This is a genomic window from Streptomyces sp. CBMA156, from assembly GCF_014596515.1.
In the GTDB taxonomy this organism is placed as follows: domain Bacteria; phylum Actinomycetota; class Actinomycetes; order Streptomycetales; family Streptomycetaceae; genus Kitasatospora.
This window is the reverse complement of sequence record NZ_MSJQ01000428.1, coordinates 1-56456: the sequence shown is the minus strand read 5'-3', so window position 1 is coordinate 56456 and position 56456 is coordinate 1. Positions and strand designations below refer to the sequence as shown.

Here is a 56456-nt window from a genome sequence, read left to right as displayed (position 1 = left end):
AGCAGCGGCGTGAACGGCTCCCCGCGCAGCAGCCGGACCTTCGCCGCACAGACCGGGTTGGCGGCGGCCCAGCCGGCCCCGGCCGCACGGATCCGCTCGGCCGCCTCGCCCACCGTCAGCCCTGAGCGCGGGACCAGTTCGAGCTCCCCGCCCTCGCTGAGGTGCCAGGGCAGCACGACGCCCAGGACGTCCGCCCGGGAGAGCCGGATCCGCCACCAGCTTCCGAGGTCGCGGTCGACGCGGTCGATGTTCTCCTCGGCGTACCCGTTGCTGTTCGCCTCGTGGGCGCGCTCCACCGGGTGGTCCCGCAGGTAGGCGTCGTGGACCTCGGAGTAGGCGACGGCGGTGACGATCTCCACGGCAGTGCTCCTCAGACGGTTCCGGCGTACTCAAGACCAACGCGCTCAAGGCCGACGTACTCGGTGCCGGCGCGCCCGGTGCCGGCGTACCCGGCGAGGCACCGCGCCGCGAACGGCCCGCTGCCGAGGCCCTCGCGCCCTCCGGAGTACAGCGTCACCGAACCGGTCCTCTCGTTCCGTTCGCGGCCACGACCGCGGCGCGATCGCCACGAAGAGGCATGCCCCGATCACCCAAGGTAGTCCGCCTGGAGTATGAACCGGCCCTCGCGTCCACGACAAGACCGCTGCCGCCCCATGGACACCTTCCCGCCACCGGACCGTTCAGCTCCGGCCACGGGTCGATTCCCGCCCCGGAGGCAACTCCGGGCCGGTTCCGCCCCGGTGATTCGCCGCTGGAACAGCGGATGCGGCACAGTGAGGTCATGAGCGACAGGAGCCACCCCGCCCCGGGACCGGTCAGGCGGCGCCCGGTCCAGCAGCGCAGCCAGGAGCGGTACGGCCGCGTCCTGGACGCCTGTGCCGGCCTGCTGGACGAGGTCGGGGCGACGGCGCTCACCACCAAGGAGGTCGCCCAGCGCGCCCAGGTGCCGATCGGCACCCTGTACCAGTTCTTCGCCGGCAAGGAGGACCTGCTGGCCGCGCTCGCCACCCGCAATCTCGACCACTACCTCCGGCGCCTGGACGCCCGGCTGGCCGCCGCCGCGCCGGTCGGCCCCGCCGTCTTCACCGACCTCGCGGTGGAGGAGTTCGTGGCGATGAAGCGCACGGTGCCGGGCTTCGGCCTGCTGGACTTCGGCCTGGCCGGCCCGGCCGTCCCCACCGACGTCCGGGACGACCGCCACCTGCTGGATCCTGGCGTGGACAACAACACCGCCGTCGCGCTGCGGCTCCAGGCGCTCGGCGGCGAACTGTTCCTGGCGGGCGACCCGGCGGCCACCACGGTGACCCTGCGGGTGGCCCTGGAGGCGGCCGACGCGGTGCTCAAACTGGCCTTCCGGGAGGCCCCGGACGGCGATCCGGCGCTGATCGCCGAGTGCAAGCGGTTGGTCCGCGGCTACCTCGCGCAACAGCCGTCCGCTCGCTGACCCCCGGCCCCGCGGGCCCCCGGAGGTCCCGCCCGCCCGAGGCGTTGCGAGCCCGCCGCGCCCGCAGCACAGTGGATAGCGGAACGGCCGCGGAGGCGGCCGGGCACGCTCGACCGGAGGAGCAGACCATGCACGCAGCGGTAGGTGACCAGCTCCACATCCACAGCAGGGCGGTGGGCATGGTGGACCAGAAGGGCGAGATCGTCGAGGTGCGCGGCGCCGACGGCCAGCCGCCGTACGTGGTCCGCTTCGAGGACGGCCACGAGGGCCTGGTCTACCCCGGCCCGGACTGCAACATCGAAGAGCGCCAGGCGGGACGCTGACCGACTCCTCGGCCGCCTCGCCCCGCGCGAGGCGGTGAGGAGCGGTGTCCGCCCCCACGACCCCGCTGCCCGGGGCACTCGCCGGGCTCGCGCCACTGCTGGACCACTACGGGTACCTCGCGGTGGCGCTGCTCGTCCTGCTGGACAACTGCGGCGTCCCGGTGCCCGGGCAGACCGTCCTGGTGCTGGCCTCGGTGTACGCCGGCACCGGGCACCTGGACTTCGCCGCGGTGCTGCTGATCGCGGCCGGCGCCGCCGCGCTCGGCAACGGCCTCGGCTACCTGATCGGCCGCACCGGCGGACGCGCCTTCGTCCACCGCTGGGGCCGCTACGTGCTGCTCACCCCGGCCCGGATGGAGCGCGCGGACGACTTCTTCGCCCGGCACGGCGGCAAGGTGGTCACGGTCGCCCGCTTCGTGGACGGGCTGCGCCAGTACAACGGCGTCATCGCCGGGACCAGCGAGATGCCCTGGCGCCGGTTCCTCCCGTACAACCTGCTCGGCGCGGTGCTGTGGACGGCCGTCTGGGGCACCTTCGGCTACCTCGCGGGGGCCCACATCGGCACGGTCTACCACACGGCGCTGCGCTACCAGGTCTGGTTCGCGGTCGGGCTCGGCGTGCTGGTCGCGGCCTTCCTGCTGCGCCAGGTGCTGCGCTACCGGCGCCGGCGCGCCGGCGGGGACGAGGGTGCCGCCGGGGAGGATCCCGGCGGGCCCGGCGGCCGGCCCGGCTAGTGCAGCGGGAACACCTCGAACGGCACCGCGAAGCGCGTCCCCAGCCGGCTGCCCGCACCCCGGCCGAAGCCCTCCAGGAACTCCCGCGGCTCCGCCATCGCCCCGCCGAGCCCGGCCAGGTACGCCCTGTGCTCCTCCAGCGAGGCGACGCCCCGGTCGAAGTGCCCGGTGGTGTCCACCGCGTGCCTGGCCTCCGGCGAGGCCGCCGCCCAGATCTGCCGCACGCCGTCCCAGGGCTCGAGACCCTCGGCCAGCAGCTCGCGGAACACCCAGCGGTTCCCGGCGTCCCTGACCCCGTCCAGGGAGGCCCGGCCGACCGCGATGTGGTCGGCCTGGTTGAGGAACACCCCGCCGTAGGTGTCCCGGAAGTTGCTGGTGATCACGATGTCCGGCCGGTGTCTGCGCACCGCCCGCGCGATGTCCCGGCGCAGCGGCAGCCCGTACTCCACCACGCCGTCCGGGTGGCCGAGGAACTCGACGGTGTCGACGCCGACCACGCGTGCCGAGGCGAGCTGCTCGGCCTCGCGCAGCGGCCCGCACTCCGCGGGGTCCAGCGAGTCGATGCCCGCCTCGCCGCTGGTGACCATGACGTAGACGACCTTCTTGCCCTGCGAGGTCCAGCGCGCGACGGCCGCGGCCCCTCCGTACTCCATGTCGTCGGGGTGGGCGGCGATCGCCAGCGCGGTCTGCCAGTCCTCGTCGACGGGCTCGAAGGGCTCGGGGGCCTGCTCGGTCATGCGGCTCGTTCCTCTCACTGCGGCTCACGGCCGTACCGGCACTCGGACATACGGCACATATCAGTCCGTATCACCCGCGACTCTAGAAGACCCGTTTCCCCCACGCCCCGTCAGACACCGCCGCACCCGGGCGGCTTGCCTCTGACGCAGGCGTCAGGGGTTAGCGTCCGGGCACCGCGCGGCGGCACCGGCCGCCGTCCACCCGTCCTCTCCGAGGAGCGCCGCCATGGCCCTGCCCACCACCGCCCGCGTCGTCCGGCTGACCACCGCACCGTCCGGGCTGCCCACTCCCGGGGACTTCACCGTGGCCGAGGAGCCGCTGCCGGCGCCCGGCCCCGGGGAGGTGCTCGTCCGCAACCGGGCCTTCCTGGCCTTTCCCGCGCTGCGCACCCTGGTCGGCGGCGGGGGTACCGGTCTCCAGGTGCCGCACATCCGGCCGGGGGACGCGCTGTTCGGGCCGGCCATCGGCGAGGTGCTGGCCGCCCCCGGGGACGGGCCGCTGCGCCCCGGTGACCTGGTCACCCACCTCGCCGGCTGGCGGGACCACGCGGTCGCCGAGGCCGCGCGGTTCACCCCCGTCCCGGCGGACTTCCCGGATCCGCTCGCGCTGGTCTCCACCTCGTCGTCCGCCTACGGCGCCCTGACCCGCACCGTCGAGGTGCGCCCGGGCGACGTGGCGCTGGTGACGGGCGCGGCGGGCTCGGTCGGCACGATGGCCGGGCAGATCGCCCGGCTGCTCGGCGCCTCCCGGGTGATCGGCACCACCCGCTCGCCCGCCAAGGCGAAGCGGCTGACCGCCGAACTCGGCTACGACGCGGTGCTGGTGCCCGGCGAGCGGCCGTTCGCCGAGCAACTGGCCGAGGCCGCCCCCGACGGGCTCGACGTCGTGCTGGACCTGGTCGGCGGCGAGCAGCTGACCGCCGCCGTGGACGCGGCGCGGCACGGCGCCCGGTTCGCCCTGGTCGGCGCGCTGGACGGCCAGCTCGCTCCGGAGCGCCTGGGCGGCGACGCCCCGACCGTGGTCGACAGCTTCCGGATCGTCACCCACGGCCTGACCCTGCGCGGTTTCATCGGGCCCGACCACCCGGACCTGGAGGCCGAGTGGCGCGAGCGCTTCGCCGGCTGGCTGCGCGCCGGGGAGATCACCTTCCCCTGGACGTCGGTTCCGGGCATCGACCGGGCCCCCGGGGCGTTGACGAAGCTGTTCACCGGGGACACCTTCGGAACGACCATCGTGGAACTCTGAAGGCACTGACGGCTCTGACGACCAGGGAGCGGGCATGCGGATCGGGGACGCGGCAGCGGCGGCGGGCACCACTCCCAGGGCGCTGCGCTTCTACGAGCAACGCGGCCTGCTGCACCCGCCGGCCCGCTCCGCCTCCGGCCAGCGCGAGTACGGCCCGGCCGAGGTCGCCCGGGTCCGGGTGATCCGACGACTGCTGGCCGCGGGGCTGACGGTGGACGACCTGGCCAGCCGCGCCCACCGCCTCGACCTGCTCGGCCAGGAGCCGCCGTTCCGCTGCTCGGAGTCCCCCGGCCCCGACACCTTCGCCCCCGTGGTCCATGCCAGGCTGGCCGCGCTGGACGCCGAGATCGCCCGCCTCACCGCGCTGCGTGCCAGGCTCGTCCGCCACATCACGACGGGCGGCACGGAGGTCCCGGCCGGGGGCTGAGGCCGCGGGGAACGCACTCGCCCGGGACCTCCGCGACGGGGGTGCGCGAGGTACCGGGCGAGGGCGTGGGGTGCGGTCAGGTCGGGTCGGCGGCGAGCAGGGGGTCGGCGGCGGGGGCGGCGGGGGCCTCCTGCCCGGGCCAGCTGATCCGGGTGGCGCACAGGGAGACGATCGCGGCCGAGGCGGCGACGGCGGCCATGCCCCAGAGCAGGCTGGTGGCGCCGGCGATGAAGCCGATCACGGCGGGGCCGGCCAGCAGTCCCGTGGTGCCCATGGCGGCGACCAGCGAGAGGGCGTCGGCGCCCTGCCGGGCGGCGGCGACGTAGACGCACGGGGTCACCGCGGCGACGCCGAGGCCGACGCAGGCGAAGCCGATCAGGGTCGGGGCCACGCCGCCGACCGCCAGCGCCAGGGCGAGTCCGAGGCCGGCCAGCAGGCTGCCGGTGCGCACGATCCGGGCGTCGCCGAAGCGGGTGCGCCAGCCGTCGGCGAAGATCCGGGCGAAGACCATCATCACCGAGACCACCGCGATGCCCAGCGGGGCGAGCCCGGCGCCGGCGTGCACGTAGTCCTTGAGGTAGAGCGCCGACCAGTCGTTCATGGCGCCCTCGGTGACGGTGCCGAACACCATCGCCAGGCCCATCCAGAGGGTCGCGACGGTCGGCAGCACGAATCCGCGGCGCTGCTTCTTCTCCTCCGGTGCGGCGGCCGCGTCCGGGCCGTCCGCCAGCAGTCCGGACCTGGCGGCCACCACCAGGACGGCGAGCAGCGCCGCGGCCAGCCCGAAGTGCACGGCGAGGGTGCCGGTGAAGGCGTTGACGCCCGAGGCCAGCAGGGCGGCGAGCAGCGAGCCGGCGCTGAAGGTGGCGTGCAGCCGGGACATCGTGGTCCGCTCGAAGCGGGCCTCCAGCGCGGCGCCCTGGGCGTTCATCGCGACGTTCAGGCAGCCGACCGCGACGCCGTCGAAGAACAGCACCAGCAGCGTCACCGGGTAGTTCGGCACCACCGACAGCGCGAGCAGGATCACGCCGAGGGCGAGGGCGGACAGCACCGAGAGCAGCCGGGAACCGATCCGCCGCATCAGCACCGCGACCAGGGGGAAGGACACCGCCGCGCCGATTCCGCAGGTCATCAGCAGCAGGCCGATCTGGGCCTCGCCCAGGTCGAGCCTGGCCTTGAGCGCCGGCACCCGGGAGACCCAGGTCGCGTACTGGAATCCGAGGACGAAGAACAGTGCGCCGATGGCCACTTGGGACCGGCGGAAGTCGTCGCGAACGGGGGACATCGGTATCAGCCCACTTCGGCTCTGGAGTACGGCCCGGGGAGCGGGCCGGTGGAGTGCGGCGGCGCGGCCGGGACGGGGTCCAGCGGCATCGCCATGTAGACCGCCCGGGTGCCGTAGCTCTCGGGGAGGTCGATCTCGGGCCGGGCGCGGTAGCCCAGCGGGGTCCACAGCACGTGCGAGCCGCGGACGGCGACCAGCGAGACGGTCCGGTAGCCGGCCGCCCTGGCGGTGTCCTCCAGGTGCCGGAGCATCCGCAGGGACAGGCCCCGGCCGCGCAGGTCCTCGGAGATCACCAGGTCGTGCGCGTGCATGTTGGCCGGCCGCTCGCCCGGGCCGCCGTCCCCGTCCCCGTCCCCGTCCTCGCTGCGGCTGAGGTCGGGGCAGCGGAACAGCGGGTACGGCAGGGCGAGCAGGTAGCCGCCCAGGCCGCCCGCGTGTTCCAGCACGAAGCAGGTGTCGGGCGAGGCGCGGTGCCGGGACCGCAGCGCCTCGTACCCCTCGGACAGGCCGCTGGCGGCGTAGGCGCGCTCCTCCAGCGCGACCACGCCGTCCCAGTCCTCCTCCCGGAGCAGCCGGATGCGCGGTCCGGTCGGAGCGTCGACGAGCGTGCCGGTCATGCGGTGCCTCCCTGTCGGCCCGCGCCGTCGCCGCCGATGCAGCTGTACGGCAGCGGCGCGAAGCCGTTGAACCCGCGGGTGGCGTAGGCCGTGGCGTACGCGCCGCAGGAGTGGATCCAGACCGGGTCGCCGGAGCCGATCGCGTGCGGGACCCGCACCAGACCGCCCTCCTGCGCGTACGCGTCGTCGCTGTCGCAGGTCGGTCCCGCCACCACGGCGTTGACGAACCGGCCGCCGGGGTGGGTGGGGAACTCCAGCCGGTACTGGAGCTGGTCCATCTCGTACAGGCCGTTGAACTTGCCGCAGCTGAGGTAGAGCCAGTCCTGCCTGGCGTCGTCGAGCCCGTGGCGTGAGGTGAGCCGGGCGACGTGGGCGCGGATCGCGCCGTGGTCGGCCACCAGGTGGCGCCCCGGCTCCACCAGGAACTCCAGCGGCGCGGCGCTGACGGCGCGCAGCCGCTCCATGCCCTCGCGGATCGCCGTGAACATCTTCTCCAGCGGCGGTTCGAGCGGGCTCCCGTGCCGGTCGAGGACGCCGAGGGCGGGCAGGCCGCCGCCGAGGTTGATCGTGGTCGGGGTGATGCCGCGCCAGTTGAGCGCCTCCAGCACGGCGGCCAGCGAGTCCATCGCGGCGCCCCAGGCCTCGGCGGTCATCTGCTGGGAGCCGACGTGGACGGACAGCCCGGACGGGACGAGCCCGGCGGCACGGGCTTCGCCGAGCACCCGCAGCGCGTCCTCGGGCGAGCAGCCGAACTTGTGGCTCAGGCCCCACAGTGCGCCCTCGCCGGTGGTCGCGATCCGGCAGAACACCCGTGATCCCGGGGCGTGTTCGGCGATCGCCGCGACGTCCTCCGGGCTGTCGGTGGCGAAGTCCCGCACGCCCAGCCGGTGGGCCTCGGCGATGTTGCGGTCGGACTTGATGGTGTTGCCGTAGTGGATCAGTTCGGGCGCGACCCCGGTGCGCAGGGCCTGGGCGATCTCCTGCGGGCTGGCCGCGTCGAAGCCGGAGCCGAGCCCGGCGAGGTGGTCGAGCACCTCGTCCACCGGGCAGGCCTTCATCGCGAACCGGACGGCCACGCCGGGCAGTTCGGCGCGGAGCGCGGCGTACTGCCGGCCGATGCCGTCGAGGTCGTAGATGATCCGGTCGTCGGTGGCCGCGGCGAGCGCGGCGCGCAGCGCGGTCCGGTCGTGCTCGTCACGGCGGGGCGCTTCGGTGTGCACCACGGAGACGGACGGGGCACGGTGCGTGGTCTTGATGGCGGTCTGGTGTGTCACGGTGAGCTCCCGGTCCGGCTAGCGCGGCAGCCGGTCGGCGGGGGTGGCCCTGCTCGCCCGCACCAGCGGGCCCCACGCGTCGATCAGCACTGCGAAGTCCTCGATGTCCGCCTGCGCTTCGTCGAGCAGGCACGCCCTTCGGGGCGCCAGGTGGTCGGCGAACTCGGCGTACTTCCCGCCGAGCCGCCGGTAGCAGCGGTCGAGTTCGGCGAGCCTGCGGTGGTTCTCCGCGCGGTCCGTCGCGGCGCTGCGACGGGCGGAGTCCGCGATCAGCCCGGGGCGGACGCGGTGCTGTTCGTCCAGCAGGGCCTCGCCTGCGGCCTCCATCTCGGAGTAGACCGGGTAGAGGTAGAGCATGGAGAGCAGGAACTTGGCGTAGCGCAGCTGGTAGGCGGTGAAGCCGGGGCCGGTACGCCGTTCCGGGGTGTGGTAGTTGACGATGTGGCGGTTGTGGGTGACGCCCGGCAGGGTCGCGTCGCGCACCAGGTGGTGCAGGAAGTAGTCGCTGCCGATGGTGTCGGTGGCGGGCGGCAGCGGGACCCTCTCGTACACCTCGCGGTCCAGGCCGATGTTGCACATGTCGATGCGCCAGATGTCGGGCAGGTCGAGCACGGCGCGGTCGGCGGTGAACGGCTCGGTGCCGCCGCCGGTGAAGGAGTCGGCGACGAGGTCGAGCTTCTCCCGCTCACTCGCGCCGGTGGGCGCCCAGAGCGCGACCACGTCGTGGTAGGCCTCGGGGTCGAGCTCGCGGATCTCGCCGACGTCGACGGAGAGTTCGCCGACGAAGGAGGCGCCGACCAGGGCGACCCTCTTGTCCGCGTGCACCGGGTCGAGGTTGTTCTCGGTGACGGCGGCGGCCGCGTCGGCGGCCTTCAGCCCGAGCGCGGCCAGCTCGTGCTCCATCGGGAACACCGGTTCGCCGTCGAGCAGTTGGTAGCGGCTGTCGGAGTCGCGGCGGTGCACCGAATCGCAGCCGAGTGCGGCGGCCAGCAGGAACGCCCGGTTGGTGCAGGCACCGTAGGAGACGGCGTCGGGCAGCATCAGCTCCAGCAGCCGGTCCCGGCCGGCCGCGCCGGAGCGCTCGATCACCTCGCGCAGGAAGGCGCGCTGGGCGCCCTCGTCCAGGTGGTGGGTCAGCACGCCGTCGGCGGCGGGCAGGGCGGCGAGGGCCGCGGCGTGTCCGGCTCTGGCCGCGGGGCCGGCGGAGTCCAGCACCAGCAGGTGCACCCGGACGCCGAACCGCCGTACGGCGAAGGCGGCTTCGGCGCCGATCGCGGTGATGGTGTCCGCGCACTCGCGGTTGGTGGGCAGGGTCAGGCAGACGTCGCGCATTCCCGCTCCCCCGTGGCACTCCGCCGGTCCGTCGCGTGTTCCTCGAAGGGCTTGCCGCTCCAGGACCGCAGGCCGAGCAGCTTCTCCCCCAGCTCGGTGAGTTCGGCGGTCGGGTAGCGCTGCGCCTCGGGCCGGTCGGCGTCGCCGACCAGGGTGCGGTTCCAGTCCGGCGTGGCGAGCGTGCGCCAGGACTCCACCCGGGAGCGGCGCAGCTTCTCGGACTCCTCCAGCGCGGGCATCATCGACAGGTACTGCACCGCGCGCACGCCGTTCTCGGAGGTGTTGCGCTCGACGCCGTGGGCGAGCAGGCCGTTCCAGATCAGCAGGTCACCGGCCTTCAACTCGGGCCGCACGACGGGGAACTCGTCCCGGTCGACGTCCGGGCGGATCGGGTCGCGGCCGGCGGGCTGGGCGGCCTGCCACTCGTTGAAGCGGCGGAACAGCTCCGGGTCGCACTGGAAGCCGCCGTGGTCGGGGGCGGTGTCGTCGAGCGCGATGATGCCCTGGACGCGCTGCGGCAGGATGCCCCGAGTGGTGTCGACGTCCCAGTGCAGCTCGATGTCGAAGCCGCGGTCGGTGGGCTCGATCAGCGCGCGGTCGCGGTTGCGCACGTTCGGCGGGTTGAGGTTGAGCCGGTCGAGGGTGACCCAGAGCTCCTCGCAGTCCCACACGTCCACGAAGGCGTCGTAGACGCGCTGCGCCTGGCGGCTGTCCCAGATCAGCTGGTGGTGGTAGGCCTCGACGAAGCCGTAGATGTGCAGGTGCCGGTCGAGTTCGTCGCGGTACTCGCGCTCCCGGTACCAGTCCTCGGGGCGGTCCGGCGACAGGCCCTGGAACTCCCAGGCGAAGTCGAGCAGTCGGCGCGCGGCACCGGCCGGGATCGCCTCCTTCACCACCACGTAGCCGTAGGTCTGCCAGAACGCGAGGTCCTCCTCGGAGAGCACGCGCAGCGGGTGCTTCTTGCGGATCTCGCGCAGGGCGGTGGGGGCGAGATAGCTCTCGGTGTCGGCGCTGAAGTAGGGGCGCTCCGAGGCGGCCCGGTACAGGTATTCCCCGGCTGGTCCGTCGGCGTGTTCGGCTGGGCTCGGCATGGGCGGTCACTCCGTGGTTCGTGGTCGGTGCAGCGCTTCCTCATGCGCCGGGCGCGGGCACGGCGGGTGGGCGGCCGGGCTCCGGCCGCGACGGGAATACGGCGCGCGGGCCGGGGGGCCGTCCGCATGCGCTCCTTCTCGCCCTGCCAACGGGCGCGGAGCAGCACCACGTCAGGGGGCCAACTCACCCGCTCGGCAAGGCCTCTCACCCCTCATCAGCCTCAGCCGAACCGCGCTCCCCTACGTTGGACTAGACCAACTAATGGTGTCAACCCTTTCCAGCGGGTTACCGATTGGGAAATCAGCGCAGTTCAAGGCGCCTCTCGGGGTTCGCTTTATGTTTCGGAGGCTGACATAAGCGGGGGTATGTTTCCGCAATTGACATAATCGCCGGATACTGAACGGTCACTGTGCGAGGGCCCGTTATGGCGGCGAATGCCGCCACCGGCCGGCCCGGCGTCCGCGCGACGGCCGACGGGCGGCCCCGGGTCGGCGGGGAACGCCGCCGGGTTCAGTCCTGGATCCGCCGCCAGGGCCGCTCGGCCTCCAGCGCGAACGCCAGCTCCAGCAGCAGCCGCTCCTGCCCGTGCGCCGCCGACAGGTGCACCCCGACCGGCAGTCCGCCGGGCGCCGAGCCCGCCGGCAGCGCGAGGCCGGGGCCGCCGGTCACGTTGTTGACCGGCGTGAAGGCGACGTAGCGCATCAGCCGGTCCATCAGCTCGTCGAAGTCCACGTTGGGGCTCAGGTGCCCGATCGGCGGGGCGGTGTGGGCGAGCACCGGGGAGAGAATCACGTCGTGGCCGCGGAAGATCCGCGCGTACACGCCCTCCGCCCGGCGCAGCCGCCGCAGCACGCCGGGGGTCTGCGGGAACTCCGTCCGGAACCGGCGGCGCAGCCCGGTGGTCAGGCCGTCCAGCTTCCCGGCCCGGAAGCTCGGGTCGAGCAGCAGCCGGCCGGTGGCCGCGATGGCCCAGGCGATGTAGCCCCAGTAGGTGACGAAGTCGCGGGAGAACTCCTCGCCGAAGGGCAGCGCGGTGGGCTCGACCCGGTGGCCCATCGCCTCCAGCCGGGCGGCGGTCTCCTCGACGGCCCGCCGGGTCGGCCCGTCGGTCCTGGCGATCGGCGAGTCCACCACCAGGCCGATCCGCAGCCGCCGCGCCCCCGGGCCCTCGACCAGGCCGAGCGGGGGCAGTCCGGGGTTGCGGTGGTGCCGCTCGGCGGCGGCGAAGAAGGCGGCGGTGTCGCGCACCGAGCGGGTCAGCACGCCGTCGGTGACCAGGTCGACCGGCAGTTTGCCGCTCTGGGCGTTGGTGACCAGCCGGCCCCGGGTGGGCTTGAGCCCGACCAGGCCGCAGCAGGCCGCCGGGATGCGGATCGAGCCGCCGCCGTCGTTGGCGTGCGCGATCGGCACCACGCCGGAGGCCACCAGCGCCGCCGCGCCGCCCGAGGAGGCGCCGGCCGAGTGCGAGGGCTTCCACGGGTTGCGCACCGGCTGGGCGGTGGCGAACTCGGTGGAGGCGTTGAGGCCGAACTCGGGCAGTCTGGTCTTGCCGAGCACGGCGAGGCCGGTGGCGAGGAACTGGTCGGTGAAGGGCGCGTTGCGGCGGGCCGGGCGGGCGCGGTAGGCCTCGCTGCCCATCGCGGTCGGCAGGCCGCGCAGGTCCACGTTGTCCTTGAGGTACGTCGGCACGCCCCACAGCGGACCGCCGATGCCCTCCCGGCTGATCTGCGGCTTGTCGTACGAGGCGTGGGCGACGGGCAGCAGCGTGCCGTCCACCCGCGCGGCCCGGTCGACGGCGGCGCCGACCAGCTCCCGGGGGTTGACCGCGCCGGCCCGCACCAGCGCGGCCAGCGCCACCGCGTCGTAGGTGCCCAGGGCGTCGTCGCCGAACGCGTGGACCCGCTCGTCGGTCATCCGGACTCCCCACTCCCCTGCCGGCCACTCCCCTGCCGGACGTTCCGCGGCCCGGCGATCGCACCGGCCGGATCCTTCCTGCCCGGTTCTACTGACCGGTAATCTCGCAAGGATTCCGAGTCTAGGCGCATCCGGCTGCCCGGGAGGGATCAACCGGTGAACGAACCGTCAAATCTCCGAGGGCGCCCGACCGTTCGGCCCGCGCCCCCGCGTTCACCCCACCCGCCGGTCGGTGATCGTTTCGCGGTACGCCGCCGGGAAAGATCACGTTCGCGAACCGTCCCGGTCCTCCCACCCGAACCAAGGTGACGCCCGTGCCCGCCCCGTTCTTCCCGACCACCCGGTTCACCGCGGCCACCGCCCCCGGCGGCCTGCCCCTGCTCGGCCACGCCCTCGCCCTCCTGCGCCGCCCGCACGACTTCGTCGCCGGCCTGCCCGCCCACGGCGACCTCGTCCGGCTGCGGCTCGGCCCCCTCCACGCGTACGTGGTCTGCCACCCCGAGCTGGTCCGCCGGCTGCTCACCGAGGACCGCGTCTTCGACAAGGGCGGGCCCCTCCTCGACAAGGCCCGCGAGGTCTTCGGCAACGGCCTCGCCACCTGCCCCGCCGCCGACCACCGGCGCCAGCGCCGCCTGCTGCAACCCGCGTTCCACCGCGACCGGCTGCCCGGCTACGCCGCCGGGATGGCCGACGAGATCGCCGGCACCACCGCCCCCTGGCGGGACGGCGACCTGATCGACGTGCCCGCCACGATGCACCGGCTCACCACCGCCGTCACCGCCCGCTGCCTGTTCGCCGCGCACGAGCGGGCCGGCAAGCTGCCCGTGCACGCGAGCATGGACGCCGTCACCCGCGGCGTCGGCCGCCGGGTGCTGCTGCCGCTGCCCGGCGCCGACCGCCTCCCCACCCCCGGCAACCGCCGCTTCCGGCGCGCCCGGCGGGACCTCAGGGAGATCACCCGGAGGCTGGTCGCCGACCACCGCGCCACCGGCACCGACCGCCACGACCTGCTCTCCGTGCTGCTCGCCGCGACCGACGAGGACGGGCGGGGCCTGTCCGCGGCCGAGATCCACGAACAGGTGGTCACCTTCCTGCTGGCCGGCACCGAGGCCACCGCCGCCACCCTCTCCTGGGCCTGGACGCTGCTCGCCGCCAACCCGGCCGTCCGCGAGCGCCTGCACGCCGAACTCGACACCGTCCTGGACGGCCGCCCCGCCCGCCACGAGGACCTGCCCGCCCTGCCGCTCACCGCCCGGATCGTCAGCGAGACCCTGCGGCTCTACCCGCCGCCGTGGATCCTCAGCCGCACCGCCACCGCCGACACCGAGCTCGGCGGCCACCACCTGCCGGCCGGCGCGACCCTGCTGGTCAGCCCGTACCTGCTGCACCGCAGGGCCGACCTGTTCCCCCGCCCCGACCGCTTCGACCCCGACCGCTGGCTCACCACCGCCAGCCCCGCCCCCGGCACCTACACGCCGTTCGGCCTCGGCGCCCGCCGCTGCATCGGCGACGCCTTCGGCACCACCGAGGCCGTCCTCGCCATCGCGACCATCGCCGCCCGCTGGACCATCACCCCCACCCCAGGCCGGCCCGTCCGCCCCGCCCGCAGCGCCTCCCTCGCGCCCCGGCCGTTCACCGCGACGCTGACCCGCCGGGCCCGCTGACCGGACTCCGGCCGGCTTCGGTACTGTCCCGGCGTGGCCGGCCGTACGGACGCCGGCCGGGACCAGGCCGCTCGACCGGGACACCACCAGACATGAACGCTCGCACCCCACGGGGGCTCCTGACCGGGCTGCTCCGCGCCGTCCGGACGTATCCGCGCCGCTCGCCACTGACCCTGGGCTACGTCGTCCTGCTCCTGACCGGGCACGTCTGGGTCGGGAGCCTGCTCGCCGCCGACCGGGCGGACGCCCTCAGGGAGCACCTCAGCACCAACCTCGACAACCTCGCCGACCATCCGGTCACCGCCCTGGTCGGCAGCGCGCTGCTCTACGACGGCACCCTCACCGAGATCCTCACCACCGGCTTCGGCGGCACCCTGATCACCCTGGGCCTCGGCGTCTGCTGCTGCCTCGCCTGGACCGAGCGCCGCTTCGGCAGCCTGCGCGCCGCCGCCGTCTTCCTCGGCGGGCACGTCCTCGCCACCCTGCTCACCGCCCTGGTGATCCTGCTCGCCCTGCGGTACGGCTGGTACCCGGAGAGCGTGCGCACGGCCTCGGACTACGGCATCAGCTACGGCGCCCAGACCGTCCTCGCCCTCGCCACCCTCGCGGTACCCCGCCGGGCCCGGCTGCCCTGGGCCGCGCTGGTCGTCGGCTGGCCGCTCTCCGGCGACGGCGAATGGCCGGGCCCCCTCCCGGACTTCACCACCGTCGGGCACCTCCTGGCCGCCGCCCTCGGCTTCGCCCTGGCCGCCGCCGTGGCGGTCACCGCCGCCCGTCGCCGCCGGGCCGGGGCGTCCGCCCCGGTCCCGGCGGACCGATGACCCGGCCCTTGCCCCTGCCGGCATGAGCCCTGGTGCCCGCCTGCCGGACGACCGGACGCGCCTCAGCGGGGCGGGCGGCGGTCGGCGGCGATGACGGTGAGCAGCCGCTCGATCTCCGCCAGCCGGCGCCGCAGGTCCTCGACGTCCCCACGGGTGGCGCTCTGCTCGTCCGCCTTGAGCTTCACCAGCAGCTGCCCGTCCGGCTCCAGGCGGGCCCGGGCCACCCCGCGGACGCTGTCGCCGTTCTGGATCCGGATCGCGTGCTCCAGCTCGGACGGACGCAGCGCCAGGCCGCGCAGCGCGCCCGGCACCAGCCTGCCGTCCGCCACCACGGTGGTGGCGGTGCCCTCCAGGAGGCGGGCGGCCCTCGGGTCGCGAGCGAGCCAGCGGGTCACGGCCGCGTTCACCGCGATCAGGGTGACCGCCCCGATCACACCCCCGAGCAGGCTGTCGTCGTTGCCGATGACCGCGTTCTGCACCACGTTGGAGAGCAGGAAGACGACCACCATGTCGAAGGTGTTCAGCCCCGCCAGCCCGCGCTTCCCGGCGATCCGGAACAGGACCACGATCAGCGCGTAGACGGCGACCGTCCGGAGGACCTTCTCCACGATCGGAATCTGGACGGCCATCAGGTCATGCCACACTGCCCCGCTCCTCCCGCCTCGACTGCTGGGAACGGGGCAGACGCTACGCCACGGTCACCGCTTCGGCCTGCCGCGCCGGGCCGCCGCGCCCCGCCCGCCGGCCTTGGCTCCCCCGGCCTTCGCCCCGCCCGGCTTCTGCCCGCCGGCCTTCTGCGCACCGCTCCGCTGCCCGCCGGCCTTCTGCTGCGGCTTGCCCCGCCCGGCCGCCGCCTTCTTCGGCTGCGCCTCGGGCGTCGCCTGCCCGGCCCCGCGCCCGCGCGAGCTGTTGACCGTACGGCCCCGGACGATCCCGATGAACTCCTCCACCAGGTCCGTCGTCCGCTCCTGCGGCCAGGACAGCGCCACCTGGGACTGCGGCGCCTCCGCCACCGGCCGGTAGGTGAGGTCCTTGCGGTGGTGCAGCCGGGCCAGGGACTGCGGCACCAGGAGCACGCCGACGTTCGCCGCGACCAGCTCGATCGCGTCCGCCGTGCTGTCCGGGCGCGCGAGGGCGGGGCGCCCCGGCAGGGTGTCGGCGGTGAGGCCGAGGGTGTCGTCGAGCGGGTGGAAGACCACCTCCTCGGCGAGGTCGGCCGGCGCGACCTCCTCGGCGGCGGCGAGCCAGTGGTCCTTGGGGAAGACCACGACGGTGGTCTCGGTGTAGAGCGGGATCGCGCTCAGCACGTCCTTGTCGACCGGCAGCCGGACCAGCCCGGCGTCCGCGCCGCCCTCGCGCAGGGTCCGTTCGCCGTCGCCGGACTCGACCGCGAGAAGTTCCAGCGGAACGTCCGGGAGCCGCTCGCTCCAGACCCGGACCCATTTGCCGGGGATCACGCCCGGGACGTACACGAGCCGGAAGGACGGGTTCACCTGCATGTCTGTCACAGGTCAAGGCTACCGACCGTGACCGGGAGCGCCCGCGCACTCCCTTACCCTTGTCTCCATGACATCGCTCAAGCAGAAGACCAGCCAGACCATGAAGCCGGCCACGGCGGCCAAGAAGCTGGAGATCTACCTCGCAGCCGCGCCGGCCGACTTCCAGGAGGGCGTGGTCTCCCGCGAGGAGCTGTACGCGCTGCAGGCCGAGCCGCCGCAGTGGCTCCAGGACCTGCGCAAGAACGGCCCGCACCCGCGTCCGGTGATCGCCGCCAAGCTCGGCATCTCGATCTCCGGCCTGGCCCGCGGCGGCGTGACCGAGGCGCTCACCACCGAGCAGATCGAGGCGATCAAGGCCGAGAACCCGCTCTGGCTCCAGCACGAGCGCGCCAACCAGGTGGACCTCCGCAAGGAGACCGCCCGGATCAAGGAGAAGCACGAGAAGGAGGCCGCCGCCAAGGCCGCCGAGGAGGCGAAGGCCGCCCGGGCCCGCTGACCCGGCCCCACCGCCCGGCACGGCGGCGCTCCGGCGCCGGTTGTCGGACCCCTGCGCAACGATGGTGCCGACGTCCGTCCCACGGGCGTCGGCACAGTCGTGCGCGGATGCGCGCACCGGCTCGTGCGCGGGTCCGACAGCGAGGAGGCCGAAGGATGGCAGGAGCACTGGACGGCAGGATCGCCCTGGTCGCGGGGGCGACACGGGGCGCCGGGCGGGGCATCGCCGTGGAGCTCGGCGCGGCCGGCGCGACGGTGTACGTGACCGGGCGCAGCACCCGGCAGCGGCGCTCGGAGTACGACCGCCCCGAGACGATCGAGGACACCGCCGACCTGGTCACCGCCGCCGGCGGCCTGGGCATCGCGGTGCCCACCGACCACCTGGTGCCGTCCGAGGTGGCCGCCCTGGTGGAGCGGATCGACGCCGAACAGGGCCGGCTGGACGTCCTGGTCAACGACATCTGGGGCGGCGAGAAGCTGTTCGGCTGGGACGTCCCCGTCTGGGAGCACGACCTGGACGACGGCCTGCGGCTGCTGCGCCTGGCGGTGGAGACGCACGCCGTCACCAGCCACCACGCCCTGCCGCTGCTGCTGAAGCACCCCGGCGGCCTGGTGGTGGAGATGACGGACGGCACCGCGGAGTACAACCGCGACACCTACCGCAACTCCTTCTTCTACGACCTCGCCAAGGCCTCGGTGCTGCGGATGGCCTTCTCGCTCGGCCACGAGCTGGGCTCGCGCGGCGCCACCGCCCTGGCCCTCACCCCCGGCTGGATGCGCTCCGAGATCATGCTGGAGCACTTCGGCGTCACCGAGCAGAACTGGCGCGAAGCCCTGGTCCAGGAGCCGCACTTCGGCATCTCCGAGTCCCCGTACTACGTCGGCCGGGCGGTCGTCGCGCTGGCCGCCGACGCCGGGGTCGCCCGGTGGAACGGCCGCTCGGCCTCCAGCGGGCAGCTGGCCCTGGAGTACGGCTTCACCGACCGGGACGGCAGCCGTCCGGACTGCTGGCGCTACCTGGTCGAGGTGCAGGAGCCGGGCAAGCCGGCCGCGCCGGAGGCCTACCGCTGACCTCGGGGCCGGCCGGTGACGGCCGAGGTGGCGGCGGGGGGCGGAACTCCCCCGTCGCCACCTCGTGTTGACCGGGCCGCCGGTCGCTCCGAATAATCGGCGGGAACGGGGTGCCCCGGGGCCGTGCCGTCGTGACCGCACCGCACCGGAGCACCGCGTCACAGCACCGCACCGAAGTTCGCCGAAGTACACCGCAGTTCACCGCATCGGGGGAAGCGACCGTGATCGAGCAGCCTCAGCACGCCGGACTCGCCGCGCTCGCGGACGAGTTCTTCGCCGCCGAGAACACCCACAACCCGTTCGAGGCGACCCTCAGCGGAGTCGAGGGCTACGCCCACCTGGTGCCCGACCCGTCCCGCGCGGCCGGGCACCGGCACCGCGACGCGCTGCGCGGCTTCGCCGCCCGGCTGGCCGCGATCCCGGTGGACGGGCTGGCCGGCGAGGACCGGACCACCCACCGGGTGCTCGCCCGGCTGCTCGACAACGGCATCGGCCGGCTCACCCACGGGCTGGCCGAGTTCAGCGTCTCGGCAACCATCGTGGCCCCGCAGAACGAGGCCTTCTCCGGGCTCGCCATGACCCCGGTCGACCAGGAGGGCGCGGACTCCTACCTGGCACGTCTGGCCGCCCTGCCCGGGTACTTCGACGCCGCCCTGGGCACGACCCTGGAAGCCGCCGCCGAGGGCCGCCACCCGCTGCGCAGCGGGGTGGACGCCGCCGTCGCCCAGCTGGACTCCCACCTGGCCACCGCCCCGGCCGAGGACAGGCTGCTCCGCCCGCTGGCCGGCCGCCCGGAGTTCGAGCGCGCCCTGACCGTCGTGCGCGACGCCGTCCGCCCCGCGGTGGCCCGCTACCGGGACGGGCTGGCCCACCAACTGGCGCCGGGCTCCCGGCCGGACGACAAGGCCGGGGTCTGCCACGTGCCGGGCGGCACCGAGGGCTACGCGGACGCCGTCGCCCGCTTCACCCGGCCGGGGCTCACCCCGGAGGAGGTCCACCGGGTCGGGCTGGAGGCCGTCGCGGCGCTGCGCGAGGAGTTCGCCGAGCTGGGCGGCAAGGTCCTGGGCATCACCGATCCCGCGGCCGTGCTGACCGCGCTGCGCGAGGACCCCGCACTGCGCTTCGGCAGCGCGGCCGAGATCGTCGCGACGGTGGACGGCGCGCTGGACCGGGCCCGCCGCGCCTCGGCGGACTGGTTCCGCCCGTACCCGATCGCCGACTGCGTGACCAGGGAGATCGACCCGATCGAGGCGGAGACCGCGCCGCTGGCCTACTACCAGCCGCCGGGCCCCGGCGGGCTGCCCGGCACCCACTGGGTCAACACGCTGCGCCCGGAGACCCGGTTCAGCTACGAGTACGAGGCGCTCGCCTTCCACGAGAGCGTGCCAGGCCACCACCTCCAGCTCGCCGTCGCGCAGACCCTGCACCACCTGCCCCGGTTCCGGCGGAACCCGAGCGGCCAGCTGACCGCCCACGTCGAGGGCTGGGGCCTGTACACCGAGCGGCTCGCGGACGAGATGGGGCTGTACGGCTCGGAGCTGTCCCGGTTCGGCATGCTCTCGTTGGACGCGATGCGGGCGGTCCGGCTGGTGGTGGACACCGGGATGCACCACTACGGCTGGTCCCGGGGGCGGGCGACGGCCTTCATGCGGTCCAACACCGCCACCCCCGATGCCAACGTCCGCAACGAGATCGACCGCTACATCGCCTGGCCCGGCCAGGCCACCGCCTACCTGATCGGCCGCCGGGAGATCGTCCGGCACCGCGAGCGGGCCGAGGCGGCGCTCGGCGCCCGGTTCGACGTGCGGGAGTTCCACCACCAGCTGATCGGGCACGGCAGCCTGCCGCTGGGCGTGCTGGACGAGCTGGTGACGGACTGGATCGCGGAGCGGTAGCGCCCGTCGCGGCACTACACCTCCCCTGCCGTCCCCTCGTCGGCCGGCTGCTGGTGCCGGCGGTCCTGGTCGTCTGCCTCCTGGTCATGCTGTCGGGCGTCCACACCCTCCAGTAGCCCGTCCCGACTCCATGGTGCCCATCAACTCCGCGGCCAGATCGAGCAGTTCGGCCGCCCGAAGCACCCGCCCGCCGAACCCGGGCAGCGCGACGTGCAGCGGCGCGGTCCAGCGCCCGGGGATCGCCGCCAGGCCGTACCGGGCTCCGGCCAGGCCCCCGGTGACGGCGGCGACGGTGTCGGTGTCGCCGCCGAGGTCGATCGCGGCGCGCAGCGCCTGCTCGAAGCCGTCGGTGGTGCGCAGCGCCCAGACCGCCGAGCCGAGGCAGGGCCAGACCGCACCGTTGGCCTCGGTGGCACGGTCCGGGTGCCAGTCGGGGGCGAGGACGGTGGCGTAGCGCTCGCGGTGGGCGGGGTCGACGTGGGCCAGGACGGCCGGGAGCCCGGCCAGCGGGTCGGCGCCGTCGAGCGCGATCCGGACGAGCTCGTGGAAGATCGCCGTGCCCTCCCAGGCGGCCGGGTCGCCGTGGGTCAGCGCCGAGATCCGCCGGGCGGCGTCCATGGTGGCCTGCCGCCCGGCGCGGGCGAAGGCCACGGCGGAGGTCGAGGCCCGCATCAGGGCCCCGTTGCCGGCCGCGTGCAGGGTGGTCTCGAAGTGGGCGGCGGCCGCGCGGTCCCAGGGCAGGCCGCTGCCGAGGACGGCTTCGGTCTGGATGCCGATGTCGCTGGGCCTGGCGTCGGCCCAGCGGCGGAACCGGCCGAACAGGTCCGGGAGGTCCAGGCCGCCCCGCTCGATCAGGGACTCCGCGACCAGGACGGCCATCTGGGTGTCGTCGGTGGCTTCACCCCGGGCCCAGCCGCCCCCGGCGACCAGTTCACCGGGGGTGTCCGGGAAGCGGGCGGAGAAGGCGCCGGCCGGGCCGAACTCGTACGGGGCGCCGAGGGCGTCGCCCACGGCGGCGCCGAGGACGGCTCCGGCGGCGCGCTCGTCCGGGCCGGTCATGCCTGGTGCGGGACGACCGGCAGGTTGCGCTTGTGCTCGGTGCGGCGGTAGTGGCCGAGGACGGTCCGGTGGACCTCCTCGCTGACCGGCAGGCCCTCCAGGAAGTCGTCCAGGGCGTCGTAGCTGACGCCGAGGGCGTCCTCGTCGGGACGGCCGGGGTCGAGGTCCTCCAGGTCGGCGGTCGGGACCTTCTTGACCAGCTCGGCCGGAGCGCCGAGCGCCTCGGCGACCGCCCGCACCTGGCGCTTGGTCAGGCCGGACAGCGGCATCACGTCGGCCGCGCCGTCGCCGAACTTGGTGAAGAAGCCGACCGCGGCCTCGGCGGCGTGGTCGGTGCCGACGACCAGCCCGCCCTTGGCGCCGGCCGCCGCGTACTGGACCACCATCCGCTGGCGGGCCTTGACGTTGCCGCCGACGAAGTCCTCGTGGGCGCGGTCGGTGTAGGTCAGGCCGGCGGCCTTCAGGGCGGCGACCGCGCCGTCGGTGGCGGGCTTGACGTCGACGGTCAGCACCTCGTCCGCGCGGATGAAGCCGAGCGCGAGCTGGGCGTCCGCCTCGTCCGCCTGGACGCCGTAGGGCAGCCGCATCGCGGTGAAGGTCACCTGGCGCCCCTCGGCCCGCAGCCGCTCGGCGGCGAGCTGGCAGAGCCGCCCCGCGGTGGTGGAGTCGACGCCGCCGCTGATGCCCAGCACCAGGCTGCGCGCGCCGGTGGCCCGCACCTGGCCGGCCAGGAACTCCACCCGGCGCTCGGCCTCCTTCGCGGGGTCCGGCACGGGTGCCACTCCGAGGGCACGGGCGATCTCCCGCTGGACGTCGGCAGGCAGGGGCTCGGTCATTCCGACTCCTCGGGACGGTGGGTACGTGACGCGGTGACGCGGTCACGAGGATACGACCACCGCCGACGCGGCCGTCACGGGCGGGGGGCCTCCCCCGGGTCCCCCGGGCCCTCCGGCCTGCGCGGTTCCGCCGTGCCCGGCGGTCCGGCCGCGGCCTCCGTCCCCGCCGTCCCCGCCGGCTTCTCCAGCGAGACCGGGCGTTCCGGCCCCGGCCGCGGGTGCGCCAGGATGGAGAGCACCACCGCGCCGTCCACCGTCTCCTGGGCGACCAGCAGCGCCGCCAGCTCGTCCAGGTGGTGCCGGTGCTCGGCGAGCAGGTCCAGGGCCCGGCGCTCGGCCCCGCGCAGCAGGCGGGCCACCGCCTCGTCCACGGCGCGCTGGGTCTGCTCGGAGTACGGGCGGCGCAGCAGGTCCTCGGGGCTGTCGCCGAGGTAGTGCGGGCTGCCGCTGGAGTAGCCGACCGGGCCGAGCTCCGGGGAGAGCCCGAACTCGCGGACCATCCGGGTGGCGACCGAGGTGGCGTTGGCCAGGTCGTTGGCGGCACCCGTGGAGCCCTCGCCGAAGACCACCAGCTCCGCCGCCCGGCCACCGAGCTGGACGGTGATCAGGTCGGTCAGGTACCCCTCGCTGTACAGGTGCCGTTCGGCCTCGGGCAGCTGCTCGGTGGCGCCGAGGGAGACGCCGGCCGGGAGGATCGTCACCTTGGCGACCGGGTCGGCGTGCTCGCACAGCGCGGCCACCAGTGCGTGGCCCGACTCGTGCACGGCGACGGCGTGCCGTTCGTCGGGCAGCAGGGCGTTGGAGGACTCCCGGCGGCCGAGCAGCACCCGGTCACGGGCGTCGTCGAGGTCGGCGGCGGTGATGGTGGCCCGATCGGCGCGCACGGCGTTGATGGCGGCCTCGTTGACCAGGTTGGCGAGGTCGGCGCCGGAGAAGCCCGGGGTGCCGCGGGCGAGCCGCCCGAGGTCGGTGTCCGGGGCGAGGGTCTTGCCCCTGGCGTGCACGGCGAGGATGGCGGCCCGCTCGGCCTGGTTGGGCAGCGGGACGGTGACCTGCCGGTCGAAGCGGCCGGGGCGCAGCAGGGCCGGGTCGAGGGCATCCGGCCGGTTGGTGGCGGCGATGACGACGATGCCGGTGCTCTGGTCGAAGCCGTCCATCTCGGCGAGCAGCTGGTTCAGGGTCTGCTCGCGCTCGTCGTTGCCGCCGATCCGGGTGCCGCCCGCGCGGCGTCCGCCGACCGCGTCGATCTCGTCGATGAAGACGATCGACGGCGCGCGCTTGCGGGCCTCCTCGAAGAGGTCGCGGACCCGGGAGGCGCCGACGCCGACGAACATCTCCACGAAGCCGGAGCCGGTCACCGAGAGGAAGGGCACCGAGGCCTCCCCGGCGACGGCCCGGGCGAGCAGGGTCTTCCCGGTGCCCGGCGGCCCGACCATGATCACCCCGCGCGGCCCCTTGGCCCCGACGGCGGCGTACCGCTCCGGGCTGCGCAGGAAGTCGACCACCTCGCTGACCTCCTGCTTCACCCCCTCGTACCCGGCCACGTCGGCGAACCCGGTGTCCGGCCGCTCGGCCTCGATGATCTTGGCCCGGGACCGTCCGATGGTGCTCAGCCCGCCGCCCAGCGACCGGGCGGCCATCCGGCCCGACCAGAGGAAGAGCGCGCCGAAGATCAGCAGCGGCAGGAACAGCAGCAGGGTGGACCAGAGCGAGCCGCTGCCGCTGGAGCGGCTGCCGGTGACGGTGACGTCGTGCGCGGAGAGCGCGCTGCTGAGCTGGGAGGTGTCCAGGGCGGTGGGGATCTGGCTGGTGAAGTGGGTGCCGTCCTTGAGCGTGCCGCTCACCGCGCCGGTGTCGCTGACGTCCACCGTCTGCACCTGCCCGGCGTCGACCCGGTGCACGAAGTCCGTGTAGCCGTAGCGGGTGCCGGGCGTGCCGGACCTGGAGAAGAGCAGCAGCAGGAGCAGCGTCACCAGCACGGCGACGGGCAGCAGCCAGCGGCGCCACGCGGGCGGTGGAGGCTGCGGGGGCTTGGGCGGGCCGCTCGGGCCGGGGCGGCCCCCGGGGGCCCAGCCGGGACCGCGCCCCTGGCCGGGGCCGGGTCCGGCACCGGGGCCCGGGTCGGGCGGGGTCGCTGGTTGACGGGCAGCGCGCAACCGGATTCGTACGATCATCCACGCTCACCGCCTCCCGGGGGCCTGGCAGCCTCCGTCCCTCCATGGTCGGACGCTCCGGGCCAGGATGGGAGGCCGAGCGGCGGGATGTCGGTCCACCCGGGCGAAACAGCCCGCCCCGCGCGGGTGGGGGTGCGGCCGACCGGGCCCCTCCCGGCCGCCTTCAAGGAGCACCGGAGCGGCGGGAGTTGGCCTTCGATCTGCCGGATGGGAGCATGCGTGACCTAGAGTAGCCACATGGTCAACGAGGAACTGCCAGCCGTACGAAAGACGCCCGAGGCCGCGGTGGAATCGCGGGCCGGGGACAGCGACCGGGAGGCGGTGGCCGAGCAGTTGCGGATCGCCGCCGGGGACGGCCGCATCGACCTCGGGGAGTTGGAGGAGCGGCTCGACCGGGCCTACGCGGCGCGGACCCACCGCGAACTCGACGCCCTGGTGGTGGACCTGGGCGGCCGGGAGCGGGGCGAGGACAAGTCCGCGGCGCAGGACGTCCTCGTGCTCCGGACCCGGCTGGGCAACATCGTGCAGCGCGGCCGGTGGACGGTGCCCCGCCGGATCGTCGCCGAGTCCAAGATCTCGCTGCTCACGGTCGACTTCACCGATGCCGTGTGCACCCACATGGAGATCACGGTCGAGGCGTCGACGGGCGTGGGCCAGATCAAGCTGGTCGTCCCGCGCGGCTGGGGCGTGCGGATCGACCCGTCGAGCACCAACACGGGGAACATCAGCAACAAGGCCGACGAGGTGGCGGAGCCCGGCTCCCCGACCCTGACCGTGATCGCCCACCCCCGCTCGGGGCCGATCAGGATCAAACAGCGCCGCCGGGGCTGACCGGCTCGGCCGCCGGGCCGACCGCGCGGGGGCCGGAGGCCGCGCGACGGCTGCCCGCCGGGGAGAGCCGGGGGCCTGGCACCAGGGCCCCGGCGCCCGGATCGGCGGTCGGGCGTCAGGGGTGTGGCCTCAGGCGTCAGGCGTCAGGCGTCAGGAGAAGTCGAGCCCGCCGGTCCGGGTCCGCTTGAGCTCGAAGAAGTTCGGGTACCCGGCCAGCAGCCGCACCCCGTCGAAGACCCGTACGGCGTCCTCCCCGCGCGGGATCGCGCTCAGCACCGGGCCGAAGAAGGCGACGCCGTCCACGTGGATGGTCGGCGTGCCGACCTCCTCGCCGACCGGGTCCATGCCCTCGTGGTGGCTCTTGCGCAGGGCCTCGTCGTACGTGGCGTCGTTCGCCGCCCCGGCCAGCTCCTCCGGCAGGCCCGCCGCCGCCAGGGCCTCCCGGATGACCTCGTCGTCTGCGGGCCGGTCCTGGTCGTGCAGGCGGGTGCCGAGTTCGGTGTAGAGGGCGCGCAGCACCTGCGGGCCGTGCTGCTCGGCGGCGGCGATGCAGACCCGCACCGGCCCCCAGCCGGTGGTCATCAGGCGCTGGTAGCGCTCGGGCAGGTCGGTGCGGCCCTCGTTGAGGACGGAGAGGCTCATCACCCGGAAGGTCAGGTCGAGGTCGCGCTGCCGCTCGACCTCCAGGATCCACCGGGAGGTGATCCAGGCGAACGGACAGATGGGGTCGAAGTAGAAGTCGACCTTCACGGTGTCGCCGTCGGGCCGGCGGCCGTCGTTCCGGGATTCATCGTTCACAAGGTCGTCGTTCCGGATGTCGGGGGCACTGTTCGTCACGGTGTTCGTCGCGGAGTTCGTCACACCGGAGAGGCTAACGGCCGAGTGGCCCACTCTCCAGGGCCAATCAGTGGCCCCCCTGGTGGGCCACTTCCCTCCGGCCGGTGCCGCTCAGCTGCACGTCGTCCCGTCCGCCGGCGCCGTGCCGTCCAGCAGGTAGGCGTCCACGGTCCGCTTCAGGCAGGCGTTGCCGGTGTTGTAGCCGCCGTGCCCCTCGCCCTCCAGGGTGACGGTGACGCCGACGCCCGCGCCGAGCTGCTGCGCCATCGCGCGGGCGCCCTCCACCGGCGTGGCCGGGTCGCCGGTGGTGCCGACCACCAGGATCGGGGCCGCACCCGCCGCCGCGACCTCCGGGTGCGCCGCCTTGCCGGGCACGGGCCAGCCGGTGCAACCGGTCAGGCCCCAGGCGGTGAACGTCCCGAACACCGGGGAGGCCGCGCGGAACTGCGGCAGCTGCTGCTCCACGTCCTGGTCGGAGTAGCGCTGACTGGCGTCCACGCAGCTGATCGCCCGGTTCGCGGCGTTCAGGTTGGAGTAGTGCCCCTGCGCGTCGCGCCCGTTCAGCCCGTCGGCGAGCAGGAGCAGCGTGTCGCCGGTGCCCTGGTCCATCGCCTCGGTGAGCCCGGTGGCCAGCAGGGGCCAGGTCTCCTGGCTGTACAGGGCACCCGCGATGCCGGTGACCGCCAGACTCCCGGTGAGTTGCCGCCCGTCCTTGGTGGGCAGCGGCGACTGCTCCAGCCGCTGCACCAGCGCGGCGATCTTCGCGGTGCCCTCGTCGCCGCCCGCGCCGGTCGCGCAGGCGGCCCCGGCCTGGGTGGCGCAGGCCTTCATGAAGTCGCCGAGGGCGAGTTGGAAGCCCTGGGCCTGGCCGAGTGCGGACTGCTGCGGGTCCTTGGTCGGGTCGACCACCGAGTCCAGCACCAGTCGGCCGACCTGCTGCGGGAACAGGTGCGCGTAGACGCCGCCGAGCTGGGTGCCGTAGCTGATGCCGAAGTAGGACAGCTTCCCGTCGCCCAGCACCTGCCGCATCAGGTCCATGTCCCGCGCGGCGCTCTCGGTGTCCACGTACGGCAGCACCGCGGCGGAGTTGTGCTCGCAGGCGGCGACGAACCGGGCGTTGCTGTCGTCCAGGGCCTTCACCGCGGCGGGGGTCTCGGGGGTGCTGTCGACGGCTGCGGCGGTGTCCGTCGCCTGGTCGTCCAGGCAGGTCACCCCGGAGCTGGCGCCGACCCCGCGCGGATCGAAACTCACCAGGTCGTAGCGGGAGTTGAGGGAGGCGTAGGTCGGAGCGAGGGCGGGCAGGGTGGCCACGCCGGAGGCTCCGGGCCCGCCGAAGTTGAACAGCAGCGAGCCGATCCGGTGCTGCTCGTCCTTGGCCCGGCTGCGGATCAGCGCGAGGCCGATCGTCGTGCCGTCCGGTTTGCCGTGGTCCAGCGGGGCCTTGAGGGTGGCGCACTGCCAGTCGGCGGCGGGCGCGGTGCCGCCTCCCTGCGCGGTGCTGGGGGCGGTGCAGGAGTGCCAGTCCAGCTGCTGGGCGGCGAGGCCGGTGGGGCTCGCGGTTCCGGTGTCGGCGCCGGTGCCGGTGCCGGTGCCGGTGCCGGATCCGGTGGCCGGGGAGGCCGGCGCGGGCTCGGCGGCGGAGGAGCCGTCGCCCTGGCAGCCGGTGGCTGCGGTGAGCAGCAGGACGGTCAGGCCGAACGCTCCGGCGCCGCGGACCACGGTGTGCATCGGGTGGGTCACCTCTCGGGTCGGCCGGGCACCCCGGCGCCCGGTTCGGTCGACGTACCCCAGACCCTAGGGGCCGGGGCCGGCCGACGCCCTCCCGGAACCTCCGGACGGGGGGCGTGCGCCGAACCGGCTGCCATCGGCCTGTCGAGTGACGGGAGTTCTCGGCGCTCCCCGTGCTCCCGGTGCTACCAGCGCTACCAGGGGGCACCGATCGCTCCGGTCGGCGGTTCCCCCTGCCGATCGGCAGGGGGAACCGCCGAGGCACTCCTCGGGAACCTCCCGATCGGCACATGTGCTGCGGCTCGACGACGGCCAGGATGACGGACATCGGGGCCCCGGTGGGCGGGGCCCGGAGAGGAGCCCTGCCGTGACCGTCCTGTTCCTGTCGCTCGTCCTGTGCGCTGCCTGCTGCGCCTACCTCTGTGTCTGCGCCAGTCGCTGTGTCCGCGTCGGTGCCTGTGTCCGCGTCAACACCCCGGGCGTCAACACCCCGGGCGTCGCGGGCCCGGCCCCCACGGGGCGGCGCCGCGCCTCAGCGCAGTGCCATGTCCGGGGTTCCCCGCACCGCGTACGCCGGCAGGCGCAGCCCGCCGAGGGCGGCCCGCGGCAGGCTCAGCCCGAAGCGCCGCTCCACGGCGCCCAGGGTGCGGCGGCGAGCGGCCCCGTCGAGTCCCCGCCCGGGTCCGCGGGACGTCACGCCGTCGGCCTCCAGGACCTCGGCGGCGACCAGGTCCGGCACCAGCAGGTCCGGCTCCCGGCCCCAGCGCCAGCGCTCCTCGCCGAGGCCGAAGCCGCACAGCACGGCGCCGTCCCTGGCGTAGTCGAGCAGGTCCGGCTGCTGCTCGGGCATCGGTCGGAAGTGCACCACCTCCACGCCGTCGCGCGCTATCTCGGTGAGCAGTTCACCACCGGTGGAGTCGCCGTACTCGATCGCGAACGACCAGCCGGCGCACGTGCCGACCCGGATCACGCCGTCGCCGTCGCCGCTGGGGCGGAAGACCTCGATGTCCAGGTCCCGGATCTCGGTGTCGCTGATCGGCTCGGTCGCGGTGGCCGGGTCGGCGCCCATCCGGCGGGCGAGTTCCTCGGGCGTGATCCCCCGGGCGAACACCACCCCACCGACCGCACCGTCCGTGCCGGGGTCGCCCGTCGGCGGTCGGCCGGCGCCCGGCCCGCCGATCTCCGCGAGCCACTGGATGCCGTCGCCGTCCTGCCCCGCTCCCTCGCCTGTCCGTTCGGTCATGCCGCCCTCCCCTCGCGCCGGGCCTGCGGTGACCGGGCGCGCCCGTGGGCACCCTAACCGACCCGGCCGACAGCCGGAGGCCGGTCACCGGATCGATGCCGGAACCAGCCCCGCGCAGGGCCCGCCACCTCCCCCTCGCCGATCGACAGGAGGCCGATCAGGAGTCGAAATCGCCAGGCCCACAAGGCCGTTCACCCGGCACCGGCACCGCGCGGCTCACCCGGCCACCCCCGGCACCGCCTGGCCCACCGCTTCGAACAGCAGCTTTGCGGCCACCGTCGCCCCGTCGGTGCGCACCTCGCCCGCCACGGCCTCCGCCCGCACGCGGGTCCCGGGCGCCAGGGCCGCGCCGAGCGCGGCGGAGAGCGATGCGACGGTCGGCGTCGGGTCGAGGTGGGCCACACCGATGCCCAACTCGGCCACCCGGCCGGCCCAGTACGGCTGGTCCGCGATCCGGGGGACGACCACCTGGGGCGCACCCGCCACGGTCGCGGTCGTGGTGGTGCCCGCGCCGCCGTGGTGGACGACGGCGGCCACCCGGCGGAACAGGGCCTGCTGGTTCACCTCGCCGACGACGTGGCAGTCGTCGCGGTCGTCGACCGGGGCGAGTCCGGCCCACCCGCGGGCGAGGAGCACACGGCGGCCGTGCGCGCGGCCGGCCTCGACGGCCACCCGGGCGATGCCCTCCGGCGCGTACGCGGCCATGCTGCCGAAGCCGACGTACACCGGCGGCTCCCCGGCGTCCAGGAACGCCTCCAGGTCGGGCGGGAGGGGGCGGTCGTCGGGCAGGATCCAGGCCCCGGTCGGCACCACGTCGAGTTCCGTCATGCCCTCCGACGGGCACAGCAGCGGGTCCGCCGCCAGCCACGGCCGGTCGGTGAACACGTGGTCGCGGACGTTCTCCACCGGCGGCAGGCCGATCGCCGCCCGCCCGCTGTTGAGCGCGTCCCCGTACAGCGCGTTCACCCGCTGGGCGTCCTGCTCCCAGAGTTTCCGGTAGTCGGTCTCGTCCTCCGGGGACGGTGTGCCCGGCCGCCGCCCGGGCCGGAAGTGCCGCGAGGGCAGCCCGAAGATGTGAAAGCAGGCCAGCACGTAGTGGAGGCCCAGCTTCTCGGCGACGTCCCGCGCCCCCGCCGGCATCAGCCCGGTCGCCAGCAGCGCGTCGCAGTCCTCGGCCGCGGCGGTCAGCGCCTCGAACCGCGCGTCGACCAGCTCGCGGGCGAGACGGAACGCGTCCTCCGCCGTCGGCGGCTTCGGGCCGGACACCACCGAGCGCACCGACGGCCCGAGCGGCACCAGCTGCACGCCGACCCGCTCCAGCAGCGCCACGAACTCCTCGTCCGGTGGCGCGCACACCCGCACCTCGGCGCCGAGCCCCCGCAGCGCCGCCGCCAGCCCCGCCAGCGGTTCGACGTCCCCCCGCGATCCCCACGTCGTCATCAGCACACGCATTGCACGGCTCCCGTTTCCGCAGGTCATGGCCTTACGGCGGTGATTGTGCGGCACGACGGGGGCCTTGCCGCAAGCCCCGGGGCACGCTATAGCTTGATAGTGGCAGGGAGATTCACTCTCCTTGCCGTTTCTCTTGGCCACCCGGTCCGCATGGGTCCCCCCGACCCGTCCACCCCGGCCGACTCTCCCCGCTCGGACCGCGCTCGGACCCCGCCCAGGACCACCCGCACACCCCCACCCGCCGGCAGATCGCCTGAACGCCCGGCGGCGCCGCCGCGTACCCCTGGGCGGGGGCACGGGGCCGCCCGGGGCTTATCCGCCATCGGCCGGTTCGGCGGCCTTCTGGAAGCTGGGCCTATCCTCCGGCTACCTCCCACCGACGCTGACCGGCACGGGCTGACCGACGCGGGCTGACCTGCTCGCGCCGACCGACGCGCGCCGAACCGCCCGTCAGCCGGTGAGGCGCCCGTCCCGCGCCACCACCCGGCCCGCCCGGACCACCAGTTCGGGCCTCGGCAGATCGATCACCACCTGCGGCAGGCACTCGCCCGTCACCAGCATGAAGTCGGCGGGCGAGCCCGGCCGCAGGGTGGCGGCCGGCAGGTCCAGCAGTTCGGCACCGCCGTCCGCCGCCAGGGCGAAGCAGTCGGCCAGCTGCTCGTCGGTGCGGGCGTCGGTGGTCCAGCCGAGCAGGTTGGCACGGTGCAGCATGTCCGCGTTGCCGTACGGGCTCCACGCGTCGCGCACGCCGTCCGAGCCGAGCCCGACCCGCACCCCGTGCGCCCGCAGTTCGCGGAACGGCAGCACCTGGTGGGCCGAGGGCGCCACGGTGGTCAGCCCGACGCCGGACTCGGCCAGTTCGGCGGCGAGTTCGGCGAGCGGGGCGCCGGTCAGCTCCGGGACGCAGAAGGCGTGGCTGACCACCACCCGCCCGGCCAGTCCGGCCGCCCTGGTCCGCGCGGCGATGTCGCGCAGCGGGCCGAGGCCGCGCTCGCCCCGGTCGTGCAGGTGGATGTCGAGGCGCAGTCCGTGCTGCTCGGCCAGACCGAACAGCAGCTCCAGCTGGGCCGGCCCCTCGCCGTCCGGGCCTTCGGCCGGGACGCCGTCGAAGCCCGCCGGGTCGATCCCGCCGACGGCGTCGATCAGCCCGCTCGCCGCCGCCTCCGCGAGCAGCGCCCCCGCGCCGGGCATCCGCCGGACCCCGTGCTGGGGGAAGGCCACCAGCTGGATGTCCAGTACCCCGGCCAGCCGCTCGCGCACCTCGGCGAGCCCGGCCACACCGGCCAGCCCGTACGCGGGTGCCACGTCCACGTGGGCCCGCACCGCGCGGGTGCCGCGCGCCACGGCGTGGCTCAGCAGCCGGTGGGCGCGGTCGGCGAGCGGGGTGCGCTGCTGCCGGTGGAGGTCGACGTCGCCCCGCACGTACTCCGGCAGCGAGCCGGCCGGGCGGCGGCTGTACCAGGGCTCGCCCCAGGCGGTCTTGTCGGGGTGGATGTGCGCGTCCACCAGAGTGGGCAGCGCGATCCGCCCGCCGCCCTCGACCACCTCGGGCACCGTCCCGTCCGGCACCCGCTCGGCCAGCAGGCCGTCCACGGCGACCAGGTCCACGACCCGGTCGGCGCCGTACGGGCGGACGCCCCGGAAGACCGTGACGGACGGCACCGTGACGGACGGCACCGTGACGGACGGCACCCTCGCGGGCGTCGCGGCGTAGGGCGTGGCGCCGGAAGGCGTGGTCATGGGCTGCTCGCTCTCGCTCTGGTTCCCCGGGTGATCCGCCGTCGTGGACGGAATGTGTCCGGCAGACAAAACGTCCCGCCGTCCATTCAACAATCTGTTTATCATCTCTAGGTCCCGTCCCCCGCCCGGAGTCGCTCACGCATGCCCACACCACCGCCCACCGCCACGCCCGGACCGCACCCGCTGCACGCCCTGCGGGCCACCGTCTTCGCCATCGGCGCCCTGCTCCTCCTGGTCGGCGTGGGGGTACTGCTCCACCAACCGCTGCTGATCCCGCCGTTGGCCGCCAGCGCCGCACTGGTACACGGCGCTCCCGGGCTGCCGATCTCGCAGCCGCGCAACCTGGTCGGCGGGCAGCTGCTGTCGGCCCTGATCGGCTTCGCCACCCTGGCCGTCACCGGCAGCACCGCCTGGGGCGCGGCCGTCGCCGCCGGGCTCTCACTGGGCGCCATGATGCTCACCCACCTCTCGCACTCCCCGGCCGTGGCCACCGCCGTGATCGTGGTCCTGCAAGCGCCGCACCCGGTGCCCTTCCTCCCCCTGCTCGTCCTGGCCGCCGGACTGCTGGTCCTCATCGGCCTGCTGCCCTGCCGGATCGGCGGGCATCCGGTCCGCTACCCGGTGACCTGGTGACCTGGTGACCTGCCGCACGGTGGCGGACACCCGCACCCGGTGACCGGCTCGCCGCTCCCCTGCCGAGTGCTCCCCCACCGACCACTCTCCTGCCGAACCCCGACGGCCGGGTCATCCGATCGGATGACCCGGCCGTCCTCCGTTCCACCGGACAAGGACGACCGCCCCGCCGACGCCGCCACGTACCCGCGACCGGCAGGCTGGGAACATCGCACCGTCCGACCCGCCCGTGGAGGAGCCCCGACATGACCGCCCACCCGCTCTCCCCCGCCGACCAGGCCCTGCTGGACGCCGCCGACCGCGGCGACCTCGACGCCGCCCGCGCGGCCCTGACGGCGGGCGCGACCATCGAGGCCCGGGACGCCGGGGGCCGCACCCCCCTGCTGCGGGCCGCCTTCGCCGACCGGGTCGCCGTCGCCCGGCTGCTGGTCGAGGCCGGCGCGGACGTCGATGCCCAGGACCCCGCACTGAACAGCCCCTGGCTGGTCACCGGCATCACCGGCAGCGTCCCGATGATGCGGGCCCTGCTCCCCGGCGGCCCTGACCTCACCCGCCGCAACCGCTACGGCGGGGTGTCGCTCATCCCCGCCGCCGAGCGCGGCCACGTCGGCTACGTCCGCGCGGTGCTCACCGAGACCGCCATCGACGTCGACCACGTCAACGACCTCGGCTGGACCGCCCTGCTCGAAGCCGTCCTCCTCGGCGACGGCGGCCCCGCCCACCGCGAGATCGTCGACGTCCTGCTCGCCCACGGCGCCGACCCCCGGCTCCCCGACGCCGACGGCGTCACCGCCCGCGCCCACGCCGAGCGCCGCGGCTTCCACACCATCGCCCGGGCACTGCGCACGGCGGAGGACGGATCCACCCGCCCCGGCCAGGACGGCACCGCCTGAACCACCGCCGGCGGAACGGCGGGCCACCACTCAGGACCCCAGGTACGTCAGCACCGCCGAGTCCACGTCGGCGGTGGGCCGGCTGACGGCGCCTCGCGCTCCTGCGTGCGCCGGCTGCTACTTCCAGTCGTCCGTGCCACCCAGCAGTTCGACCAGCAGCAGTCCCGGATCGTCCGCCTCGGCCGCCCACTGGTCATGGGCGACGTCCAGGAACCGCAGCACCAGGACCGACCACGGCAGCCGGTAGCGGAACACCACCGGCTGCCGGTCCGGCCGGCGAACGGTGAGGCGGCGGCGCAGCGAGCCCAGTTCCTCGTGGTGGATCCCGGTCCGCTCGTCGACCGCCGTGGACCAGTCGTCGAGGTGCAGGGTCCGTTCGCCGTCCGCTTCCCGCACCACGGCGAGCAGCCGGCCGAGCCGTCCCGCCCAGACGACCTCGGAGCCCGCCCGGCACACACGTGCCACCCCACCGCTCCTTCCGTACGATCGGCACGCCCGGTGGACGTGCCGGTGTTCGCCCGGGCCCGTCCGGCGCATCGGGCCCGTCCGGCCCGTTCGCCCCAGGAGCCCTGGATCAGTGCCCGGGCACGGCCCAGCCGGCCCGCTCGGCCAGCGACTTGATGCCTTCGAGGGTGGCCGTCATGCCGGTGCGCAGCTCGTTCAGCCGGAAGTCGACGATCTTCTCCTCCAGCTCCGGTTTCGCGTCGATGACCAGGCTGGCGCCGCTGCGGCCGGGGCCGATCACCACCGACTGGCGCAGCCGGGTGCCGCCTTCCTCGGGGGCCAGCTCGAAGCGCCACCGGGCCGGCGAGCCGGCCAGGTCGCGCACCGGCTCGCCGTAGCGGCCGTCCGCGTCCATCACGCCCCAGGCGAGGACGCACCGGCCGGCCGCCTCGGTGATCTCGGTGATCTCGGAGACCGTCCGCCAGTCGGGCATGTCCGCACGGCTGTTGTGCCCCTCGAAGTGGGCGCCCACCGCGGGGCCGTCCGCGCCGTCCAGCCAGGCGACCCGCCGGAGTTCCGGGCTGAGCCGGGCGGGCAGGCCGATGTCGGTCACGAGTTGCCACACCCGCGCCACCGGCGCCGCGACGAACACCTCGCACCGCGTCCCCGGACCATCGGCGTACCGCATGCCCGCTCCCCCTGTCGTACGTCACCGCTCTTGCTCGTCGCTCGCGCACATCGATGCGGGTCGACACCCGCCCGCTCTCCCCGCCACTGCGTCCGGAACGCCGTGGGGACAGCGGGCGGGTTGCCGCCCTGGGCCCTGGATCGATGATCGATCCCCCGGATATCCAAGTCAATCCGCCGATTTGCTGGGGTACCTCCAAGCGATACCTTGGGTGTCCGTGACCATTGACGACCTCCGCGTCTTCGCCGCGGTCTGCCGGGCCGGCTCGCTCAGCGCCGTCGCCCGCGACCTGCACTGCACCCAGTCCGCCGTCAGCCAGCACGTGAAGCGGCTCGAACGGGAGGTCGGCCTCGCCCTGATCGAGCGCCATCCGCGCGGGGTCGTGCCCACCACGGCGGGGAGCCTGCTGCGCACGGCGGTCGCCGCCGGCCTCGGCGGCATCGACCACGCGCTGCACCGGATCGCCGAACTCGCGCGCGGCGAGGGCGGATCCGTACGGATCACCACCGGGGCCACCAGCATCCGGCACTTCATGTCCGCGGCCGTGGTGGACTTCCGGCGGCGCCACCCCCAGGTCAGCCTGGAGTTCCAGACCGAGGTCTCCAGCCGCAGCTGCCTGGAGTCGCTCAACGCCGGCCGGGTCGACCTCGCCTGGATCACCCTCGGCGTCCCGGCCCGGGGCATCGACCAGCGGCCGGTGACCGACCTGCCCTGGGTGCTCGCGGTCGCGGCGGGCGACCCGCTCGCCGCCCGGGCCCGGATCGAGCCCGCCGACCTCCAGGAAGCCCGGCTGATCGGGCTGCCGCAGAACTCCGTCGCCCGCTCCCAACTCGAAGCCTGGCTGGGGAAGTCGGGCATCCGCCCGGTCTTCGACACCAGCGTCGCGGACTGGGACACCGCGATCCTGCTCGCCGAACTCGGTCTCGGCCATGCCGTCGTCCCCGCCCTCCCCCAGTGGCAGGGCCCCGGCCACCCGGGCCTGCGGCTGCTCCCGCTGCCCGACCTGCCCGCCCTCACCGCCGGCTGGGCCGTCCGGGACTGGGAGAACCTCGGCCCGCTCGCCCGCGCCTTCGCCGACACCGTCGCCGCCCACTGCGGGCGCGACACCCCGTCGGCCGCCGGCCCGGAGACGCCCTGAGCCCACCCGCCGTCCGCCCCGACCGCCGCCGGCCGTCACCGGCTGTAGAAGGAGTGACTGCGTCCGATCTCGGTGAAGCTCCGGTGGCCGTACCACTCGCGCGGCCAGTCCGCCGCGTCCGCGAGCAGGAACAGCCGAGGCACGCCGGCCTCGGCCGCGAGCGCCAGGCCGGTGGCGAGCAGGGTGTCGCCGTACCCCGCGCCACGGTGCCGCGATCCGGTCACTCCGTCCTCCAACTGCGCCAGCCCGATGGCTGGTTCGAGGTAGAGGTCGCTCCAGGCCGCGACCTCGCCGGCCGGCGTCCGGGCGGCCAGGAAGTGCACCCGCTCGGCACCGCGCAACCGGGCGGCGCGGCGGTCGGTGAGCTGCCGGGCGACCTCCTCGTCCTCGCTCCACTCCCGCTGCTGGCGCAGCACCGCCTCCCTGATCTCGTCCAACTCCACCGGAAGTGCGGCCGGTTGCGGCCGTACGCAGCCCTTCGTCGGCCGCGCCAGGACGACCACGTCCTCCCGCTCGCACCCCGCCGCCGCCAGCACGGGGCCGGCCCGCTCGCCCGCCTCCGGGTCCAGCACCGCGATGGAGTACCGGCGGCGCGGCCCCAGCCACCGGGCGGCCAGCCCGAGCAGCGCCGCCGGGTCGGTGCCCGGGCCCTCGACGATCAGCTGGTTGTGCTCCTCGGAGCGGACGAACTCCGCGTTCCGAACGGCGAACACTCCGGGGAACTCCGGACGTTCGAGAACCTCCACCGCCTGACGGCGGGCGAAGGCGGCCCGGAAGGCGGTCACACGCGCAAGCAGATCCGACATCCCGCCATGGTCACCGCCCCGGCCGCCGCGCGGCAACAGCTTTCCGCGCGGCCGCCCCCGTACGGCCTCAGGACGGCGAACCGGAGGCGGACGAACGCTCCAGGAAGCGCCGGATCCCGTCCCGCACACCGTCCGTCGGCACGGTCGCCGCGAAGGCCGCCGCCTCCACCGCGAGCCCCTCGTCGATCGGCAGGTTGACGCCCCGGGTCACCGCCCGCAGGCAGGCGGCCACGGCGGTCGGCGCGTGCCGGACGATCCGTTCGGCCAGGTCCCGTGCCGCGTCGAGCAGTTCGTCCGCCGGGACGACGGAGTTGACCAGGCCGATCGCGGCGGCACGGGCGGCCGGGATCGGGTCGCCGGTCAGGATCAGCTCCAGGCCGCGCTTGCGGCCGACGTGCCGCGGCAACCGCTGCGAGCCACCGAAGGGCGGCGGGAAGCCGAGCGAGATCTCGGGCTTGGCGAAGGTCGCGTGCTCGGCCGCGACGGCCAGCGGGGCGGCCTCGGTGATCTCGCAACCACCGCCGTACGCCAGGCCGTTGACGGCCACGATGACCGGCTTGGGGAGCTCCTCGATCCGCCGGGTGAGGGCGTGCCCGCGCCGGACGAACTCGCGCAGCGCCCGTTCGGGCCCGCCCGCGACGCTGGCCGCCAGCGACGGGATGTCGGCGCCCGCGCTGAACGCCCGCCCGCCGGCCCCGGTGAGGATCACGGCGCGGACGGTGTCGTCGGCGTCGATCCGGTCGAGCTCGGCGAGCAGCGCGTCGATGGTCGGGTAGTCGAGGGCGTTGAGCTTCCTCTCCCGGTCGATGGTGAGGGTGACGACGTGCCGGTCCCGCTCGCTGCGGATGGTCATGGGCGCGTACTCCGTTCCTGGCCTCGCTGCTGGACGTGACGAGGCTAGGAACACCTGCCCAGGACAATCCACTTATTGTCCTGGATACACTCCGGCACACGCCTCCGCTCACGCCTCCGCCCCCATCCCCTCCGAGGCGCTCCCCTCCACTCTCCGGAACGGCAGGTGCCCCCGGTGCGACCGCCCTCCTACAAGGCCGTCGTCGACGAGTACACGGCCGCCATCCGCTCCGGCGCGCTCCCGGCCGGCACCCGGCTGCCGACCCATCGCGCCCTCGCCGGGGAACGCCGGATCGCCCTGGCCACCGCCACCCGGGTCTACGCCGAACTGGCCGCCGCCGGGCTGGTGGTGGGCGAACGGGGCCGCGGCACCTTCGTCCGGCTGCGCGCCGGCTACGACGGCATCGAGCCCTCGCGCGCGCTCCCGGTGCCCCGGGTGGCCGACCTCTCCTTCAACCAGCCGCTCGCCCCCGGCCAGGGCGACCTGCTGCGGCAGGCCCTGCGCGCACTCGCCTCCTCCGGCGACGCCGAGGCCCTGCTGCGCCAGCACCCGCCCGGCGGCCACCGGCACGACCGGGCCGCCGTGGCCACCCACCTGCTCGACCGCGGCATCGACACCGCGCCCGAGAACGTCCTGCTGACCAGCGGGACGCAGCAGGCCCTGGACTGCGTCCTGCGCACGCTCACCCGCCCCGGGGACGTCCTCGCCGTGGACGCGCTCGGCTACCCGGGCGTCAGACTGCTCGCGGCCGCCCACGGGCTGGACCTGGCACCCGTGCCTGTCACCGCCACCGGACCGGACCTCGACGCCCTCGACCGGCTCTGCCGCACCCGTCCGGTCCGGGCGGTGTACACCCAGCCGACCGTCCACAACCCGCTCGGCTGGGTGCTCGACCGGGCCCAGCGCGAACGCCTCGTCCGGCTCGCCGCCGAGCACGGCTGCACGCTGATCGAGGACGGCACCTACGCCTTCCTGGAGGCCGCACCGCCACCGCCGCTGCACGCCCTCGCCCCGGAACGCACCTGCTACGTGGCCGGCCTCTCCAAGAGCGTGGCGCCGGGCCTGCGGTTCGGCTACGCCGTCCTGCCCGACCACCTGCTCCGGGCCGCCACCACCAGCCTGCGCACGACGGCCTGGGGCGCCCCCGGCCTGATCACCGCCCTCGCCACCGGCTGGCTCGCCGACGGCACGGTCGCGCGTCTGGAACGGGACCGCCGCACGGACGCCGCCGCCCGTCAGACCATCGCCCGCACCGCCCTGGCCGGCCTGACCACCACGGCCCACCCCGTCTCGTACATCCTCTGGCTCACCCTCGAACCCCACCAGCGCCCCGACCACGCGGCCGCCGCCCTCGCCGCCGAGGGCATCCTGATCTCCACCGCCGACGCCTTCGCCACCACCCCCCACCACCCCAACGCCCTCCGCCTGGCCCTCGCCACGCCCCCGCTCCCCGCCCTCCCCGCCGTCCTCACCCGCCTCCGCACCACCCTCGAAGCCATCGCCCCCTGACGCCCCCGCACCAGAAGCCGACCCAGCCGACTTCCTACTCCGCCGCTTCCTACTCCGCCGCTTCCCGCTCCGCCGCGCGGGCGAAGCGGGTGCTCCAGTCCGCGAGGAGGGTCCTGAGGGCGTCCGGGCCGACGACCTGGAACTCGGCGCCGAGCGAGCCCAGGGCCATGGCGGGCCAGTCGAGCGAGTCCGCGGTCATCCGGAGCCGGCAGCGGCCGGCGGTGACGGCTTCGACGGTGGCCCAGCGGCCGACGCGGGCCCGGACCTGGTCGGCGGGTGCCTCCACCAGGGCTTCCACCAGGTGCGGCCGGGGCATGCCCTGGAGGCCGGCCCGGACGAACTCGGCCGCGTCGGCCGCCGGGAGGGCGCGCGGGGCGAAGCGGGCCCCGCTGCCGGACGGCGCGGTGAGGCGGTCGAGGCGGAAGCTGCGCCAGTCGGCCCGGTCGAGGTCGTAGGCGACCAGGTACCAACGGCGGTTCAGGCAGACCAGCCGGTGCGGCTCGACGTGCCGTTCCGTGCCGCGCCCGTCCGCGGCCGTGTAGGAGAACCGCACCCGTTCGCCGTCCCGGCAGACGAGCGCCACCACCGTCAGGACGTCCGGATCGACGCCGGCGCCCGTCCGGCTGCCCCAGTCCACCGGGACGGTCACCGCGCGCAGCGCCTCCACCCGGCGGCGCAGCCGGGCCGGCATCACCTGGACCACCTTCGCCAGCACCCGCACGGAGGCCTCGGCGACCCCCTCGACCGGGCTCTCCGCCGCCGCCTGCAGGCCCACCGCGAGGGCCACCGCCTCCTCGTCGTCGATCACCAGCGGCGGCAGCGCCGCGCCCGCCGCCAGCTGGTAGCCGCCGTCGACGCCGCGCTGCGCCTCCACGGGGTAGCCGAGTTCGCGCAGCCGGTCGACGTCGCGGCGCAGGGTGCGGACGGAGACGCCGAGCCGGTCGGCCAGGTCCCCGCCCGGCCAGTACCGGTGGGTCTGGAGCAGGGAGAGGAGTCGCAGCGTCCGGGTGCTGGTGTTCGCCATGCCATCGATTCTCCCCGGGATTCAGGACAGGAAGTGACCGCAATGGTCCGTAGCGTTGTTCTTGTCCGAGGGAGCAGGAACCGAACGAAGGGCCGACACCATGACCACCACCGACGCCACCACCACCGCGACCACCACCGCCACCGGCAAGCTCACCGGCGAGCGCGCCGACCTCCTGGAGGCCCTGGAGAAGCAGCGGCACTTCCTCCGCTTCACCACCCGCGACCTCACCGACGAGCAGGCCGGCCTGCGGACCTGTGCGAGCGAGCTGTGCCTGGGCGGCCTGATCAAGCACGTGACCAGCGTCGAGCGGACCTGGGCGGAGTTCATCGTCCGGGGCCCGTCCGCGATGCCCGACTTCACCAACTGGACCGAGGAGGACCTCGCCCGCCGCGCGGACGAGTTCCGGATGCTGCCCGGCGAGACGCTGGCCGGCGTGCTCGCCGCCTACGCCGAGGTGGCCCGGCACACCGACCGGCTGGTCGCCGACCTGCCCGACCTGGACGCCGCCCAGCCGCTGCCGAAGGCCCCCTGGTTCGACGCGGACGTCACGTGGTCGGCCCGCCGGGTGCTGCTGCACGTCGCCAACGAGACCGCCCAGCACGCCGGCCACGCCGACATCATCCGGGAGTCCCTGGACGGCGCGAAGAGCATGGGCTGAGCCCGGGCCGGCCGCCGTCGGGGCCCGTCGGCATCGTCCGACGGGCCCCGGAGCCGCCCTCAGGCCCGCCCGACGAAGGTGAACCCGGCCCCGTCGACCGCCCCGCGCACCACCGCCTCGTCCAGCGGCTGCGCGGAGGCCACGGTGACCCGCCCGCTCGGCGCGTCGGCACTGACGTCGGTGACGCCGGGCAGCATGGCGAGCCCGGCACTGACCGTCCGCTCGCAGTGGCCGCAGCTCATCCCGTCGACGGTGAAAACAGCGGTGGTGGACATGGCGGTGCCTCCGATGGCATGGCGGACGGGAGGGATCGACCCGGACGGATCGACCGGCACCACGACACCCGAATCCGACGGCGCCGCGCAGGGACACGCCGTACGGGTGACACCATCGAGCGGTTCAGGGAACCACCCGGGCCTCCCGTCCGACAGGGCCCGCACCGTGGCGCACGCCACACTTGCCTGGCTTCCCGAACCGCCGCCCCACCCCGTCGCGTTCCTCCAGGTACGTCCCTTCGCAGCACCGGGCACCACCCGGGTACCACCGCGGACCGCCAGGTCGCCGCCCGGCCGCCCGGCCGCCCGGTCCGCCGATCCGTCCTGGAGCGCTTCCGCCATGTCCACCCCGGCCCCGCCCCGCCCCCTCATACGGCTCCGCCGCTGGAAGCCCTGGCACGGCGCCCTCGTCCTCGCGCTGGTCGCGGCCCTGGCCTCCGGCCTGCTCTGGTGGCAGCCGTGGAGCGACGAGGACCCGGACCGGCTGGCGTTCACCACCGCGCCCGGCGGGTCCGCCCGCTTCGGCACCGGCGAGCACCTGTACCGCTACAAGGTGCGGGTGGAGGACGGGATCGCGGAGAGCCCGGAACAGTTCGCCGCCGAGGTGGACGCGGTCCTCGGCGACGTCACGCACGGCTGGGCGGCCGGCGGCACGGCCTCGTTCCAGCGGATGCCCGCCGACCCGGTGGACTTCACCGTCTACCTGGCCACCCCGAAGTCCACCGACCGGATCTGCGGCCAGTACGGGCTGGACACCGGCGGCTGGGTGAACTGCGGCGTCACCCACCAGGTGGTCATCAACCTCAAGCGCTGGACCGAGCTGTCCGAGTTCTACCAGGGGCAGCCCGAGCAGTACCACGCGCTCGCCGTCAACCACGAGGTCGGCCACATCCTCGGCAACGGCCACGTCGACTGCCCCGGCCCTGGTGCCCCGGCGCCGGTGATGATGCAGCAGATCAAGGGCCTGCACGGCTGCGTCCCCAACGGCCGCCCGTACGGGGATGCCGGCGTCCTGCTCACCGGCCCGCCCGTCCAGGCCCCCACCAACGCGCCGTAGCCGACCCGCCGACCCGCCCGTCGAACCGCGGCGCCGCACGGCATCGCATGGCACCGCACGGCCCTGAACGACACCGACCCCCCACCCCCTCCCGAACCGTCCGCCCGAAACACGGATAATCCTGGTCGGACCGGACGCACCCGCACCGCGCGCCCGGTCCCGGTCGTGTCCGCCGTCGGTGCCGGTGAAGCAGGGAAGAGCGTGGAGGAGAAGCGTTGAACGGTGTGACCACCGGGGAGAACCTGGACTGGCCGGTGCTGCTGGAGGCCGCGGAGGCGGCCGCCCGGGCGACCACGGGCCGGGGCCGGGTCGCCGACTACATCCCGGCCCTCGCCACCGCCGACCCGGAGGCCTTCGGCATGGCCGTCGCCACCGTCGACGGGGAGCTGTACGGCGTCGGGGACTGGGAGCGGCCGTTCTCCGTCCAGAGCGTCTCGAAGCTGTTCTCGCTCGCCCTCGCGGTGGCCTACGGCGGCGACACGCTCTGGCGGGGCGTCGGCCGCGAGCCGTCCGGCAACCCGTTCAACTCCCTGGTGCAGCTGGAGACCGAACACGGCATCCCGCGCAACCCGTTCATCAACGCCGGGGCCCTGGTGGTCACCGACCGCCTCCAGACCATGACCGGCGACGCCTCCGGCGCGGTACGGGAGTTCCTGCGCCGCGAGTCCGGGAACCCGCTGCTCGACACCGACCCGGTGGTCGCCGCCTCGGAGGCCGAACACGGCCACCGCAACGCGGCGCTGGCCCACTTCATCGCCAGCCACGGCAACCTGGAGAACCCGGTCGAGACCGTCCTGGAGCACTACTACGCCCACTGCGCCGTCGCCGCCGGCTGCCGCGACCTGGTGCTGGCCGGCTCCTTCCTCGCCCGCTACGGCGTGCGCACCGACGGCACCCGGCTGGTGTCCCGCAGCGAGGCGAAGCGGCTCAACGCCGTCCTGCTCACCTGCGGCACCTACGACGCGGCCGGCGAGTTCGCCTTCCGGGTGGGCCTGCCCGGCAAGAGCGGCGTCGGCGGCGGCGTCCTCGCCATACTCCCCGGCCGTGCCGCGGTCTGCGCCTGGGGCCCGCGCCTCGACCAGGCCGGCAACTCCGTCGCCGCGGTCACCGCCCTGGACACCCTGACCACCCTCTCGGGGTGCTCGGTCTTCTGAGGAAGCGGGCGACCGGGCCCCGGCCGTCCGCACGGCGACCGGGGCCCGGTGGTTCCAACGGCGACGGCCGTCCGGCTGCCCGGCTGCCCGGGGTGACGGCTACTCCACCGTCACGCTCTTCGCCAGGTTGCGCGGCTTGTCCACGTCCCGGCCGAGGGAGACCGCCGCGTGGTACGCGAGCAGCTGGAGCGGGATGTTGAGCAGCAGCGGGTCCAGCTCGGGCTCGCTCCTGGGCACCAGGATGCAGTGGTCCGCGAGCTTCTCCTCCGGCCGCCGGTGGGCGATGGCGATGACCCGCCCCGAGCGGGCCTTGATCTCGCCCAGCGTGGTCAGGTTCTTGTCCAGCAGCTCGTCGTCCGGCACCAGTGCCACGGTGGGCAGTTCGGGGCTGATCAGCGCCAGCGGGCCGTGCTTGAGCTCGCTCGCCGGGTAGGCCTCGGCGTGCACGTAGGAGATCTCCTTGAGCTTCTGCGCGCCTTCGCGGGCCACCGGGTAGCCGCGCACCCGGCCGATGAACATCATGCCCGTTGAGTCGGCGTACTCGGCGGCGAGTCCGGCGATGGCCTCGCTCTGCTCCAGCACCTCGCGGATCTGGTCCGGCAGCGCCTTGAGCGCCGAGACGATCCGGCGCCCGTCGGCGGGCGACAGGTCGTGGATGCGCCCGAAGTGCAGGGCGAGCAGCGCGAAGGCGACCACGGTGGAGGTGAACGCCTTGGTGGAGGCGACCGAGACCTCGGGACCGGCGTGCAGGTAGATACCGCCGTCACACTCTCGGGCGATAGCACTGCCCACGGTGTTGACGACGCCGAGCACCCGGCCGCCCTTGCGCTTGACCTCCTGGACGGCGGCCAGCGTGTCGTAGGTCTCGCCGGACTGGCTGACCGCGACGTACAGGGTGTCCGCCTCGATCACCGGGTTCCGGTAGCGGAACTCCGAGGCCGGCTCGCTGTGCGCGGGGATCCGGGCCAGCTCCTCGATCAGCTGCGCGCCCATCTCGCCCGCGTAGTAGGCCGATCCGCAGCCGAGGATCTTCACCCGGCGGATCTCGCGCAGCTCCCTGGCATCCAGGTTGAGGCCGCCGAGGTGCGCGGTGGCGAAGCGCTCGTCGAGCCGGCCGCTCAGGGTGCGCTCGACCGAGCCGGGCTGCTCGTGGATCTCCTTGAGCAGGAAGTGCTCGTAGCCGCCGGTGTCGTAGGAGTCGACCTCCCAGTCCACGGTGGACGGCTGGCGGTGCGTGGTGCGGGCGTCCTCGGTGAAGGTGCGGAAGCCGTCGGCCCGGACGGTGGCCAGCTCGCCGTCCTCCAGGTGGACGACCTGGCGGGTGTAGCGGACCAGCGCGGAGACGTCCGAGGCGACGAACATCTCCTTCTCGCCGATGCCCAGCACGATCGGGCTGCCGTTGCGGGCGACCACGATCCGGTCCGGCCGCTCGGCGTCGAGCACCGCGATGCCGTAGGTGCCGACCACCCGGCCGAGCGCGGCGCGGACGGCGTCCTCCAGCTCGACGCCCTCGGCGACGTTCGCGGCGATCAGGTGGGCGAGCACCTCGGTGTCGGTCTCGGAGCGGAACACCGCGCCGTCGGCGGTGAGCTTGGCCCGCAGCTCGTCGGCGTTCTCGACGATGCCGTTGTGGACGACGGCGATGCGCTCGGCGCCGTCCAGGTGGGGGTGGGCGTTGGCGTCGCTGGGGACGCCGTGGGTGGCCCAGCGGGTGTGGCCGATGCCGGTGGTGCCCTTGAACCGGGCCGGCACGGCGGCGGCCAGGTCGGCCACCCGGCCCTTCACCTTGCGGAGCTTGATCCCGCCGCCGCGCCCGGTGACGGCGACGCCGGCCGAGTCGTAGCCGCGGTACTCCAGCCGCGCCAGCCCCTCCAGCAGGAAGGGGGTCGCGTCCTTGGGGCCGATGTAGGCCACGATTCCGCACATGCGTGGTCTCCTCTCCGGAGGTCTTCAGAAGGTCGGGAACGGCGGCTCAGCCGTAGACGATCCGCCGCAGCTGGCGGGCCGAGAGCTCCGGCGCTGCGACCCGGCGCTGCGGCAGTTCCTCGGCGAGCCTGGCGAAGATCCGCTCGTTGGTCAGACCGCGTGCCTGGAGCTCGGTGTGGCGGCGGCGCACGTACTCCTCGGTGTTCTCGGAGAAGTACGCCAGCACCTCCGCCACGACCCGCGCCGCCTCCCTGGGCCCGAGCGGGCTGGTCCTGGTGAGGTGGGCGAGGAGGTCTTCGTGAGGGTGGGGTGAGCTCGGCACGAGTGAGGAGCCTAGGTCGGACGGACCGTCGGATCCAAAGTTCCTGCCCGAAATCGGGCAGACATTACGACTTTCAGCCTAGCTCCATCGCTTCTTCACATTCGGGTGCCGACCGGCCACCCGTTCGCCCCGGTTCTCGAAAGCCCCTTGAAGCGGCGACGACTCCGCACGTAGCGTGACCCCTTGAACACGAAGCGGAAGACCGGAGGCTTGCGGATGTGCGGGATCACCGGATGGGTCGCCTACGAGCGCGACCTCACCGCCGAGCGGGGTGTCCTCGACGCGATGACGGCCACCCAGCTCCGCCGCGGCCCGGACGCCGGCGGCGTCCACCTGGAGCCGCACGCCGCGCTCGGCCACCGCCGGCTCGCGGTGATCGACATCGCGGGCGGCGTCCAGCCGATGACGGCCGAGCACGACGGCCGGCCACTGGCCGTCCTCACCTACAGCGGCGAGGTCTACAACCACCGCGAGCTGCGCGCGGAACTGGAGGCGGCCGGGCACCGCTTCCGCACCCGCAGCGACACCGAGGTCGTGCTGCGCGCCTACCTGGAGTGGGGCGAACACCTGGCCGAGCGGCTCAACGGGATGTTCGCCTTCGCGGTGTGGGACATCCGGCGCGAGGAGCTGCTGCTGGTCCGCGACCGGATGGGCGTCAAACCCCTGTACTACCACCGCACCCGGGACGGCGTGGTCTTCGGCTCCGAGGTCAAGGCCCTGCTCGCCCACCCCGCCGTACGCCCCGTGGTGGACCTGGACGGGCTGCGCGAACTGCTCGGCTACACCCGCACGCCCGGCCTCACCCCGTACCGGGACATCCACGAGGTCCGGCCCGGGCACGTCGTCCGGGTGCGCCGCGAGGGCCTCTCGGTCCGCCGCTACTGGGCGCTGGAGGCACGCGAGCACGCGGACAGCCTGGAGGCCACCGTCGCCACCGTCCGGGCCCTGCTGGACGACATCGTGCACCGTCAGCTCGAATCGGACGTGCCGCTCTGCTCGCTGCTCTCCGGCGGCCTGGACTCCAGCGCCGTCACCGCCCTCGCCGCCCGGACGCTGGGCGCCGCCGGGGCAGGGCCGGTGCGCTCCTTCGCCGTCGGCTTCGCGGGCCAGAGCGAGACCTTCCTCGCCGACGACGTCCGGCAGACCCAGGACGGCCCGTTCGCCCGGCTGCTCGCCGACCACGTCGGCGCCGACCACAGCGTCATCGAGCTGGACGCCGCCGACCTCTCCGACCCGTCCCGGCGCTCCGTCGTGCTGCGCGCCCGCGACCTGCCGAACGGCGTCGGCGACATGGACACCTCGCTGATGCTGCTCTTCCGGGGCGTGCGCCGGCACTCCACCGTCGCCCTGTCCGGCGAGTCCGCGGACGAGCTCTTCGGCGGCTACCGCTGGTTCCACGACCCGAAGACGATCGCCGTCGAGGACTTCCCCTGGGCGCTCGGGCTCACCGACATCGCCGGCGGCGGCGCCACCCCGCGCGAGCACCTCCTCGACGCCGAACTGCTCCGCAAGCTCGATCTGGACGGCTACCGCAGGGCCCGCTACCGCGAGGCGATCGCGGAGGTCCCGCACCTGCCGGCGGCCGATCCGACGGAGCGGCGGATGCGCGAGATCTCGTACCTCAACCTGACCCGCTTCGTCTGCATCCTGCTCGACCGCAAGGACCGGATGAGCATGACCAACGGCCTGGAGGTACGGGTGCCGTTCTGCGACCACCGGCTGGTCCAGTACGTGTTCAACGCCCCGTGGGCGATGAAGTCCTTCGACGGGCGGGAGAAGAGCCTGCTGCGCGCGGCCGTCCGGGACGTGCTGCCGGCCGCCGTCGCCGAGCGGGCGAAGAGCCCGTACCCGGTCACCACCGACCCGCACTACCCGGCGAAGCTGCGCGCCGAACTCGCCCGGCTCGCCGCCGAGCGCAGGTCCCCGGCCCTGGACCTGCTCGACCGGCGGCGCCTCGCCGACGCGCTCGCCCCGGAGACCGACCCGCAGTCCGTCCGGCTGGCCGTGGACCTCGCGCTGGACTTCGACGCCTGGCTGACGGAGTACCAGGTGACGCTGGAGCTGTGAGCACCCGGGCACCGAGGACCGCCACCCGGACGGCGCAGCGGTCCCCGGCCGCGCCCGGATACTCCGTCCGGGTGATTGTGGGGAAGCATCCCGCCGGACTCCGGGGTCCCACGGTGCGGTAGCGTCGCCGACACCTCCCGAATGGCGGGCGATTTCGCGGATAACCCGCTCATGTGCCGTCAGGATGGGAACGAAACGTTCGCCTCGATCCGCCGGGGGATCCCGTCATGCAGCCGCGAGTCTTCGCGATTCTCACCGCCCTGCTCCTGGGCGTCCTGGGCCTGGGGTCGGTGGCCGTCACCGACTGGTCGCCCGCGGCGGCCACCGCGACCCAGGCCGCCAAGGCCTCCGGGGCCCCCGCCGCCGGAGCCGGCGCCCAGCCGGCCGCGGCCGGTCCCGCGAGCGCCACCCCGACCGGCGACCCGGCGGTGTGGACCCGCTCGACGCTCCGCAACAAGCTGATGGCCGAGATGGACGCCACCGATCCCGGTGTCGCCCTGGCCGACCTCGACAAGATCAGCAAGGAGAAGCCGTACACCGTGCGCTTCTGCCACCCGATCGCGCACGAGCTCGGCCACGCGGCGGTCAAGCGCTTCAACGCCGACTTCCAGAAGGTCATCTCCTTCCCGCACGAGACCTGCGCGGCCGGCTACCTGCACGGCGCGGTCGAGGAGATGCTCAACGCCTCCTCCCAGCCGGAGACGGACCTGCTCAAGCTCTGCGCACCCAAGAACAGCGGGCCCTGCATCCACGGCGTCGGCCACGGCACCATGTTCGTGGTCAAGCAGGACGTGGCCAAGGCGCGCGACCTGTGCAACAAGTTCCCCTCCGACCAGAACAGGATCCGCTGCTCCGAGGGCCTGTTCATGCAGCTCTTCGGTCCGGACGAGGAGGACGAGCAGGCCAAGGCCAACCTGCCCGCCGACAAGCTCGCCCAGGACCCGCTCTACCCGTGCAAGGACCAGCCGTCGCTGTTCCAGTCCGCCTGCTTCTTCTACGCCCCGACGTTCTACCTGTCCTCGCACGACTACCCGAACCACCCCGAGGTCTACGCCGAGGCCCTCAAGTGGTGCCTCAACGGCAAGGCCGGCGGCGGGGCGGTGGACTGCAGCCGCGGGGTCGGCTCGCGCACCATGAAGTACAACCTGGACCGCGAGGACTGGGCGTCCCAGCAGTGCGCCACCGCGGCGGACGGCTGGCAGCGCAAGGCCTGCGCCGAGGGCCTGGTCAGCTACTACACGGTCAACTACACCGACGGCGGCGCGGCAGGACGGCTCTGCGCCAAGATCACCGACAAGGAGATGCAGGGGTACTGCCGCTCGGCGAGCGGCCTGTCCAGCACGCTGGACTGACGCCCATGGCCTCCCCGGACCGGCCTTCCCCGGCCCCGCTGACCTGCACTCCCGTCTCACCATGAGGGCCCGCGCCACGGCGCGGGCCCTTTTTCGTACGATCGACTCTCCGTAAGATCACCGGACCACGGTGCGCCGAGGAAGCCGCGCCTCCCCCAGTCCCTCCCCCCGGCCTCCCTGGAGCACGCCCATGACCACCGAGGACTTCCCCGGCGCCGAAGTCCGCAGCGCCGACTTCCGCAGCGCCGCCCACGCCACCGCCGACCTCGTCGCCGACTACCTCGCCGAACTGCCCGACCGCCCGGTCTGGCAGCCCATGGACGAGACCGCCCGCCGGGCCCTGCTCGACGCCCCGCTGCCCGCCGGGGGCCGCCCGCTCGACGAGCTGATCGGCGCCATCGGGCGCGACGTCCTCCCGTACCCGATGGGCAACGGCAACCCGCGCTTCTTCGGCTGGGTCAACTCCGCCCCCGCGCCCGCCGGGGTGCTCGCCACCCTCGCCGCCTCCGCGATGAACCCCAGCTCGGCCGGCGGCGACCACGCCGACGTCCACCTGGAGCGCGCCGTGGTCCGCTGGATAGCCGAGCTGGTCGGCTTCCCGCACCCGGCCGGCGGCGGCCTGCTCACCTCCGGCACCTCGATGGCGACCATCGTCTGCCTCGCCGCCGCCCGCGACCGGGCCGCCCGGCAGGCCGGCCGGAACGTCCGCGAGGACGGCCTGGGCAGCCTGCCGCCGCTGGTCGGCTACGTCACCGGCGAGACCCACACCTGCGTCCGCAAGGCCGCCGAACTCCTCGGCCTCGGCAGCAGGCAGCTGCGCACCGTGGCCACCGGCCCCGACGGCCGGCTGGACATCGCCGACCTGCGCTCGGCCGTCGAGCGGGACCGTGCGGACGGCCTGCTGCCCTTCCTGGTCGTCGCCTCGGCCGGCACCGTCGGCACCGGCGCGGTGGACGAGTTCGGCCCGATCGCCGACCTGTGCGAGGAGCAGCGGCTCTGGCTGCACGTGGACGGCGCGTACGGCGCCTTCGGCCGGCTCGACCCGGCCATCGCCCACCGCTACGCCGGCCTGGAGCGCGCCGACTCGCTCGCCCTCGACCCGCACAAGTGGCTCGGCGTCCCGGTCGACTGCGGCTGCGCGCTGGTCCGCGACACCGAGGAGCTGCGCGGCACCTTCAGCCTCGTCCCGTCCTACCTGCGCGACGAGGCGGCCGGCGCGCTCGGCTGGTTCTCCGAGTACGGCACCGAGCAGACCCGGCCCTTCCGCGCCCTCAAGGTCTGGGCCACCATCGCCCACAAGGGCCGGGCCGGCCTCGCCCAGGACATCGCCCGGTGCACCGCGCTGGCCCGCCGCCTCGGCGAACTCATCGCGGTGGACGAGGAGTTGGAGCTGCTCGCCGAGGTGCAGACCTCGATCGTGGCGTTCCGCCACCGCGCGCCGGGGCTGGACGAGCGGGCCCGCGACGCCCTCAACCGCGACCTCCCCGCCGCCGTCCAGCAGCGCGGCCGGGTGTTCGTGACCGGCGCCCGGCTCGGCACCGACGAGATGCTCCGCGCCTGCCTCCTCAACGCCACCACGACGGAGGCCGACCTCCGGCTCCTGCTCGCCGAGGTCAAGGCGACGGCCGCCGGGCTGCTGCGGTAGCGGGTCCCGGCCGGCGCCGGGCGGGTCGACCGGTGCCGGCCAGGACGGCGGTCAGTCCTTCGCCTCGACCTCGACCGCCGCGCGGATCTCCAGCGTGCGCTGCGCCAGGTCCTGCGGCGCGAGCTCGCCGGTCCAGTCGATGACGATGCCGAGCGTGGTTCCGTCCGCCCACGCGCAGACGGCCCCCGAGTCCTCTCCGGACCCCACCACCGCGCAGTCGAGCGCGCCCTGGAGGGGACCCGCCGGGTAGTCCCGGCGGTCCACGGCCTTGTCGCCGGTCACCGGATCCACGGCGAAGAACCTGTCCAGCTGGTACCTCGCGTCCGCGAAGGTCCCGGTCAGCCCGATCACCGTCAGCGAGGGCTCGGTCGACCCGGCGCTCCCGTAGGCAGCCATCGCCAGCTCCCGGTACGGGCGGAACGGGGTCAGGTTCTTCTCCATGTCGAGGCGCCCGGCCCTGAAGGACTCGTCCTCCGGCAGCCGGAACTGGTAGCCGATCTCCTCCGGCAGCACGATCCGGTGCCTGGGCAGGTCGCCGGCGCCGGTCACCACGGCCACGGTCAGCGCGGTGAACAGGCCCACGACCACCGCCCCCGCGATCAGGGCCTTGGGGGACGTCCTGCGATACCAGGGCAGGGGAGCCACCGGTTCCAGGGTGTTCGCCCAGATCGCCCGGAGGCCGCCGGGCTCCTCGATGGCGGGCTCCGGGGTGGGGGACTGCTCGGCTTCCATACCGCCCGTCTCATCTCACTCGTGTGATCGTTCGCTGAACGAACCCACGGATGGTACGCCACCGCATCAGGGCCGTGCACCGGCGTTTCGGCACCGGCCCGATCGCCCCCGGGAGCTCTGCCGAAGCCCGGCCGCCCAAGCCGCCCGACCGGCCGTCAGAGCCGGTTCCCCGGGTCGTTCGGGTGCGGCTCCAAGGCCGTCACCGTGGCCGTCATCCACGGCCACAGCGGCAGACTGCCGAGCACCTCCGCACGCAGCTCCGCCTCGTCCGCCGCCGCCCAGACGCCGATGCTGCGGCGCTCGCCCACCGGCCGCCACAGCCGTACCAGCCGTCCGGCGGCGGCCAGCTCACGGGCGCGGACGGCCTCGGCGGCGCGCCGCCGGTCCACCTCCTCGGCGGGGGTGCCCTCGGGCACGACGGTCGTGATCTCGACCAGGAACTCGTTCACGGCACGGCTCCGTTCTCAGGGGGTTCCGGCGGTCACCCCCGGACCGGGGCTCCGCCTCGTCCTCATCGTCCGCCCGCCACCCGTCCGCCACCCGTCCGGCGCGGGGGCGGTTCGGGGGCGGTTCGGCGTTGCCCGGCCGTGGCACCCGGCCTACCGTCGGGGAAGCCGACCGACGGCCGCCCGGAAGGACCGGGCCGGGAGCGAGGCCGGCGCCATCCCCCACCCCGCCACCGGGCCGACGCCGGTGCGGGCCCACCGGGGCCCGCACCGGCGAGGGCGCGGCACGGGTGGCGGCTCAGCCCCGGTCGGCGGGCCGGACGACGCAGGCCGAGTTCGCCAGCATCGAGCCGAAGCCGCCGAACAGGGTGCCGATCACCTGCCGGCAGGTGGCGGCCTCCTCGGGTGTCGTGGGGCCGTCGGCGGCGGCCGGCTGGGCGAGGGCGAGCGGCAGGGCGAGCAGCAGGGCGCAACAGGCCGTGGCCAGTGCGGAGTTCTTCACGGACATCGGAAAGCCCCTTCGGAGGGAGACGGGATCGGCGGTGAAGCCGAGCCATCCCTATCCGAAGGGGCCGCTCCGCTCACGGATTCTGGGCCATCCGTGAGCGTTTCCACATCATCCGATCAGCGGCCCGGGAGATCACCCGCTACCGACGTGGGAGCCGGAGCCGACCGCTCCACCTCCCGGATCGCGGCGGCGAGTTCGGCGACCCCGTGCTCCCGCAGCACCCCGTAGTGGTCACCCGACAGGTCGACCACGGTGGGCGGGGCGGCGGAGTAGCCACTGCTGCCCTCGATGAAGGAGTAGTCGTCGCCCGCGGCCTTGAAGACCGTCACCCGGGCGTCCAGCCGCCGCTCGGCGAGTTCGCGGAAGCTGTACTCGAACTCGTAGGTCTCGCCGACGATCCCGGTGATCCGGCGGATCAACTCCTCGTCCAGCTCCGGCAGCATCCGGTGCACGGTGGCAACGAAGGTGGACTCGTCCACCGTCTCGGCCAGACAGCGCTCCAGCTCGGGCCCGCGGATCCGGCCGGTGAACACCCCGAACAGGATGGTCAGGTACGCCGGATCGGCGTACGAGGCCTCGCGGCCCCGCCGCCCGCCGTCGCCCCCGCGCACCTTCGGGTTGCCGGGGCAGATCAGCAGCAGCCGCTCCACCCGCTGCCCGGCCCGCTCCAGCTGCCAGGCCGCCTCGAAGGCGACCCGGGCGCCGAAGGAGAAGCCCCACAGCGTGTACGGCCCCTCCGGCTGCACCCGGCGCAGCTCGGCGACGTCGGCGGCGGCCATCTCCCGGATGGTCGGGTACGGCGTCTCGCCCGCGTTGATGCCGTGCGCCTGGACGCCGTAGAAGGCCCGGCCCCCGCGCGCCTCCCGGCCGAGCAGCCGCAGGTTCATCGGGTAGCCGCCCAGCCCGGGCCAGCAGAACACGGCCCGGCCGGCCTCCCCCGGGTGCAGCGGCACCAGCCGCGAGACCGGGCCCCGCCCGCCACGCCCGGCATCGCGTCCGGCACCACGCCCGGCACCGTCACCGCGGGCCCGCTCGATGCGCGCGGCCAGGTCCCCCAGCCGGGGGCACTCGAACAGCACCTGGAGCGGCAGCGCGATGCCGAACTCGCGGTTGATCCGGTTGACCAGGGCGACGGCGATCAGCGAGTTCCCGCCGACCGCGAAGAACTCGTCCGTCACCGAGACGTCCTCGTACGTCAGCGCCCGCCCCCAGACCCCGGCCAGCCACCGCTCGCACTCCGTGCCGGGCGCGACGTACGCGCCGCGCACACCGGCCGTCCGGACGGCCTCGGAGGCGGCCAGCGCCCCGAGGTCCACCTTGCCGTTCGCGGTGAGCGGCAGGGCGTCCAGCACCAGCACCCGGTTGGGCAGCATGTAGTCGGGCAGCAGGGTGGCCAGTTCGTCCTTGATGATCTCGGCCGGGCCCTTCATGTGGACGGTGTCCTCGCGCATCCCCTCGCTGCGGATCTGCTCCTCGCTCACCTTCCCGCCGAGGAAGAAGTACGAGGGGCCCGGGGCGATGCCGCGGCCGGCCAGGATCTCGTCGATGCGACGCGCGGCGGGCAGTGGACGGCCGGACCTGGAGCTGTAGCCGGAGGACATGAAGCCCAGGGCCAGGCCGTTGCGCTGGAGGCGGTGCAGCACCGTGCCCAGCTCGATGTACTCCAGCCACTCCTCCTCGGCGCGGCTGACGGCCGTGATGCCGAACGCGGCCCTGGCGTAGACGGCCTGGTTGATCGCGATCACGTGCCTGGACTCCACCACCTCGTCCGCGACGCGCGTCAACTCGCCATCGGCGTACCGGTAGAGGCCGCCCGGCAGGCCGTCCACCCGGCCCTCGTGGGCCTGGACGTACAGCTCGACGCGCTCGGCCCGCGCCGGGCCGCCGGCCCGGACGACCGCGAAGCCGCCCAGGTAGTGGTCCTCCTCGGCGACGTCCAGCCGCTCCTTGGCCGCCGGGCCGGGGCCGAGCGGGCGGACGTCCAGCCCGTACTCGGGCAGCACCTCCTCCAGGACGCCCAGCATGTGGCCGGTCTCGAACTCCAGCACCTCACGGATGTTGTTCTTGTAGACGGGCTCGATGGCGCCGTGCTTCCCGGAGAAGTGCAGCGTCAGGTAGGCCTCGGCACGGACCTCGGCGGGCCCGATCCGGACCAGGGCGTGCTCGACCGGGTGGTAGTAGTACAGCCCCGCCGCGAGCCCGTCCAGGCCGCCGGTCTCCAGGTACAGCTGGGTCGCGTACAGCGCGCCGGGCGAGGCGTAGGCGTACTTCGGCAGCAGCCGCTCCTCGCTGTGGAACTGGCCGAACCACCGCAGTACGCGGCCGAGTTCGGGGAAGCTCAGCAGCTCCAGGCCGCGCCCGAAGGTGCCGGCCGGGCGCGGGGCGAGCAGCGCGGTGAGGTCGTCCGCGGTGACCGTGCCGCCGTCGTAGAAGCGGTAGGTCTTGCGGGCGAAGGCCTCCCGGCGCTGGGCCTCGGTCTCCTTCCGGCCGGGCAGCCCGACCCGCTCGCGGCCGTCCAGCCGGGCCGGGTCGCGCAGGCCGGGATCGGACAGCTGGGCCCTGACCTGGAGCTTGCTGGCCTTGGACTGGTGGTGGCCGCCGTGGTCGCCCTGGTCCATCAGCGCCGCCTCGCGCGGGTTGAGCTCGACGCAGGCGACCAGGTCCGGGTGCCCGGTGCGGTCGTCCCCGGTGACGACCGCGGCCGAGCGGCGCACCCAGGTGTGCTCCTCGATCGCGCGGGCGATCTCGTCCAGCTCGACCCGGTACCCGCGCAGCTTGACCTGGTTGTCCACCCGGCCGGCGAACTGGAGCGTGCCGTCCGGGTTCCACCGCACGAGGTCGCCGGTGCGGTAGAGCCGCTCGCCGGGGACGAACGGGGAGCGGACGAACCGCTCGGCGGTCAGCTCCGGCCGGTTCAGGTAGCCGCGGGCCAGCTGGACGCCGCCGATGTACAGCTCGCCGACGCCGTCCGCGGCCACCGGCACCAGTGCGTCGTCCAGGACGTGGCACTGGGTGTCGGCCACCGGCCGGCCGATCGGCACCGAGCCGGCTCCGTCGACCGGATCGGCCGGGTCCACCACGTACGAGGTGGCGTTGATGGTGCACTCGGTCGGGCCGTACAGGTTGACCAGCTCCGCCCGCGGCAGGGCCAGGACCAGGTCGCGGGCGAGCCGTCGGGACAGCGCCTCGCCGCCGGAGAACACCCGGGCCAGGCTGGTGCAGCGGGTGAAGCCCTCGGTGTCCAGCAGCGCCCGGAGCAGGGTGGGCACGCACTGGAGCGCGGTCACCCGGTGCCGCTGCACGGCGGCGACCAGCGCCTCCGGGTCCCGGTGGAGGCCGGGCGTGCCGGCCACCACCCTGGCGCCGACGGCCGGGGCGAGGATCTCCCACTGCGCGGCGTCGAAGCTCATCGGGGTCTTCTGGAGCACGGTGACCGCGGGGTCGAGGTGCCCGGCGGAGAGCAGCCAGCGCAGCTGGGAGACCACCGAGCGGTGCTCGATCAGCACGCCCTTGGGCCGGCCGGTGCTGCCCGAGGTGTAGATCACATAGGCCAGCGACTCCGGCCCGGCCGCGTCCTCCTCGGGCTGCTCCTCGGCGGCGTCCCGAGGCAGGGGCCCGGACTCGGCCCGAGGCACGGCCCGGGACGTGGCCCGAGGCAGGGACCGGACCGGCAGGACGTCCTCGAAGGTGACGATCACGGTCCCGGCCGGGACCAGCCCGGCCAGCCGCTCGCGCAGGTGCGCCTGGGCGAGCACGATCCCGGTGCCGCTGTCCTCGATCATGTAGCGGAGCCGCTCCTCGGGGTACTCGGGCGACAGCGGCAGGTAGCCGGCCCCGGCGTACAGGACGCCCCAGGCCCCGACGACCAGCTCGACGGACGGCTCCGCGTACAGGCCGACGCAGCCGTCCGGTCCGGCGCCCAGGTCGCGCAGCCGCGCGGCCAGCCGGCGGGCGATCTCCGACAGCTCCCGGAAGGTGAGTCCGCCGGCCTCACCGAGGACGGCCGGGGCACCGGGCCGGCTGCGCGCCTGCCGGTCGAGAAGCCCGGTGAGCGCGGTGCCGGCCGGGGCGCGGCGGGCGTGCGGGACGGCAGGGGTGCCGGTGGCGGCGGTGGCAGTGTCGGTGTCGGTGGCGGTGTTGACGGGCGGGGTGTCGTGCATGGGAACGGCCTTCGCTGCGTGGACGTACGGGCTTGGCCTCCTGCGTCACCAGGAGCACCGGGAACGGAATCCACCGTCGGCCGCCCGCCGTCCCACCCGCATGAGGCACCGGTCGGGACCTGCGCCGAGGCCGTCCCGGCCGACCGGCCCGCGGTCCCGGGCCCGGTCCCCCGCCGTCCCGGTCCGGCATCCCGGCGGCCCGGTCCCGCGCCTCGCCGTCCGGCCGCGCCGCGGGCATTCGCACGTTCACGATCACGTAACCGAACGGAAGCGCACCGTCGGTAGCGTCGGCGGCATGAAGGCATCACGCACTCGCCCCGAACGGCTCTGGCACCGGCCCTTCCGCAGGTCCGACCGCAGGTGCGCGGCGCCCGAGGGCCAGGCCGGCCGACT

At 74.5% G+C, this 56456-nt stretch carries 52 protein-coding genes (1 of these 52 running past the window's edge); 21 read left to right on the top strand and 31 right to left on the bottom strand.

The window, feature by feature from the left end:
• A protein-coding gene (locus BU198_RS38430; RefSeq protein WP_188301388.1) for a DUF6309 family protein crosses the window boundary here: on the bottom strand, window positions 1-359 show its 5' portion. 214 nt of this gene lie to the left of the window's left edge; 359 of the gene's 573 nt are visible here — the first part of the coding sequence; it begins with the start codon at window positions 357-359; the stop codon falls past the left edge of the window.
• A gap of 11 nt (window positions 360-370) precedes the next feature.
• Window positions 371-517: a hypothetical protein gene (locus tag BU198_RS38425; protein WP_188301387.1), complete on the bottom strand. Its 147-nt coding sequence runs from the start codon at window positions 515-517 to the stop codon at window positions 371-373.
• A gap of 264 nt (window positions 518-781) precedes the next feature.
• Here BU198_RS38425 and BU198_RS38420 point away from each other — a divergent pair, with 264 nt between their 5' ends.
• The 3 genes from BU198_RS38420 to BU198_RS38410 all read left to right on the top strand — a co-directional run bounded on the left by BU198_RS38420 (window position 782) and on the right by BU198_RS38410 (window position 2501).
• A complete protein-coding gene (locus BU198_RS38420) occupies window positions 782-1444 on the top strand; it encodes a TetR/AcrR family transcriptional regulator (RefSeq protein ID WP_188301386.1) in 663 nt (220 codons plus the stop codon).
• Between the two features lie 128 nt (window positions 1445-1572).
• A complete protein-coding gene (locus BU198_RS38415; RefSeq protein ID WP_188301385.1) occupies window positions 1573-1767 on the top strand; it encodes a DUF1918 domain-containing protein in 195 nt (64 codons plus the stop codon).
• 44 nt (window positions 1768-1811) lie between these two features.
• The gene (locus BU198_RS38410) at window positions 1812-2501 is read left to right on the top strand and encodes a DedA family protein (protein WP_188301384.1); all 690 of its coding nucleotides are present in this window, start codon (window positions 1812-1814) and stop codon (window positions 2499-2501) included.
• On the opposite strand, the gene BU198_RS38405 is transcribed toward BU198_RS38410, so the two are convergent.
• Window positions 2498-3238, bottom strand: coding sequence for a PIG-L deacetylase family protein (locus BU198_RS38405; protein WP_188301383.1), 741 nt, complete (start codon window positions 3236-3238; stop codon window positions 2498-2500). The genes BU198_RS38410 and BU198_RS38405 overlap by 4 nt on opposite strands.
• 226 nt (window positions 3239-3464) lie before the next feature.
• Here BU198_RS38405 and BU198_RS38400 point away from each other — a divergent pair, with 226 nt between their 5' ends.
• Window positions 3465-4484 (top strand): MDR family NADP-dependent oxidoreductase, encoded by a 1020-nt coding sequence (locus BU198_RS38400; RefSeq protein ID WP_188301382.1) that lies wholly within the window; start codon window positions 3465-3467, stop codon window positions 4482-4484.
• 34 nt (window positions 4485-4518) lie between these two features.
• A complete protein-coding gene (locus BU198_RS38395) occupies window positions 4519-4911 on the top strand; it encodes a MerR family transcriptional regulator (protein WP_188301381.1) in 393 nt (130 codons plus the stop codon).
• A 76-nt stretch (window positions 4912-4987) separates the two neighbouring features.
• Here the strand turns inward: BU198_RS38395 and BU198_RS38390 are convergent, their stop codons facing one another.
• From BU198_RS38390 to BU198_RS38365, 6 genes are all read right to left on the bottom strand, one after another.
• A complete protein-coding gene (locus BU198_RS38390; protein WP_188301380.1) occupies window positions 4988-6196 on the bottom strand; it encodes an MFS transporter in 1209 nt (402 codons plus the stop codon).
• 5 nt (window positions 6197-6201) lie between these two features.
• A complete protein-coding gene (locus BU198_RS38385) occupies window positions 6202-6813 on the bottom strand; it encodes a GNAT family N-acetyltransferase (RefSeq protein WP_188301379.1) in 612 nt (203 codons plus the stop codon).
• Window positions 6810-7988 carry a type III PLP-dependent enzyme gene (locus tag BU198_RS38380; protein WP_188301403.1) on the bottom strand — a complete coding sequence of 393 codons (1179 nt, stop codon included), beginning with the start codon at window positions 7986-7988 and terminating at the stop codon, window positions 6810-6812. The genes BU198_RS38385 and BU198_RS38380 overlap by 4 nt, the downstream gene beginning before the upstream one ends.
• A 117-nt stretch (window positions 7989-8105) precedes the next feature.
• A complete protein-coding gene (locus BU198_RS38375) occupies window positions 8106-9419 on the bottom strand; it encodes a DUF6271 family protein (RefSeq protein ID WP_188301378.1) in 1314 nt (437 codons plus the stop codon).
• Window positions 9401-10510, bottom strand: a complete 1110-nt coding sequence (locus BU198_RS38370; protein WP_188301377.1) for a phytanoyl-CoA dioxygenase family protein — start codon at window positions 10508-10510, stop codon at window positions 9401-9403. Before BU198_RS38370 ends, BU198_RS38375 begins: the two co-directional genes overlap by 19 nt.
• 511 nt (window positions 10511-11021) lie before the next feature.
• Complete coding sequence (locus BU198_RS38365; protein ID WP_188301376.1) at window positions 11022-12425, bottom strand: amidase; 1404 nt, start codon at window positions 12423-12425, stop codon at window positions 11022-11024.
• Window positions 12426-12739: 314 nt separating this feature from the next.
• On the opposite strand from BU198_RS38365, the gene BU198_RS38360 reads away from it, so the two are divergent.
• Both BU198_RS38360 and BU198_RS38355 read left to right on the top strand, forming a co-directional pair.
• Complete coding sequence (locus tag BU198_RS38360; RefSeq protein ID WP_188301375.1) at window positions 12740-14089, top strand: cytochrome P450; 1350 nt, start codon at window positions 12740-12742, stop codon at window positions 14087-14089.
• 92 nt (window positions 14090-14181) lie between these two features.
• Window positions 14182-14910, top strand: coding sequence for a rhomboid-like protein (locus BU198_RS38355; protein WP_188301374.1), 729 nt, complete (start codon window positions 14182-14184; stop codon window positions 14908-14910).
• 62 nt (window positions 14911-14972) lie between these two features.
• On the opposite strand, the gene BU198_RS38350 is transcribed toward BU198_RS38355, so the two are convergent.
• The gene (locus BU198_RS38350; protein ID WP_223245516.1) at window positions 14973-15539 is read right to left on the bottom strand and encodes a YetF domain-containing protein; all 567 of its coding nucleotides are present in this window, start codon (window positions 15537-15539) and stop codon (window positions 14973-14975) included.
• A 69-nt stretch (window positions 15540-15608) separates the two neighbouring features.
• The gene (locus tag BU198_RS38345; protein WP_411293286.1) at window positions 15609-16418 is read right to left on the bottom strand and encodes a LysR family substrate-binding domain-containing protein; all 810 of its coding nucleotides are present in this window, start codon (window positions 16416-16418) and stop codon (window positions 15609-15611) included.
• 58 nt (window positions 16419-16476) lie between these two features.
• On the opposite strand from BU198_RS38345, the gene BU198_RS38340 reads away from it, so the two are divergent.
• The 3 genes from BU198_RS38340 to BU198_RS38330 all read left to right on the top strand — a co-directional run bounded on the left by BU198_RS38340 (window position 16477) and on the right by BU198_RS38330 (window position 19870).
• Complete coding sequence (locus tag BU198_RS38340) at window positions 16477-16905, top strand: DUF5997 family protein (RefSeq protein ID WP_188301372.1); 429 nt, start codon at window positions 16477-16479, stop codon at window positions 16903-16905.
• 155 nt (window positions 16906-17060) lie between these two features.
• Window positions 17061-17975 (top strand): SDR family oxidoreductase, encoded by a 915-nt coding sequence (locus BU198_RS38335; protein WP_188301371.1) that lies wholly within the window; start codon window positions 17061-17063, stop codon window positions 17973-17975.
• Between the two features lie 221 nt (window positions 17976-18196).
• A complete protein-coding gene (locus tag BU198_RS38330; RefSeq protein WP_188301370.1) occupies window positions 18197-19870 on the top strand; it encodes a DUF885 domain-containing protein in 1674 nt (557 codons plus the stop codon).
• Window positions 19871-19954: 84 nt separating this feature from the next.
• On the opposite strand, the gene BU198_RS38325 is transcribed toward BU198_RS38330, so the two are convergent.
• The 3 genes from BU198_RS38325 to ftsH all read right to left on the bottom strand — a co-directional run bounded on the left by BU198_RS38325 (window position 19955) and on the right by ftsH (window position 23939).
• The gene (locus tag BU198_RS38325) at window positions 19955-20929 is read right to left on the bottom strand and encodes an ADP-ribosylglycohydrolase family protein (RefSeq protein ID WP_188301369.1); all 975 of its coding nucleotides are present in this window, start codon (window positions 20927-20929) and stop codon (window positions 19955-19957) included.
• Window positions 20926-21765 (bottom strand): ammonia-dependent NAD(+) synthetase, encoded by an 840-nt coding sequence (gene nadE, locus BU198_RS38320; protein ID WP_188301368.1) that lies wholly within the window; start codon window positions 21763-21765, stop codon window positions 20926-20928. The genes BU198_RS38325 and nadE overlap by 4 nt, the downstream gene beginning before the upstream one ends.
• A gap of 74 nt (window positions 21766-21839) precedes the next feature.
• The gene (gene ftsH, locus BU198_RS38315; RefSeq protein WP_188301367.1) at window positions 21840-23939 is read right to left on the bottom strand and encodes an ATP-dependent zinc metalloprotease FtsH; all 2100 of its coding nucleotides are present in this window, start codon (window positions 23937-23939) and stop codon (window positions 21840-21842) included.
• 237 nt (window positions 23940-24176) lie between these two features.
• Between ftsH and BU198_RS38310 the strand changes: the two genes are divergently transcribed.
• Window positions 24177-24770 (top strand): DUF1707 domain-containing protein, encoded by a 594-nt coding sequence (locus BU198_RS38310; RefSeq protein WP_188301366.1) that lies wholly within the window; start codon window positions 24177-24179, stop codon window positions 24768-24770.
• Window positions 24771-24920: 150 nt separating this feature from the next.
• On the opposite strand, the gene BU198_RS38305 is transcribed toward BU198_RS38310, so the two are convergent.
• From BU198_RS38305 to BU198_RS38285, 5 genes are all read right to left on the bottom strand, one after another.
• Window positions 24921-25568: a DsbA family protein gene (locus BU198_RS38305; protein WP_411293287.1), complete on the bottom strand. Its 648-nt coding sequence runs from the start codon at window positions 25566-25568 to the stop codon at window positions 24921-24923.
• A 150-nt stretch (window positions 25569-25718) separates the two neighbouring features.
• Entirely contained in the window at window positions 25719-27335 is a 1617-nt protein-coding gene (locus BU198_RS38300; RefSeq protein ID WP_188301365.1) for an alpha/beta hydrolase, read from the bottom strand.
• Window positions 27336-27867: 532 nt separating this feature from the next.
• Complete coding sequence (locus tag BU198_RS38295; protein ID WP_223245515.1) at window positions 27868-28578, bottom strand: DUF6461 domain-containing protein; 711 nt, start codon at window positions 28576-28578, stop codon at window positions 27868-27870.
• A gap of 216 nt (window positions 28579-28794) precedes the next feature.
• On the bottom strand, window positions 28795-30030 hold the full coding sequence (locus BU198_RS38290; protein ID WP_188297419.1) for a glycosyltransferase: 1236 nt from the start codon (window positions 30028-30030) through the stop codon (window positions 28795-28797).
• A gap of 450 nt (window positions 30031-30480) precedes the next feature.
• Window positions 30481-31770, bottom strand: coding sequence for an amidohydrolase (locus BU198_RS38285; RefSeq protein ID WP_188297418.1), 1290 nt, complete (start codon window positions 31768-31770; stop codon window positions 30481-30483).
• Window positions 31771-31911: 141 nt separating this feature from the next.
• Between BU198_RS38285 and BU198_RS38280 the strand changes: the two genes are divergently transcribed.
• Together BU198_RS38280 and BU198_RS38275 are read left to right on the top strand one after the other, a co-directional pair.
• Complete coding sequence (locus BU198_RS38280) at window positions 31912-32403, top strand: HPP family protein (RefSeq protein ID WP_188297417.1); 492 nt, start codon at window positions 31912-31914, stop codon at window positions 32401-32403.
• 245 nt (window positions 32404-32648) lie between these two features.
• On the top strand, window positions 32649-33296 hold the full coding sequence (locus tag BU198_RS38275; RefSeq protein WP_188297416.1) for an ankyrin repeat domain-containing protein: 648 nt from the start codon (window positions 32649-32651) through the stop codon (window positions 33294-33296).
• 117 nt (window positions 33297-33413) lie between these two features.
• Here the strand turns inward: BU198_RS38275 and BU198_RS38270 are convergent, their stop codons facing one another.
• Window positions 33414-33761: a hypothetical protein gene (locus BU198_RS38270; RefSeq protein WP_188297415.1), complete on the bottom strand. Its 348-nt coding sequence runs from the start codon at window positions 33759-33761 to the stop codon at window positions 33414-33416.
• Between the two features lie 109 nt (window positions 33762-33870).
• Window positions 33871-34428, bottom strand: coding sequence for an SRPBCC family protein (locus BU198_RS38265; RefSeq protein ID WP_188297414.1), 558 nt, complete (start codon window positions 34426-34428; stop codon window positions 33871-33873).
• 217 nt (window positions 34429-34645) lie between these two features.
• Here BU198_RS38265 and BU198_RS38260 point away from each other — a divergent pair, with 217 nt between their 5' ends.
• Window positions 34646-35566, top strand: a complete 921-nt coding sequence (locus BU198_RS38260) for a LysR family transcriptional regulator (protein ID WP_188297413.1) — start codon at window positions 34646-34648, stop codon at window positions 35564-35566.
• Window positions 35567-35601: 35 nt separating this feature from the next.
• Here the strand turns inward: BU198_RS38260 and BU198_RS38255 are convergent, their stop codons facing one another.
• The gene (locus tag BU198_RS38255; RefSeq protein ID WP_188297412.1) at window positions 35602-36372 is read right to left on the bottom strand and encodes a GNAT family N-acetyltransferase; all 771 of its coding nucleotides are present in this window, start codon (window positions 36370-36372) and stop codon (window positions 35602-35604) included.
• A gap of 67 nt (window positions 36373-36439) precedes the next feature.
• Entirely contained in the window at window positions 36440-37225 is a 786-nt protein-coding gene (locus BU198_RS38250) for a crotonase/enoyl-CoA hydratase family protein (protein WP_188297411.1), read from the bottom strand.
• Window positions 37226-37399: 174 nt separating this feature from the next.
• Between BU198_RS38250 and BU198_RS38245 the strand changes: the two genes are divergently transcribed.
• Window positions 37400-38734, top strand: a complete 1335-nt coding sequence (locus tag BU198_RS38245) for a PLP-dependent aminotransferase family protein (protein WP_188297410.1) — start codon at window positions 37400-37402, stop codon at window positions 38732-38734.
• A gap of 49 nt (window positions 38735-38783) precedes the next feature.
• On the opposite strand, the gene BU198_RS38240 is transcribed toward BU198_RS38245, so the two are convergent.
• Window positions 38784-39758: a helix-turn-helix transcriptional regulator gene (locus tag BU198_RS38240; RefSeq protein ID WP_188297409.1), complete on the bottom strand. Its 975-nt coding sequence runs from the start codon at window positions 39756-39758 to the stop codon at window positions 38784-38786.
• Between the two features lie 100 nt (window positions 39759-39858).
• Between BU198_RS38240 and BU198_RS38235 the strand changes: the two genes are divergently transcribed.
• Window positions 39859-40419 (top strand): DinB family protein, encoded by a 561-nt coding sequence (locus BU198_RS38235; RefSeq protein ID WP_188297408.1) that lies wholly within the window; start codon window positions 39859-39861, stop codon window positions 40417-40419.
• A 59-nt stretch (window positions 40420-40478) separates the two neighbouring features.
• Here BU198_RS38235 and BU198_RS38230 read toward each other — a convergent pair whose 3' ends face one another.
• Window positions 40479-40694 (bottom strand): heavy-metal-associated domain-containing protein, encoded by a 216-nt coding sequence (locus BU198_RS38230; RefSeq protein WP_188297407.1) that lies wholly within the window; start codon window positions 40692-40694, stop codon window positions 40479-40481.
• Between the two features lie 340 nt (window positions 40695-41034).
• On the opposite strand from BU198_RS38230, the gene BU198_RS38225 reads away from it, so the two are divergent.
• Window positions 41035-41751, top strand: a complete 717-nt coding sequence (locus BU198_RS38225; protein ID WP_188297406.1) for a DUF3152 domain-containing protein — start codon at window positions 41035-41037, stop codon at window positions 41749-41751.
• Between the two features lie 242 nt (window positions 41752-41993).
• A complete protein-coding gene (locus tag BU198_RS38220; RefSeq protein ID WP_188297421.1) occupies window positions 41994-42905 on the top strand; it encodes a glutaminase in 912 nt (303 codons plus the stop codon).
• A gap of 99 nt (window positions 42906-43004) precedes the next feature.
• Here BU198_RS38220 and glmS read toward each other — a convergent pair whose 3' ends face one another.
• A complete protein-coding gene (glmS, locus tag BU198_RS38215; RefSeq protein WP_188297405.1) occupies window positions 43005-44831 on the bottom strand; it encodes a glutamine--fructose-6-phosphate transaminase (isomerizing) in 1827 nt (608 codons plus the stop codon).
• A gap of 46 nt (window positions 44832-44877) precedes the next feature.
• The gene (locus BU198_RS38210) at window positions 44878-45153 is read right to left on the bottom strand and encodes a hypothetical protein (protein ID WP_030239679.1); all 276 of its coding nucleotides are present in this window, start codon (window positions 45151-45153) and stop codon (window positions 44878-44880) included.
• A gap of 216 nt (window positions 45154-45369) precedes the next feature.
• On the opposite strand from BU198_RS38210, the gene asnB reads away from it, so the two are divergent.
• From asnB to BU198_RS38195, 3 genes are all read left to right on the top strand, one after another.
• Window positions 45370-47220, top strand: a complete 1851-nt coding sequence (asnB, locus tag BU198_RS38205) for an asparagine synthase (glutamine-hydrolyzing) (protein WP_188297420.1) — start codon at window positions 45370-45372, stop codon at window positions 47218-47220.
• Window positions 47221-47447: 227 nt separating this feature from the next.
• Window positions 47448-48572 carry a hypothetical protein gene (locus tag BU198_RS38200; protein ID WP_188297404.1) on the top strand — a complete coding sequence of 375 codons (1125 nt, stop codon included), beginning with the start codon at window positions 47448-47450 and terminating at the stop codon, window positions 48570-48572.
• A gap of 190 nt (window positions 48573-48762) precedes the next feature.
• Window positions 48763-50217 (top strand): pyridoxal phosphate-dependent decarboxylase family protein, encoded by a 1455-nt coding sequence (locus BU198_RS38195; RefSeq protein ID WP_188297403.1) that lies wholly within the window; start codon window positions 48763-48765, stop codon window positions 50215-50217.
• A 51-nt stretch (window positions 50218-50268) separates the two neighbouring features.
• Here BU198_RS38195 and BU198_RS38190 read toward each other — a convergent pair whose 3' ends face one another.
• The 4 genes from BU198_RS38190 to BU198_RS38175 all read right to left on the bottom strand — a co-directional run bounded on the left by BU198_RS38190 (window position 50269) and on the right by BU198_RS38175 (window position 56063).
• Window positions 50269-50949, bottom strand: a complete 681-nt coding sequence (locus BU198_RS38190; RefSeq protein ID WP_188297402.1) for a hypothetical protein — start codon at window positions 50947-50949, stop codon at window positions 50269-50271.
• A 155-nt stretch (window positions 50950-51104) separates the two neighbouring features.
• Entirely contained in the window at window positions 51105-51398 is a 294-nt protein-coding gene (locus BU198_RS38185) for a muconolactone Delta-isomerase family protein (protein WP_188297401.1), read from the bottom strand.
• Between the two features lie 295 nt (window positions 51399-51693).
• Entirely contained in the window at window positions 51694-51903 is a 210-nt protein-coding gene (locus BU198_RS38180; protein ID WP_188297400.1) for a hypothetical protein, read from the bottom strand.
• A 116-nt stretch (window positions 51904-52019) separates the two neighbouring features.
• Entirely contained in the window at window positions 52020-56063 is a 4044-nt protein-coding gene (locus BU198_RS38175; RefSeq protein ID WP_188297399.1) for an amino acid adenylation domain-containing protein, read from the bottom strand.
• Window positions 56064-56456: the final 393 nt, after the last annotated feature.

Bases quoted from the DNA above. Each gene is read 5' to 3' on its own strand.
- BU198_RS38420 (WP_188301386.1), top strand. From the start codon at position 782: ATGAGCGACAGGAGCCACCCCGCCCCGGGACCGGTCAGGCGGCGCCCG.
- BU198_RS38415 (WP_188301385.1), top strand. From the start codon at position 1,573: ATGCACGCAGCGGTAGGTGACCAGCTCCACATCCACAGCAGGGCGGTG.
- BU198_RS38405 (WP_188301383.1), bottom strand. From the start codon at position 3,238: ATGACCGAGCAGGCCCCCGAGCCCTTCGAGCCCGTCGACGAGGACTGG.
- BU198_RS38400 (WP_188301382.1), top strand. From the start codon at position 3,465: ATGGCCCTGCCCACCACCGCCCGCGTCGTCCGGCTGACCACCGCACCG.
- BU198_RS38395 (WP_188301381.1), top strand. From the start codon at position 4,519: ATGCGGATCGGGGACGCGGCAGCGGCGGCGGGCACCACTCCCAGGGCG.
- BU198_RS38390 (WP_188301380.1), bottom strand. From the start codon at position 6,196: ATGTCCCCCGTTCGCGACGACTTCCGCCGGTCCCAAGTGGCCATCGGC.
- BU198_RS38385 (WP_188301379.1), bottom strand. From the start codon at position 6,813: ATGACCGGCACGCTCGTCGACGCTCCGACCGGACCGCGCATCCGGCTG.
- BU198_RS38375 (WP_188301378.1), bottom strand. From the start codon at position 9,419: ATGCGCGACGTCTGCCTGACCCTGCCCACCAACCGCGAGTGCGCGGAC.
- BU198_RS38370 (WP_188301377.1), bottom strand. From the start codon at position 10,510: ATGCCGAGCCCAGCCGAACACGCCGACGGACCAGCCGGGGAATACCTG.
- BU198_RS38365 (WP_188301376.1), bottom strand. From the start codon at position 12,425: ATGACCGACGAGCGGGTCCACGCGTTCGGCGACGACGCCCTGGGCACC.
- BU198_RS38355 (WP_188301374.1), top strand. From the start codon at position 14,182: ATGAACGCTCGCACCCCACGGGGGCTCCTGACCGGGCTGCTCCGCGCC.
- BU198_RS38350 (WP_223245516.1), bottom strand. From the start codon at position 15,539: ATGGCCGTCCAGATTCCGATCGTGGAGAAGGTCCTCCGGACGGTCGCC.
- BU198_RS38340 (WP_188301372.1), top strand. From the start codon at position 16,477: ATGACATCGCTCAAGCAGAAGACCAGCCAGACCATGAAGCCGGCCACG.
- BU198_RS38335 (WP_188301371.1), top strand. From the start codon at position 17,061: ATGGCAGGAGCACTGGACGGCAGGATCGCCCTGGTCGCGGGGGCGACA.
- BU198_RS38325 (WP_188301369.1), bottom strand. From the start codon at position 20,929: ATGACCGGCCCGGACGAGCGCGCCGCCGGAGCCGTCCTCGGCGCCGCC.
- nadE (WP_188301368.1), bottom strand. From the start codon at position 21,765: ATGACCGAGCCCCTGCCTGCCGACGTCCAGCGGGAGATCGCCCGTGCC.
- ftsH (WP_188301367.1), bottom strand. From the start codon at position 23,939: ATGATCGTACGAATCCGGTTGCGCGCTGCCCGTCAACCAGCGACCCCG.
- BU198_RS38310 (WP_188301366.1), top strand. From the start codon at position 24,177: ATGGTCAACGAGGAACTGCCAGCCGTACGAAAGACGCCCGAGGCCGCG.
- BU198_RS38300 (WP_188301365.1), bottom strand. From the start codon at position 27,335: ATGCACACCGTGGTCCGCGGCGCCGGAGCGTTCGGCCTGACCGTCCTG.
- BU198_RS38295 (WP_223245515.1), bottom strand. From the start codon at position 28,578: ATGACCGAACGGACAGGCGAGGGAGCGGGGCAGGACGGCGACGGCATC.
- BU198_RS38290 (WP_188297419.1), bottom strand. From the start codon at position 30,030: ATGCGTGTGCTGATGACGACGTGGGGATCGCGGGGGGACGTCGAACCG.
- BU198_RS38285 (WP_188297418.1), bottom strand. From the start codon at position 31,770: ATGACCACGCCTTCCGGCGCCACGCCCTACGCCGCGACGCCCGCGAGG.
- BU198_RS38280 (WP_188297417.1), top strand. From the start codon at position 31,912: ATGCCCACACCACCGCCCACCGCCACGCCCGGACCGCACCCGCTGCAC.
- BU198_RS38275 (WP_188297416.1), top strand. From the start codon at position 32,649: ATGACCGCCCACCCGCTCTCCCCCGCCGACCAGGCCCTGCTGGACGCC.
- BU198_RS38265 (WP_188297414.1), bottom strand. From the start codon at position 34,428: ATGCGGTACGCCGATGGTCCGGGGACGCGGTGCGAGGTGTTCGTCGCG.
- BU198_RS38255 (WP_188297412.1), bottom strand. From the start codon at position 36,372: ATGTCGGATCTGCTTGCGCGTGTGACCGCCTTCCGGGCCGCCTTCGCC.
- BU198_RS38250 (WP_188297411.1), bottom strand. From the start codon at position 37,225: ATGACCATCCGCAGCGAGCGGGACCGGCACGTCGTCACCCTCACCATC.
- BU198_RS38240 (WP_188297409.1), bottom strand. From the start codon at position 39,758: ATGGCGAACACCAGCACCCGGACGCTGCGACTCCTCTCCCTGCTCCAG.
- BU198_RS38235 (WP_188297408.1), top strand. From the start codon at position 39,859: ATGACCACCACCGACGCCACCACCACCGCGACCACCACCGCCACCGGC.
- BU198_RS38230 (WP_188297407.1), bottom strand. From the start codon at position 40,694: ATGTCCACCACCGCTGTTTTCACCGTCGACGGGATGAGCTGCGGCCAC.
- BU198_RS38225 (WP_188297406.1), top strand. From the start codon at position 41,035: ATGTCCACCCCGGCCCCGCCCCGCCCCCTCATACGGCTCCGCCGCTGG.
- glmS (WP_188297405.1), bottom strand. From the start codon at position 44,831: ATGTGCGGAATCGTGGCCTACATCGGCCCCAAGGACGCGACCCCCTTC.
- asnB (WP_188297420.1), top strand. From the start codon at position 45,370: ATGTGCGGGATCACCGGATGGGTCGCCTACGAGCGCGACCTCACCGCC.
- BU198_RS38200 (WP_188297404.1), top strand. From the start codon at position 47,448: ATGCAGCCGCGAGTCTTCGCGATTCTCACCGCCCTGCTCCTGGGCGTC.
- BU198_RS38195 (WP_188297403.1), top strand. From the start codon at position 48,763: ATGACCACCGAGGACTTCCCCGGCGCCGAAGTCCGCAGCGCCGACTTC.
- BU198_RS38190 (WP_188297402.1), bottom strand. From the start codon at position 50,949: ATGGAAGCCGAGCAGTCCCCCACCCCGGAGCCCGCCATCGAGGAGCCC.
- BU198_RS38180 (WP_188297400.1), bottom strand. From the start codon at position 51,903: ATGTCCGTGAAGAACTCCGCACTGGCCACGGCCTGTTGCGCCCTGCTG.
- BU198_RS38175 (WP_188297399.1), bottom strand. From the start codon at position 56,063: ATGCACGACACCCCGCCCGTCAACACCGCCACCGACACCGACACTGCC.